General features: G+C 72.9%; 6 protein-coding genes (2 of these 6 cut by a window edge). All 6 read left to right on the top strand.

What is annotated here, in order from left to right; genetic code table 11:
- Positions 1-15,247, top strand: partial view of an SDR family NAD(P)-dependent oxidoreductase gene (locus ORI94_RS11205; RefSeq protein ID WP_266074327.1) — the 3' portion only. 12,848 nt of this gene lie to the left of the window's left edge; the window shows 15,247 of its 28,095 coding nt (coding positions 12,849-28,095); its start codon lies beyond the left edge, outside the window; its stop codon occupies positions 15,245-15,247.
- The gene (locus ORI94_RS11200) at positions 15,244-28,836 is read left to right on the top strand and encodes an SDR family NAD(P)-dependent oxidoreductase (RefSeq protein ID WP_266074326.1); all 13,593 of its coding nucleotides are present in this window, start codon (positions 15,244-15,246) and stop codon (positions 28,834-28,836) included. The genes ORI94_RS11205 and ORI94_RS11200 overlap by 4 nt, the downstream gene beginning before the upstream one ends.
- Complete coding sequence (locus ORI94_RS11195; protein WP_266074325.1) at positions 28,833-46,610, top strand: SDR family NAD(P)-dependent oxidoreductase; 17,778 nt, start codon at positions 28,833-28,835, stop codon at positions 46,608-46,610. The genes ORI94_RS11200 and ORI94_RS11195 overlap by 4 nt, the downstream gene beginning before the upstream one ends.
- Positions 46,611-55,967 (top strand): SDR family NAD(P)-dependent oxidoreductase, encoded by a 9,357-nt coding sequence (locus tag ORI94_RS11190; RefSeq protein ID WP_266074324.1) that lies wholly within the window; start codon positions 46,611-46,613, stop codon positions 55,965-55,967.
- A 13-nt stretch (positions 55,968-55,980) separates the two neighbouring features.
- Complete coding sequence (gene fabD, locus ORI94_RS11185) at positions 55,981-57,063, top strand: ACP S-malonyltransferase (RefSeq protein WP_266074323.1); 1,083 nt, start codon at positions 55,981-55,983, stop codon at positions 57,061-57,063.
- Between the two features lie 66 nt (positions 57,064-57,129).
- Positions 57,130-57,671, top strand: the beginning of a protein-coding gene (locus tag ORI94_RS11180; protein WP_323056039.1) for a hydroxymethylglutaryl-CoA synthase family protein. It continues 718 nt past the right edge of the window; 542 of the gene's 1,260 nt are visible here — the first part of the coding sequence; its start codon is at positions 57,130-57,132; its stop codon lies off the right edge, out of view.

The raw sequence follows: 57,671 nt of genomic DNA, 5'->3' as shown, positions 1-57,671 counted from the left end.
CTCCGCCGTCCTCGCCCCGAAGGTCTCGGGGCTGGTGCACCTGGACGCCGCGACCCAGGACGCCGACCTGGACTTCCTCGTCCTCTTCTCGTCCTTCACCGGTGCGTTCGGCAACGTGGGACAGGCCGACTACGCGGCGGCCAACGCGTTCATGGACGCGTTCGCGGCGTACCGGAACGGGCTCGTGGCACAGGGCGGGCGCCGGGGCCGCACGGTGTCGGTCAACTGGCCGCTGTGGGCCGACGGCGGGATGCACGTCGACGCGGGCGTCGAGCAGTGGCTGCGGGCGCAGTTCGGCCTGGTCCCGTTGCGCGAGGAGACCGGGGTGCGGGCCCTGTACCGGGCGCTGGCCGCACCGGAGGACCAGGTCCTCGTACTCGAAGGCGACCGGCCCCGGATGAGGCAGGCCCTGCTGGCCGCGGCCGAGCCCGAGGCCACGACCGCGCCACGGCGCACGGAGGACCGTCGCCCAGTGCAGTCGTCGCCGTCGACGCCGGAAGCGGCCGAGAAGGCAGAACAGGCGGTCAGCGCGCGGACGCCTGGGACGTCCCAGGCCCTGGCCGGCCGGGCCGAGGCGTACTTCAAGAAGCAGCTGTCGACGGTGATCAACCTGCCCCCGGCCAAGATCGACTCTGAGGCGACGCTCGACGACTACGGCGTCGACTCCGTCATGACGATGGACATGACGCGGGCCCTTGAGGAGGTCTTCGGGTCGCTGTCGAAGACCCTCTTCTTCGAGTACCGCACCATCGAGGCGCTCGCCGCGCACTTCCTCGAAGCCCACCCGGGGCGCATGCGCGACCTGTTGTCCGCGGGCGAGGGTGGTGCCGGTGCCGGTGCCGGGGGAGCGGTGCACGCCGCCACGGCGAGCGCCGCCGAGCGGCAGCGCGCGTGGCGCGTCTCCGCCGCGCTTCCCGCACGGGCCGCCGCCCCGGAGACCGTTCCCACGGGGCGGACGGACATCGCGATCGTCGGTCTGGCGGGCCGCTACCCGCAGGCGCGCGACGTGGCGGAGTTCTGGGAGAACCTGGCGGCGGGCCGGGACAGCGTCACCGAGGTCCCGGAGTCCCGCTGGGACCAAGGCCAGTTCTTCGACCCGCGCAAGGACTCCGTCGGCAAGTCGTACAGCAGGTGGGGCGGGTTCCTCGACGGTGCGTACGAGTTCGACCCGCTGTTCTTCAACATCTCGCCGCGCGAGGCGGAGAACATGGACCCGCAGGAGCGGCTGTTCCTCCAGTGCGTCCACGACACCCTGGAGGACGCCGGGTACACGCGGGGCGGCCCGAAGAGCCGGACCGGCAACGTGCTGGACGGGCGGGTCGGCGTGTTCGTCGGCGTGATGTACGAGGAGTACCAGCTCTACGGCGCCCAGAACCAGCTGCTGGGCGGCGCGGCGGCGGTGGCGGGCAGCTCGGCCTCCATCGCCAACCGGGTGTCGCACGTCTGCGGGTTCCACGGCCCGAGCATGAGTATCGACACGATGTGCTCGTCGTCGCTGACGGCCGTTCACCTCGCCTGCCAGAGCATCAGGTCGGGCGAGTCCGACGTGGCGGTCGCGGGCGGTGTCAACCTCTCGCTGCACCCGAACAAGTACCTGCTGCTGAGCCAGGGCAAGTTCGCCTCCACCGACGGCCGGTGCCGGAGCTTCGGCGCGGGCGGCGACGGATACGTGCCCGGCGAGGGCGTGGGCGCGGTCCTGCTGAAGCCGCTGGCGAAGGCGGTCGCCGACGGGGACCGGATCCACGGCGTCATCAAGGGGACCGCCGTCAACCACGGTGGTGGCGCCGGGGGTTACACGGTGCCGAGCCCCAGGGCGCAGTCGGAGGTGATCGGCCGCGCCCTGGAGAGCGCCGGGGTCGACGCGCGTGCGGTGAGCTACATCGAGGCGCACGGCACCGGGACCGCGCTGGGCGACCCGATCGAGATCACCGGTCTGTCGAACGCCTTCCGCGACCACACGGACGACAAGCAGTTCTGCGCGATCGGCTCGGTGAAGAGCAACATCGGCCACGCCGAGAGCGCCTCGGGCATCGCCGGGATCACCAAGGTGCTGCTGCAACTGCGGCACGGCAAGCTCGTGCCGTCCCTGCACGCGCGGACGCTGAACCCGCACATCGACTTCGCGGACACCCCGTTCGTCGTCCAGCGCGAACTGGCCGACTGGGAGCGGCCCGTGCTGCCCGGTGGCGGTACGGGTGAGCAGGGGCTGCGCGTCGCCGGGATCTCGTCCTTCGGCGCGGGCGGATCGAACGCCCACGTCGTCATCGCGGAGTACGTGCCGGACGGCCACGAGGACGGGTACCCGCTCGACACCGCGCTCGGCGCGGTGGTGCCGCTGTCGGCGCGCACCGAGGACGGGCTGCGGGCGCGGGCCGAGAACCTGCTGGAGTGGCTGGAGCAGCCGCGGAACGCGGTCGTCGAGCTGGCCGACGTGGCCTACACGCTGCAGGTCGGGCGGGAGGCGATGGAAGAGCGCCTGGGCGTACTCGCCGCGTCCGTGCCGGACCTGGTGGCGGCGTTGCGCGCCTTCCTGGCCCCCGACGGCCAGGGCGACGCGGCCGACGGCGCGGCCGGTGCCGTGGTGCGCGGCTCGACCAGGAACGAAAGCGGAGTGCGGACGTTGCTGGCCGCCGACGCCGATCTTGGCACGATGGTCGCGACCTGGGCGGGCAAGGGGAAGTACGACAAGCTCCTGGAGCTGTGGGCCAACGGCGTGCCCGTCGACTGGAGCGTCCTGTACGACGGCCGCACGCCGCGCCGCATCGGCCTGCCCGCCTACCCCTTCGCCCGCGAGCGCTACTTCCCGTTCGACGGCCAGCCGCTCACCACGGCGGAGCATGCCGGCGCGCTCCGGGCCGGTGCGCCCGTGCGGAGCGTGCGGCCCCTGGTCTTCACCGAGGACTGGGAGCCCGCGCCCCTGGAGGAAGTGACGGAGGGCCGGGCACGGCGGCTCGGCAGCATCGTCGTCCTGTGCGGCGGTGCCGAGCCCCAGGCCGAGGTCGCGCGGGCGGTCCGCGCGCTCGACCCCGACGCCCGCGTCGCCTTCGTCGCGCCGGGCGCCGCCTACCGCGAGATCTCCCCGGCTTCGTACGATGTCCGCACGGCGGAAGCGGGCGACTACGCGGACGCGTTCGCGGCCATCGCCGCGAGCCACGGCGGTATCGACGCCGTCTGGGACCTGTGGAAGCTGGCACCGGACTCGCGCCCGGACGACGTCAGTGAGGTCCTCCTCGCCCTCCGGGCCCTGGCCGGGGCCGGGGCAAACGCGCGGCGGTTCGTGCTCGCGGGCCAGTACCGCGACGGCGTCGGGCGCGCCCACCTCGAGGCGGCCATCGGCTTCGAGCGCTCGCTGGGACTCGTACTGCCGCAGACCGCGTTCACGGTCGTGCTCCAGGACGCCGCCGACCCGCGGCGGCCCGGCGGACTCGCGGACTGGGTCGGGCGGCTGGCCGCCGAAACGGGCCAGGAGACCGCGTCCAGCGCCCTGTACCGGGACGGCGTGCGCTACGTCAGTCGCGTCCGGCCGACGGAGCCGGCCGAGGCCCCCAGCGCCTTCAAGCGCGGCGGGACCTATCTCGTCACCGGTGGCCTCGGCGGCCTCGGCCTGCTCGTGGCCGGGCACCTCACCCGCACCTACGGGGCCAGCGTGGTGCTGACCGGCCGCTCCGCGCCCGACGCGGCACGCCAGGAGAAGCTGCGCGAACTCGGCGCGGACAAGGCCCTGTACGTGCAGGCGGACGTCTGCGACGCGGGCGACATGAAGCGCGTCCTGGCGCAGGCCCGTGAGCGGTTCGGAGCCGTGCACGGCATCATCCACGCTGCGGGCGTGGAGGGCGAGGGGAGCGTGCTGGACAAGAGCGTGGCCGCCTTCGAGCGCACCACGGCCGCCAAGGTCGCGGGCACGCTCGCGCTCGACGAGGCGCTGGCCGGTGAAGTCGTGGACTTCGTCTGCTACTTCTCCTCGACGTCCGCGGTGATCGGAGACTTCGGCACCTGCGACTACGCGTTCGGCAACCGCTTCCAGACGGCCTACGCCGTCCAGCGCGGCGAACGGGGCGCCGCCGGGGAGGTCTCCGGCAAGACCGCGGTGATCAACTGGCCGCTGTGGCGCGACGGAGGCATGCGCCTCGACGACGACGCGACCGACCTGTACCTGCGCTCCAGCGGCCAGGACTTCCTGGAGACGGAGGACGGACTGCGGCTCTTCGAGGCCCTGCTGGCCCAGGACGCCGTACAGCACGTGGTCGTGGTCGGGGAGCCGGGCCGGGTGCACCGCTTCCTCGGTCTGCCGCCGCAGCCGGCGGTCGCCGCGGCGGAGCACGCCGCCGCGTCCGTCACCGCGTCCGTCACCGCGCCCGCAGCGGCGCGCCCCGGGCCGTCGGCCAAGGACGTCTCCGAGGGACTGGACCAGGACCTGCGGGACATCATCCGCGGCGTCGTCAAGGTCTCGCCCGACAGGATCCACGAGGACGCCAACCTCTCCGAGTACGGCTTCGACTCGGTGAGCCTCGTCGAACTGGCCACCGGCATCGGCAAGCACATCGGCGTCGACATCACACCGTCGGTCTTCTTCAGCCACCCCACGCTCGGGAAGCTGCGGGGCCACCTCGTCGGCAAGCACAAGGACGCCCTCGACGCGCTGTACGGGGCGGCGTCAGCGCCGACGGCGGACGAACCCGCCGACGTACCCGAGGTGCCCGACGTGCCTGTCGTGCCCGTCGCGGAGGACCGGGCGGGGGCGGCACCTGCCGCGCAGGCGGCCCCCGTGCCGGTGGCGCGGTCCGCGGGCGGTGACGAAGCCGTGGCCGTCATCGGCATGAGCGGGCGCTTCCCCGGCGCGGGCGACGTCGACGAACTGTGGTCCGTCCTGGTGGAGGGGCGCGACGTCATCCGCCCGGTGAGCGCCGAACGGCTCGCGCTGTGGGGCGAGGCGCCCGACAGCCCGCTCGCCGCCTTCCGGTGCGGACAGCTCTCGGGTCCCGAGGAGTTCGACCCGCTGTTCTTCGGGATCTCCCCCAAGGAGGCCCGCACCCTCGACCCGCGTCAGCGGCTGCTCCTTCAGGAGTCGTGGCGGGCGCTGGAGGACGCGGCGTGGCAGCCGGGACCGCCGGGCAAGGTCGGCATGTTCGTGGGAGTCGAGCACGGCGACTACGAGAGCCTGGCCGAGAGCACGGGCGGCATCACCGCCAACCACGACGGTGTACTGGCCGCGCGGCTCGCCCACTTCCTCGATTTCACGGGCCCGGTCATGGCGATCAACACCGCCTGCTCGTCCGGGCTCGTCGCCGCCCACCAGGCGTGCCTGAGCATCCGCGAAGGCGAGTGCGACACGGCACTCGCCGCGGGCGTCAGCCTGATCACCACGCCCCGGCAGCTCACCGACATGCGGCAGGCGGGAATGCTGTCCGAGGACGGCGTCTGCCACGCCTTCGACGAGCGCGCCAACGGCATGGTGGCAGGCGAGGCCGTCGCCGTCGTCGTGCTGAAGCGGCTGTCGGCGGCCGTCGCTGACGGGGACCGGATCCACGGCGTCATCCGCGCCAGCGGGATCAACTACGACGGCAGGTCCAACGGCATCACCGCGCCCAACGGTGCCGCGCAGGTCGAACTCCTGCGGTCGACCTACGAGAAGTACGGCATCGACCCGGCGGAGATCGACCATCTGGTCGCCCACGGCACGGGAACGCGGCTCGGTGACCCGGTGGAGGTCAATGCGCTCAACGACGCCTTCACCGGCCTCACCGACAGGCGCCGGTACTGCGCGCTGACCTCGACCAAGCCCAACGTCGGTCACACGCTCGCGGCGTCCGGGCTGGTCAGCCTGATCGGGATCCTCCAGGCCATGCGCCACGAGACCATCCCGGCCAGCCTGCACTGCGAGCAGGAGAGCACGTACATCGACTGGCGGGACAGCCCGTTCTTCGTGAACCGGGCGAACAGACAGTGGCCGCGCACGGCGGGACGCGAGCGCGTCGCGGCCCTGAGCGCCTTCGGAATGAGCGGAACCAACGCACACATGGTGGTGGAGAGCTTCGTGACGTCCGAGACCGAGCCCGACTCGACGGAGCCCGCCCACCTCGTCGCCGTGTCGGCGAAGGACGCGGAGGCGCTGCGGCAGCGGGTCGCCGACCTGGTGGACTTCCTGGACGGCGGCGCCGGCGGGCACGGCCTGCGCGAGATCAGCGCGACGCTGCTCGACGGCCGGACCCACTTCCGGCACCGGTGCGCCGTGGTGGCCCGCGACACGGACGAGGCCGCGCGCCTGCTCCGCGACTGGCTGGGCGGCGCGGCCACGCCGGGCGCCGTCGACGGCAGCGTGCCCAAGGATTTCGTCCCGCGGACCGACGTGCTGGAGTCCGGCAACGGCCTGGTGCGCGAGGCGTACCGGCTGCGCCACGACCGGCAGGCGTTCACGGAGGCGCTGCGCGCCGCCGCCGGGCTCTACTGCCACGGGTACGACCTGGACTGGCGGGAGCTGTACGGCGGCAGGCGCCCGGCCCCCGTGTCGCTGCCCGGGTACCCGTTCGCCAAGCGGGGGTGCTGGCCCGCCGACGTCACGCGGCTGCCGGACGCGCCGCCGGCCGGAGCGGCCGAGGGAGTGGGCGTCGGCGCTGAGGGCGGGAGCGTCGACGACGCCCGGCTGCGGCAGGTGATCGCTGACTCCGGGAGCGGCCGGGGATTCGACGACGACCTCCTGTGCGGACTGCTGGTCGCGCAGTTGCGGGAGCTGGGCATGGCGGCGGAGGGCAGCGGCTCCGTCGCCGCCCTCCGAGGCCGCCTCGGGCCGGGCGGCGTCCACAGCCGCTGGCTCGACGAGAGCCTGCGGTTCCTGGCCGAGCACGGCTATCTGGAGCTGGACGCGGAGCGGTACGCGCCGACTCCGAGGGCGGTGGCGGACGGCGCCACCGCGTGGCGGCGCTGGGCGGCCGTCTGCCGGGACAACGGAGGCACGAACCCCTACGTCAACCTCATGGACCAGGCGATCCGCGGGTGCGCCGACGTCATCTCCGGACGCAGCAGGGGAACCGACGTGATCTTCCCCGACGCCTCCACGTCGCTGGTCGAAGGCGTCTACCGGCGCTGCGGCAGCGCCGAGGCCCTCAACGAGGTCGTCGCGGAGCAGGTGGCGGACCGCGTCGCGGCCCTGCTTGCCGCCGACCCCGGACGCCGGGTCCGCGTGCTGGAGATCGGCGCGGGTACGGGCGGCACCACCGAGAAGGTGCTGGGCGCGCTGGGCCGTCACCGGGACGCCGTCGCCGAGTACTGCTACACCGACGTCTCCGCCCACTTCCTGCGCACGGGCAAGCGGGAGTTCGGCGCCGCGCACCCGTACCTGCGCTACGAGCACTTCGACGTGGAGCGGAGCCCGGCGGAACAGGGCCTGGCCGAGGGGACGTACGACATCGTCCTCGCGACCAACGTCCTGCACGCCACCGGCGACGTCCGGGCGGCGGTGCGCCACGCGCGTGCCCTGCTGGGAGGCGACGGCACGCTCGTCCTGAACGAGCTGGCCGCCCGCACCCTGTTCTCGCACCTGACCTTCGGCCTGCTCGACGGATGGTGGCTCTACCGGGACCCGGAGCTGCGGATCGCCGGATGCCCCGCGCTGGAGCCCGACCGCTGGCGGTCGGTGCTGCGCGACGAGGGCTTCGCCGCGGTCTCCTTCCCCGCCGCCGCCGTCCACGGCGCCGGGCACCAGGTCGTCGTCGCCCGCACCGGCGCGGCGGCGACCGCGCCGGACGCGGGCCGCCAGGACCTCGGCACGCGGATCAGCGGCGCGGACGACCGCGGGACGTACGACCGCGCCGCGTACGAGCCGGACGCGCGCGAACTCGACGCGCACGTGCGGCGCGAGATCGTGGCACAGCTCCAGAGGGCCCTGGAGCTGGAGGAGCACGAGATCCACGTCGAGGGCTCGTTCGCGGACTACGGCGTGGACTCCATCGTCGGCGTGCAACTCGTCCGGGACCTCAACGAGACCCTCGGCGGGGTACTGGAACCCACCGACCTGTTCGACCACAGTTCGGTCCAGCGCCTGGCCGCCTACGTCACCGAGAACTTCGCGGAGCGGATCGGCGCCCGCCTGGTGCGGCCCGCTCAGGACCAGAAGGCCGCGCCCCCCACGGCGGGCGAGGCGGACACGGCATACACAGCGCACACCGCACCCCCGGCACCCCCCGCGCCCGAGGTGCTCGCGGCGGGGCCGGCCGGTGCGGACGTGGTGCCGGCCGGGCGCGCCGAACCGCACCCGGAGCCGATCGCCATCGTCGGCATGAGCGGCCGGTTCGGCCGCGCGGAGAGCGTCGACCGGCTCTGGGAGCACCTCGCCCACGGGGACAGCCTCGTCGGCGAGATCACCCGCTGGGACGTCTCACGGTTCGCCGAGCCCGGCGCCGACGTTCCCCGTCACGCGTCGCTGATGAACGACATCGACCTGTTCGACCCGGCGTTCTTCCAGATCTCCGGCGTCGAGGCGACCTACATGGACCCCCAGCAGCGCATCGCCCTGGAGGAGTCCTGGCGGGCGCTGGAGGACGCGGGCTACGCCGGAGCGGGCGCCCAGAGCACCAACTGCGGTGTCTACATCGGTACGCAGCCCGTGGACTACCTGCCGTCACCCGGCGCCGACACCCCGGCCCAGGCCATGTGGGGCAACGCCGAGTCGATCATGCCCGCCCGCATCTCGTACCACCTCGACCTGCGGGGCCCCGCCATCGCCGTCGACACGGCGTGCTCGGGCTCGCTGGTCGCCGTGCACCTGGCGTCCCAGGCGCTGCGCGCGGGCGAGGTCGAGATGGCCCTGGCGGGCGGGGTCTCCGTCCAGTGCGCGCCCCACTACTACCTCCAGGCCCACCGGGCCGGGATGCTCTCCGCGACCGGGCGGTGCCACACCTTCGACGAGCGGGCAGACGGCTTCGTACCCGGCGACGGTGTCGGCTTCGTCGTGCTCAAGCGCCTGAGCGACGCGCTCGCCGACGGCGACCACGTCCACGGCCTGATCCGAGGCTCCGGCCTCAACCAGGACGGCACGTCCAACGGCATCACCGCGCCGAGTGCGAAGTCCCAGGAACAGCTGGAGCGGTCCGTCTACGACAAGTACGGCGTCGACCCGGCCGACATCGGGCTCGTCGAGGCCCACGGCACCGGCACCCGGCTCGGCGACCCCATCGAGTTCCAGGCGCTGACCCGCGCGTTCCGCGCCTACACGGACAAGCGGGAGTACTGCGCCATCGGCTCGGTGAAGACCAACATCGGCCACACGTCGCCGACGGCGGGCGTGTCCGGGCTCATCAAGATCCTGCTCGCGCTGCGGCACCGCGAGATCCCGCGCTCCCTCAACTTCGAGCAGGGCAACGCGCACATCGACTTCGCGGCGAGTCCGTTCTACGTCAACACGGCTCACCGGCACTGGCCCGCCGAGGCGGGGCGGCCCCGGCTCGCGGCGCTGAACTCCTTCGGGTTCAGCGGGACCAACGCCCACATGGTGGTCGAGGAGGCGCCCGTACGGACGCGCGACGGCGTCCGCCCGCCCGTTCACCTCATCGTGCTCTCCGCTTTCTCCCGCCAGCAACTGCGTATCCAGGCAGAGCGGCTGACCGACCACCTGCGTGCCCATCCCGGCACCGACCTGGGTGACGTCAGCCTGACGCTGCTGCTCGGCCGCAGGCACTGCGCGGTCCGGCTGGCCTGCGTCGCGCGGACCACCGGAGAACTGGTGGAGCTGCTCAGGGAATGGCTGTCGACCGGTCGCGAGGAGCACGTGCGCGTCGCCGACCTGTCCGAGACCCGCCGGGGCGGCGACACCGAGCAGGAGCGGCACGGTGACTCCCGCATCCGACAGTGCGCCGCCGGCGCGTCGGAGAGCGAGCGCGCCGAGCACCTCGCGGTCGTCCGCGACCTGTACCTCCAGGGCTACGAACTGGAGTACGCGGAGCTGTTCGCCGCCGGTGCGCACCGGCGCACCCCGCTGCCGACGTACCCCTTCCAGCGCCAGCGGTACTGGCTGCCCGAGGCGGTCGAGGCTCCCGGCAGGCCTCCGGTCGCGCGCGTGCGGCCCGCGCTCGCGGGTCCGGTGGCCGAGGAGCCCGTAACCGCGCGGCCGGCACCGGCCGAGCCCGTACCCGCAGAGTCCGTGTCCGCGCGGCGCCCGGCGCTCCCCGCGGACGGCAACCACCTGACGCTGACCCCCGTGTGGGTCCGCGACCAGGCACCCGCGCGGGGGCCCGCCCCGCAGGCCGGTGTGGTCGTGTTCGGCGCCGACGCCACCGAACGCGCCCGGCTCACCGCCGAGTTCGGCGCGCCCGTCTTCCTGGACACCGAGCCCGCGCTCGGTGCGGAGGAGCTGACCGCGCGGCTGCGCGGCGTCGGGGACATCCGGCACCTCGTCTGGATCTCGCAGACGGGCGACGACTCGGACGCCACCGCGCTGCTGCGGCGGACCGACGCCGGGGTGATCGCGTTCTTCCGCCTCGTCAAGGTGCTGCTCGCGCTGGGGCACGCGGGTTCGGACCTGACCTGGACCGTCGTCACCCGGCAGACGCAGCCCGTACTGCGCGGCGAGCGGGTCCACCCCGCCGACGCGGGCCTGCTAGGCCTGGCGAGTGTGATGGGCAAGGAACTCCCCAACTGGCAGGTGAACCCGCTCGACCTCGGCGCGGGCGACGACATCCCCGTGGCCGCCCTGCTCGGCGCCGCTTCGCAGCCGGTCCGCGCGCTGCGCGGCGGACAGTGGTTCCGCCGGCGGCTGGTGCCCGCCGCGCTCGCCGCGCCGTCCGGCAGCCCGTACACCAGGGGTGGCGTGTACGTCGTCCTGGGCGGGGCCGGTGGGCTCGGCGAGATCTGGAGCGAGGACGTGATCAGGCGTTTCGGCGCCCAAGTCGTCTGGATCGGCAGGCGGGAGCCGGACGGCGCCGTCCAACGCAAGATCGACAGGCTGGCCGCGCTCGGCCCCACGCCCTGGTACGTCCGCGCCGACGCCGCCGACCGCGATTCGCTCGCCGCCGCCCACGCGCGGATCAAGCAGCGCTTCGGCACCGTCAACGGTGTGGTCCATTCCGTGTTCGGCCTGGTGGACAAGAGCCTGCCCAACACCGACGAGCAGCGGCTGCGGCTCGGCTTGAGCGCCAAGCTCGACGCGAGCGCGTGGACGGCCGACGTCTTCGACGCCGACGGCCTGGACTTCATGCTGTTCTTCTCGTCGGTCTCGTCGCTCAACCCGGCCATGGGGTACTGCAGTTACGTCGCGGGCAGCGCCGTCGAGGACGCACTCTCCCACCGTCTGTCCGCCGAGCGGCCCTACCCCGTGCGGGTGATCAACTGGGGCTACTGGGGCGCGGTGGGCAGCGGCCTCGACGTGCCGCAGCACGTCAGGGAGCGGATGTACGAGCAGGAGGGGCTGGCCGACATCGACCCGGCCCTCGCCATGGACACCGTCGAGCGGCTCCTGGCCTCGCAGCTGGTGCAGGTGGCCCACCTCAACACGCGCAAGCCGGAGAAGCTCGAGTCGTTCGACGGCCGGGAGTCGGTCCGCGTGCTGGGACCCGTCGTGCGCGGGCCCGCGCTCTCCCCGGCCCTGCCGTCACGCGTCGAACAGGTGCGGGCCGTCCGGACCGGCACCAAAGCCAAGGCGATGGAGCTGGACGAGATCCTGGCCAGGCTGATCTGGTGCGACCTGCGGGAGCGCGGCTGGTTCGGCAGGCCGACCTTCGACGCGGCGTCCTTCATGCGGGACAACGGGGTCCAGGCCGGGTTCGACCGGTGGGTCGGGGAGTGCTTCGCCGTCCTGACGCGCTTCGGCCACATCAAGGAGGCCGGCGACGGGTCCTTCACCGCCGTCGGCGACCGGTTCGACGCGCGGGCGGCCGAGCGGGAGTGGGAGCGCGGCAAGCGCGTGTGGCTCGCCGACCCCGAGCTGCGGGCCACGGCCGAGCTGGCCGACCGGACCTTCCGGGTGCTCACCGAGATCCTGACGGGGAAGGCGTCGGCCGTCGAGGTCGTCTTCCCCGGCTCCTCGCTCGAGTTCGTCGAGGGCATCTACAAGCACAACATGATCGCGGACCACTTCAACGACGTCGTCGGCGACTGCGTCGTGGAGCTGGTCGAGCGCAGGATCGCCGAGGACCCCGACGCCCAGGTCCGCATCTTCGAAGTGGGCGCGGGCACGGGCGGCACGACCGCGACGCTGATGCGGTGCCTCAAGCCGTACGCGCGTAACATCGGCGAGTACTGCTACACCGACATGTCGAACGCCTTCCTCATCCACGGCACGCGCGAGTTCGGTGCGGAGAACCCCTTCCTGCGCTGCCAGTTGTTCGACGCGAGCAAGCCGGTGACGGAGCAGGGCTTCACCGAGGGCGCCTACGATCTCATCGTCGCGACCAACGTGCTGCACGCCACCCGGGACATCCGCGAGTCGCTGCGCAACGCCAAGGCGTTGATGAAGCCCGGGGCCGCGCTGGTCATCAACGAGATCGACGGGTACACGCCGTTCAGCCTGATCACGTTCGCGCTCCTGGACGGCTGGTGGCTGTACGACGACCCGGAGCTGCGCACCGAGGGCGGTCCCGCGCTGTCGCCCAAGATGTGGCAGTCCGTGCTGGAGTGGGAGGGGTACGGAGCGGTCGAGTTCCCCGCCGCCGACGCGCACCTGCTCGGCCAGCAGGTCGTCGTGGCCTACAGCGACGGGGTGATCCGGCAGACCCGTGGCGGCGAGCAGCCGGTCGCCGCCGAAGCCGCCGCCCCCGTGGCGGCCGCCGCGCCGCCGTCCGGCGGTGCGGAACCGAAGCCCCGTACGGAGACCTGGGGCGACCCGGGAGCCCTCAAGGAGGCCGTGGCCGGCTACCTCAAGGACCTGGTGGCGCGCACGCTGATGATCCCGGCGGACTCCGTCAAAACCGGCGAGCCGCTGTCCACGTACGGTATCGACTCCATCCTGATCCTCCAGCTGCTCAACGGGCTCCAGAAGGACCTCGGGGAGGTCGGCAGCACGCTCTTCTTCGAGTACCGCACCGTCGGCGCGCTGGCGGACCACTTCGTCGCCGAGCGGCCGCAGGACGTCGCCCGAGTGGTCGGCCTCGCGCCGCAGCAGCCGCAGCAGGGGGCCGCCCCTGTCCCGGCGCCCGCCCCGGCCCGTCCCGCCGAGCCCCGTACCACCGGGTCCCGCGCCGTCCCGGCACCGGCCCGCGTGACCGAGCCCCGGCAGCCGGAGCGCGCCGTGCGGCCGCGCGGCGGCGGGGACATCGCGATCATCGGCATGAGCGCACGGTTCCCGCAGGCCGACACCCTGGACGAGTTCTGGGCCGGGCTGCGCTCCGGCAGGGACTCGATCACCGAGGTCCCCGCGGACAGGTGGGGGCTCGACGGCTTCTACGAGGCCGACAAGGACCGGGCCGCCGACGAGGGCAGGAGCTACAGCAAGTGGGGGGGCTTCCTCGACGGCTTCGCCGAGTTCGACCCGCTGTTCTTCGCGATGACGCCCAACGAGGCGATGGAGGCCGACCCCCAGGAGCGGCTGTTCCTGCAGGAGACGTGGAAGGCGTTCGAGGACGCGGGCTACACGCGGGCGCGCCTGGAGCGGGAGCACGGCGGGCGCGTCGGGGTCTTCGTCGGCATCACGCGCGCCGGGCACAACCTGTACGGCCCCGAGCGGTGGCGGCGCGGCGACATGACGTCCCCCTACACCTCCTTCGGTTCGGTCGCGAACCGCGTGTCGTTCAAGCTGAACCTGAACGGCCCCAGCATGCCCATCGACACGATGTGCTCCTCGTCGCTCACGGCGCTGCACGAGGCGTGCGAGCACCTGCTCGGGGACGAGTGCGAACTGGCCGTGACGGGCGGGGTCAACCTTTACCTGCACCCGTCGGGCTACGTCGGCCTCTCCCGGCTGCAGATGCTCTCGGACGACGGCAAGTGCCGCAGCTTCGGGCGCGGCGCCAACGGGTTCGTGCCGGGCGAGGGCGTCGGTGCGCTCGTCCTCAAGCGGCTCGACGACGCGGAGCGGGACAACGACCGCATCCACGCCGTCATCCGCGCCACGAGCGTCAACCACGGGGGCACGACGAACGGTTACACCGTGCCCAACCCGGTTGCCCAGGGGAACCTGATCCGCCGGGCGCTGGACAAGGCGGGCATCGACGCTTCCACGGTCAGCTACGTGGAGGCCCACGGCACCGGCACCGCGCTGGGAGACCCCATCGAGATCAACGGACTGAAGCGCGCGTTCTCCGACGACACCCGGCACACCCAGTTCTGCGCGATCGGCTCGGTGAAGAGCAACATCGGGCACGCGGAGGCCGCGGCGGGCTTGGCGGGCGTGTGCAAGGTCGTGCTCCAGATGCGCCACGGCGAGCTGGCGCCCACGCTGCACGCGGACGAGGTGAACCCGCACATCGACTTCGCGTCGTCGCCGTTCGTCGTGCAGCGCGAGCGGGCCGAGTGGCGGCGCCCCCTCGTCGAGGTCGACGGGGTCGTCCGCGAGGTGCCGCGCAGGGCGGGCGTCTCGTCCTTCGGCGCGGGCGGCGCCAACGCCCACGTACTGATCGAGGAGTACCGCCCGGCCGGGCCCGCTACCCGGCGCGTCCCGGACGCAGGACCGGCCGTGATCGTGCTCTCCGCGATGGACGCGGAGCGGCTGCGCGAGCAGGCGGACGCGCTCCTGCACTGGCTGTCAGGCCCGGGGCGGGACGAGGTGCCGCTCGCCGACGTCGCGTACACGCTCCAGGTCGGCCGTGAGGCCATGCCCGAGCGGCTCGGGACGGTCGTCGGCTCGCTCGGCGAACTGGCGGACAGGCTGCGCGGTTTCCTCGACCGGCCCGAGCATATCGAGGGTCTGCACCGCAGCCGCGTCAACCGCGGCGCGGCGTTCACCGCCGACGAGGGCCTGGACGAGGTCGTCGCGGCCTGGCTTGCCAAGGGCCAGTACGCCAAGGTGCTCGACCTGTGGGTGAACGGCTACGACGTCGACTGGCGGGTGCTGCACGCAGGCACGGACGTGCGGCCTGTTTCCCTGCCGACCTACCCCTTCGCCAGGGAGCGGTACTGGGTCGCCGACGAAGCGGCGGACGAAGCGGCCGACGGGCCCGGCGATGCTGCGGAACCGGACGGCGAAGGCCCGCGATCGCAGGTCGACGACGTCCTCGACGACTACCTGAACGGCTCACTCGACCTGGCCGCCGCGGCACAGATGCTCGGCCCGGCGTTCACCACCGCGCCGGCGCGCACTACGGAAAACGGAGGGGCGGCCAAGTGAACGACGCACTGGTCAAGATGCTGCTGGACCTCAAGGCGAACCGCATCTCCAAGGAGCAGTTCAAGGAGGCGGTGAACAGCGAGGCGCCGCGCGCGAGCGAGGGCACGGGCCCGGACCTCGTGAGGCTCGGCCCCGTCTGGGAGCGGGCGGCCGACGCCACCGCCGCCGGGGCACCCGGGCACGTCGTGCTGTTCGCGGGGGAGCGGCAGGCGGCGGACGCGCTGCGGGGCGTCTTCGACGTCCGCCTCCTGGAGACCTCGGCACGCGGACTCGCCGAGCGCTACACGGAGTTCGCCTGCCAGGTGCTGGAGACGGTCAGGCGGCTGCTTGCCGACCCGACGCTGCCCCGGACGCTCGTCCAGCTCGTCTGCCCGGAGACCGGCGACGACGCGCCCCTGTCCGGTCTGTTCGCGATGGTGCGGACGGCGGCGCTGGAGAACCCGAAGGTCGTGCCGCAGCTGGTGCTCGTCGACCCGGAGCAGCGCGCTCAGCGGGTGGCCGAGCAGGTCCTGGAGGCGCGAAACCACGCGGACGCGTCGGCGGTGCGCTGGCGCGACGGCGAGCGGCAGGCCCTGGCCTGGCGGGAGCTGCCCGCCCCCGCCCGCACCGACCTGCCCTGGAAGGAAGGCGGCACCTACGTCATCACCGGCGGCCTGGGCGGCTTGGGGCTGATCTTCGCCGAGGACCTGCTGCGGTCGGTCCGCAGCGCGACGCTCTACCTGACCGGCCGTTCGCCCCTGGACGGCGAGCGGGTGCCGGTACTGGAGGCGCTGAGCCGCCCGCACGCGCAGGTGTGCTACGCGCGGCTCGACGTCGCGGACACGGCCGCCGTCGAGGAGTTCGTGGCCGGGGTCGGACGGGACCACGGTTCGATCGACGGCATCATCCACAGCGCCGGGGTCACCAGGGACGGCCTCATCCGGACCAAGAGCGCGCAGGCGCTGCGGGAGGTCCTGGCCCCGAAGGTGACCGGGACGGTCAACCTCGACCGCGCCAGCCGGGACCTCGCGTTGGACTTCTTCGTCACGTTCTCCTCCGGCGCCGCGGTCACCGGCAACACCGGCCAGGCGGACTACGCGACCGCCAACGCGTTCATGGACGCCTTCGCGCACCACCGCGACGCCCTCGCCGCGTCGGGCCGGCGCTCCGGGCGCAGCCTGTCCGTCAACTGGCCCCTGTGGGCGGAGGGCGGCATGACCGTCGACGAGGAGACGGCGCGCGCGCTCCACGAGGACCTCGGCATGGCTCCGCTGCGCACGGAGAGCGGCATCCGTGTCCTGCACGAGTTCCTCCTGTCGACGCACAGCCAGGTGATGGCCGTCGAGGGCGACGGCGCCCGGATCCGCCGGGCCTTCACCGCCCCGCCCGCCACCGCCCGGCCCGCCGGGACCCCGGCGCACACCGCGCCCGCGCTCCCCGTGGCGGCCGTCGCCGAGGACGAGCTGCGCGAGAAGGTGGTCGACAAGCTCGCCAGGATGCTCGGCGCCGTCACCGGCCTGCGGGCCGCGCAGATCGACGCGGGCGCGACCCTGGAGAGCCACGGAGTCGACTCCATCGTCGTCACGCGGCTGAACCGCAAGCTCGCCGAGGTCTTCCCCGGCCTTTCGGCAGCGCTGCTGTACGAGTACAACTCGCTGGACAGCCTCGGCGCCCACTTCGTCGCCGAACACCGGGAGCAGTGCCTCACCTGGACCGGCGCCGAAGCGGCGCGCCCCGTGGCCGCGGCCCCCGCCGTGGCGCAGGCCCCCGCACCGGCCGTCTCCGCACAGGCCGCCCCCGCCCCGGTCGTCCCCGTTCCGGCCGGCGTCGTGCGGGACACGCCCGACGCCGCCGAGGCCGTCGCGGTCATCGGCATGAGCGGCCGCTTCCCCGGGGCGCGCAACCTGGACGAGTACTGGGAGAACCTGGCCGAGGGGCGCGACTGCGTCTCGGAGGTCCCGCCGCAGCGCTGGGACCTGACCGGTTTCTTCCACGCGAACCGCGACGAGGCCGTCGCGCGGGGACTGAGCTACAGCAAGTGGGGCGGCTTCCTGGAGGGGTTCGCCGACTTCGACCCGCTGTTCTTCGCCATCTCGCCGCACGAGGCGATGAGCATGGACCCCCAGGAGCGCCTGTTCCTCCAGGAGTCCTGGAACGCGCTGGAGGACGCGGGCTACACCCGCCGCCGCCTGGCCGACCTGCACGGCGGGCGCGTCGGCGTCTTCGCCGGTGTCTCCAAGACCGGCTTCGAGCTGTACGGGCCGGGTCTTTGGGAGCAGGGCGAGAACCTCCACCCCGTCACGTCGTTCGCGGCCGTGGCGAACCGGGTGTCGTACTTCCTCGACCTCAAGGGCCCGAGCCTGGCCATCGACACGATGTGCTCGTCGTCGCTGAGCGCCGTCCACGAGGCGATGGAGCACCTGCGGCGCGGCGAGTGCGACGCGGCCATCGCGGGCGGCGTCAACCTCTACGCCCACCCGTCGAGCTACGTCCTCATGTCCCGGGTGCGGATGCTCTCCGACGACGGCAAGTGCCGCAGCTTCGGCGCGGGCGGCACCGGGTTCGTCCCCGGCGAGGGCGTGGCCGTCCTGCTGCTCAAGCGGCTGGCGGACGCGCGGCGCGACGGCGACGTCATCCACGCCGTGCTGCGCGGCAGCAGCATCAACCACGGCGGCCGGACCCACGGCTACACCGTGCCCAACCCGGCCTCCCAGGCCGAAGCGGTGCGCGAGGCCATGGACAGGGCCGGGGTGTCGGCGCACGACATCGGCTACGTCGAGACGCACGGCACCGGGACCTCGCTCGGCGACCCCATCGAGATCGCCGGTCTGTCCCGGGCGTTCGCAGGGGACGCCGGTTCCCGTCAGTACTGCGCGATCGGCTCGGCGAAGAGCAACATCGGCCACCTGGAGGCCGCGGCGGGCGTCGCCGGGCTGGTCAAGGTGGTGCTCCAGCTGCGGCACGGGAAGATCGCGCCCAGCCTGCACGCGCAGGAGCTGAACCCGGAGATCGACTTCGGTCCGACCCCGTTCCGCGTCCAGCGGGAGCTGGCCGAGTGGAAGCGCCCCGCGGCCGTCGCCGACGGGGCCGTGGTGGAGCGCAACCGCGTCGCCGGGATCTCCTCGTTCGGCGCCGGAGGATCCAACGCGCACGTGATCGTGGAGGAGTACCGCGCCACGGCCGCCGCCCCCGACGACCACGGCCCGCAGCTGATCGTGCTCTCGGCCAAGGACCGCGCCCGCCTGCGCGAGCGCGCCGGGGAACTGGCGGGCTGGCTCGGCCGCGGGGACACCGCGCACCCGCACCTCGCCGATGTCGCGTACACGCTGCAGGTGGGCCGTGAGGCGATGGAGTCGCGGCTCGCCCTGCGCGTCGCCTCGTCGGCCGAACTCACGGACAAGCTCACCGCGTTCGCGGCGGGCGACGACGACGTCGAGGGCCTGCACCTCGGCGACGTCAAGCAGCACAGGGAGACCCTGGCCCTGCTCACCGCCGACTCCGACATGGCGTCGACCGTCGGGGCGTGGATCGGCAAGGGCAAGTTCACCAAGCTGATGGACCTCTGGGTCAAGGGACTCGCGTTCGACTGGGAGACCCTGCCCCGCGCGGGCGCGATGCGCCGGGTCTCCTTGCCGTCCTACCCGTTCGCCAAGGAGCGCTACTGGGTCGGCGACGTGGATACGGCCGCCCCGCGCACCGGCGGCGCGCCGAGCGCCGGCGCAGTGCACCCGCTGGCGCAGGTGAACTCGTCGACGCTGGAGGTTCAGCGCTTCGACTCGGTGTTCTCCGGCGACGAGTTCTTCCTGCGGGACCACGTCGTCCGGGGCGAGCGGGTGCTGCCCGGCGTGGCGTACGTGGAGATGGCGCGGGCCGCGGTCGCCGCGTCGGCGGACGGCGCCGACAGGCTGAGGCTGCGCAACGTGGTGTGGGCGCGGCCCGTCAAAGTGGCCGACGAGCCCGTGCGGGTGCGCACGACTCTGGTCGTTGAGCCCGGGGGAGAGGTACGCTTCACGGTCACCACGTCCTCCGGAGCGGACGGCGACGTGGTGCACAGCCAGGGCGCGGCCGCGCTCGGCGCCCCGGGCCGGGTGGCGCCGGTGGACGTCGCGGGAGTGCGGGCCGCCTGCGACGGCGCGGTGTGGGACGCGGAGCGCTGCTACGCCCTGTACCGGTCGCTGGGCCTGGACTACGGCCCCGGCCACCGCGGGGTGGAGAGCGTCGCGGTCGGCGAGGGCCAGGCGCTCGCGCGGCTGCGGCTGTCCGCCGGAGCGGCGGACGTTCCGGGCGAGTTCGTGGTGCACCCGGGCCTGATGGACTCGGCGCTCCAGGCGACCGTGGGGCTGCTCGCCGAGAGCGGTGGCGCGGAGGACGGCGCGCTGTTCCTGCCGTTCGCGGTGGACGAGGTGGAGATCCTCGCGCCGTTCCGCGACAGCATGTGGGCCTGGGTGCGCTACAGCGCCGACGACCACCCCGGCAGTGGGGTGCGCAAGCTCGACATCGACGTGTGCGACGACGACGGCGTGGTGTCCTGCCGGTTCACCGGGTTCTCGACACGCGCCTACGGCACCGGTGACGCCCTCGAGCCGCGGCAGGTTCCGGCGCACACGCCGGACGGCACGCGGGACGAGCGCGTCTGCGCCTACCTGGCCGAAGTGCTGGCGGCCGAGCTGCGGCTCGACGCCGACCGGTTCGACGTCGACGACGCCTTCGAGGTGTACGGCATCGACTCGATCATGACCATGAACCTGACCAACAAGCTGGAGCAGGAATTCGGTTCGCTGCCCAAGACCCTGTTGTTCGAGTACCAGAGCATCCGTGCCCTCGCCGGGTACTTCGCGACGGCGCACGAGGAACGGCTGGCCGAGCTGCTCGGCGTGGCAGGCGGGTCCGACGGCGGGCAGACCGGGCGCACCGAGGACACGGCCGCCGACGCCGACGCCGCCGGGCCCGTCGTGGTGTCGGCGAAGCGTCCGCTGGTGCGGGCGCGCGAAGCGGTGCGGTCGCGTGCCACGGGCCGTGCCGACGTGGCGATCGTGGGCGTCGCCGGGCAGTACCCGGGAGCGTCGAACGTACGGGAGTTCTGGCGCAACCTGGTGGACGGCAGGAATTGCGTGACCGAGATCCCGGCGGACCGATGGGACCACAGCCGCTACTACGACGCCGACAAGCACGCGGCGGGCAGGACGTACGCCAAGTGGGGTGGGTTCCTGGACGGCGCGGACCGCTTCGACGCGCTGTTCTTCAACATCTCCCCGCGCGAGGCGGAGTTCATGGACCCGCAGGAGCGGCTGTTCCTGGAGTGCGTCCAGGAGACGTTCCAGGACGCCGGGTACACGCGGCCCGACCTGAGCCGCCACAGCGCCGACGGACTCGGCGGCAACGTCGGCGTCTTCGTCGGCGTGATGTACGAGGAGTACCAGCTGTACGGCGCCCAGGAGCAGGCACGGGGCCGCAACATCGCGCTGTCCGGCAACCCGTCCTCCATCGCGAACCGGGTGTCGTACTTCTTCGACCTGCACGGCCCCTCGATGGCCGTGGACACGATGTGCTCCTCGTCGCTCACGGCGCTGCACCTGGCCTGCCAGAGCCTCGTCAACGCCGAGTGCGAGGTGGCCGTCGCCGGCGGCGTCAACCTGTCGCTGCACCCCAACAAGTTCCTGATGCTGGGCAGCGGCAAGTGGGCGTCGAGCCGCGGGCTGTGCGAGAGCTTCGGCGCCGACGGCGACGGCTACGTACCCGGTGAGGGCGTGGGCGCCGTCCTGCTCAAGCCGCTGGACCGCGCGGAGGCGGACGGGGACACGGTCCACGGCGTCATCCGTGGCACGGCCGTGAACCACGGCGGCAAGACGAACGGGTACTCGGTGCCGAACCCGCGGGCGCAGGCCAAGGCGATCGGCCGGGCGCTGAGCCGGGCCGGGGTGGACGCCAGGGACGTGTCGTACGTGGAGGCGCACGGCACCGGCACGTCGCTGGGCGACCCGATCGAGATCGCCGGTCTGACGAACGCGTTCCGCGAGTACGCCGACGACCACCAGTTCTGCGCGATCGGCTCGGTGAAGAGCAACATCGGCCACGCCGAGAGCGCCGCCGGCATCGCCGGGCTCACCAAGGTGCTGCTCCAGATGAAGCACGGGCAGCTGGTTCCGTCTCTGCACTCCGATGTGCTGAACCCGCACATCGACTTCGCGAACAGCCCCTTCACGGTCCAGCGGTCCCTGGCCGAGTGGACCCGCCCCCGCGCCGCCGACGGCACCGAGTCGCCGCGCATCGCCGGGGTGTCCTCGTTCGGCGCCGGAGGGTCGAACGCCCACGTCATCGTGGAGGAGTACGTCCCCGCCCAGCGGTTTGGCGGCGAGCCGGACACCGAGGTGGCGATCGTGCTCTCCGCGCGGACCGAAGCCGGCCTGCGCGACCAGGCCGGGCAGCTCCTGGAGTGGATCGACCTGGACGGGGAGGCCGAGGCGCTGTCCGACGTCGCCTACACCCTGCAGACCGGCCGGGACGCGTTCGAGGAACGGCTCGGCCTCGTCGTCGCGGACACCGGTGAACTCACCCGGGCGCTCCGGGGATTCCTCGCGGGAAAGGACGTTCCCGGCCTGTACCGCGCGAAGGCCAAGCGGCGCGGCGGCGACAGCCTGCGCGTGTTCGCCGCCGACGAGGACATGGCGCGGGCGCTGGACGCCTGGATCGGGAAGAAGAAGTACGGCAAGCTGCTCGAACTGTGGGTGGCGGGCCTGGCCGTGGACTGGGCGAAGCTGCACGCGCCCGGCACGCGGCGCCGGATCTCCTTGCCCACGTACCCCTTCCAGCGCGAGCGCTACTGGCCGTCCCTGGACGAGGACCGGGCGTCGCTGCCGGGCGCCGCGCGGCTGCACCCCCTCGTTCACACGAACACCTCCAGCCTGGCCGGACAGCGGTTCAGTTCGGTGTTCACCGGGGACGAGTTCTTCCTGGCCGACCACCGGGTGAGCGGTGACCGCGTGCTCTCCGGCGCGGCGTGCCTGGAGCTGGTGCGGGCGGCCGTGGCGGTGTCCCTGGACGGCGAGCCGCACGGCACGGTCCGTCTCACCAACGTCGCCTGGACGCGGCCCGTCGTCGTGGGACAGACACCGCTGGCGGTCCACGTGCGCCTGAGCCCCGGCGGCGGCGACGGCATCGCCTTCGAGGTCTACAGCCACCCCGGCCAGGACCCCGCCGCGCGGCCGGTGATCCACAGCGAGGGCATGGTGCTCGTGCCGCCCGCGCCCGAGGGTGGCATCCTCCGCACCACCGTCGACCTGGCGGGGCTGCGGGCCCGGTGCCGGGACGTGGAGCTGGACGCCGGCCAGGTGTACGGCGCCTTCGCGGCGCACGGCATCGACTACGGCCCCGGCCACCGGGGCATCCAGCGGCTGTGGGCGGGCGAGGGGCAGGCCGTCGCCCGGCTGGTGCTGCCCGACAGCGTCGGGACGACGCTGGGCGGCTACGGCCTCCACCCGGCCCTGGTGGACTCGGCCCTCCAGGCCGCGGTCGGGGTCACCGCGGACGCCGACGGGACCCCGCACCTGCCCTTCGCGGTCGACGAGGTGGAGATCGCCGGAGACTGCGCGCGGTCCATGTGGGCGTGGGTGCGCCCCAGCGGCGGCCGGCAGGAGGACTCCGGGGTCCGCCGCCTCGACATCGACCTGTGCGACGACAACGGTACGGTCGCCCTCCGGCTCAAGGGCCTGTCGGTGCGGGCCTACTCGGCCGGGAAGACCGGGACCGGGAAGGCCGGGACCGGTGAGGCCGGGGCGTTCCTCGCCGCGCCGCACTGGGTCGGCGACGAACACCGGGGCGGCGCGCGCGAAGGCGGCCCCGCCACGGTGACCGCGGTCGTCGGGCTGCCCGGCGTCGCGGACGTGCTCGAAGCGCGTGCGGGGGCCCGCGTCGTCCGGCTGGAGTCCGGCGCGTCGGGTCTGGACGGGCGGTTCTCCGACTACGCGGCACAGCTCTTCGGCGTGGTGCGCGAGGTACTGGCCGAGCGCTCGCACGACGAGGTGTGCGTACAGGTCGTGGCGGGCGCCGACGGGCAGTCGTCGGTCTGGTCGGGTCTCGCCGGTGTCGTGCGGACCGCCGCGCTGGAGAACCCGCGCGTCACGGGCCAGGTCGTCCTGGTGGAACCGTGGGAGGAGCCGGAGCGGGCCGCCGGGTGGGCGGTTGCCGACCGCGCCGCGGCGGACGACGCGGTGGTGCGCTACCGCGGTGGTGCCCGTGAGGTGCTGCGGTGGCGCGAGCTGCCCGGCGCCGCTGCGGACGGCGGCGTGCCGGCGGCGTGGCAGGACGCCGGGGTCTACCTGATCACAGGCGGTGCCGGCGGGCTCGGCGTGCTGTTCGCCCGTGACATCGCCGCACGGGTGCGGGGCGCGCGGATCGTGCTCACCGGCCGCGGCCCCCTGGACGAGAGCAGGGAGGCGGTCGTGGCCGAACTGCGGGCGTCGGGTGCGGAAGCCACGTACGAGCAGGTCGACGTCACCGACCGGGCCCAGGTGGAAGCGCTGGTGCGCCGCGTCCGCGACGCGTACGGCCGCCTGGACGGTGTGCTGCACAGCGCGGGCGTGATCCGGGACGGCTTCATCCTGAAGAAGTCCCGGGCCGACTTCGACGCCGTGCTGGCGCCGAAGGTGACGGGCCTGGTCAACCTCGACGAGGCGACCCGGGACGTGGACCTCGGCTTCCTCGTGCCCTTCTCGTCGGTCGCCGGTGTCTCGGGCAACGTCGGGCAGGCCGACTACGCGGCGGCGAACGCCTTCATGGACGCCTTCGCCGCGCACCGCAACACCCTGGTGGCCAGGGGCGAACGGCGCGGTCGTACGCTCTCGGTCAACTGGCCGCTGTGGGCCGAGGGCGGCATGGGCGTCGACGCCGGAACCGAGCGGGCGATGCGCGAGAACTTCGGCATGGTCCCGCTGCGGACCCCGACCGGGATCGACGCCCTGCACCGGGCGCTGACCACCGGCGAGGACCAGGTCATGGTCCTGGAGGGCGACACAGAGCGCTTCGCGTCCCTCATCGGCGCCCCGGCGGACGGCCCGGGACCCGCCGCCGACGACCTGACCGCCGACGACCTGACCGCCCGCGCCCCGGCCGCCGACGAACCGGCTTCCGAAGGCGGCGAAGGCATCGAGCGCGCGGCGGTGGCGTACCTCACCAAGCTGCTCTCGTCGGTCATCAACCTCCCCGCCGCCCGGATCGACCCCGAGGCGTCGCTGGAGGACTACGGCATCGACTCCGTGATGGCCATGGACCTCACCCGGGCTCTGGAGGAGGTCTTCGGGTCGTTGTCGAAGACCCTCCTCTTCGAGTACCAGAGCATCGAGGCGCTCGCCGGGCACTTCGTCACCGCCCACCCGCAGAAGGTGCGCGCGCTCCTCCCCGTCACGGACGGCGGCGCACGGGCCCCCGCGGCGGCCGATCCGGCCGCGCGCGAGACCGCGCCCGCGAAGAGGGGCACCTGGCGGGAGCGCGCCGGGCGTCCGCGGGCCGGGGCAGCGACGGAGGGCACAGCTCCTGCCGGGCCCGCCGACATCGCGATCATCGGCCTGGCGGGCCGCTACCCGCAGGCGCACGACGTCCACGGGTTCTGGCGCAACCTGGCCGACGGCAAGGACTGCGTCACCGAGATCCCCGCCGAGCGCTGGGAGCACGAGCGACACTTCGACGCCGGACGGCGGGCCGCCGGAAAGGCGTACAGCAAGTGGGGCGGATTCGTCGACGGCGCCTACGAGTTCGACCCGCTCTTCTTCAACATCTCGCCGCGCGAGGCGGAGATCATGGACCCGCAGGAACGGCTGTTCCTGCAGTGCGTGTACGAGACCCTCGAAGACGCCGGGTACGTAAGGGAGTCGGTGAAGACCCGCGCGGGCAACGTGCTGAAGGGCCGCGTCGGGGTGTTCGTCGGCGTGATGTACGAGGAGTACCAGCTCTACGGCGCGCAGAGCCAGGCGCTCGGCGATCCCCTCGCGGTCAGCGGCAGCGCCGCCGCCATCGCGAACCGGGTGTCGTACTTCTGCAACTTCCACGGCCCGAGCATGAGCGTGGACACCATGTGCTCGTCGTCCCTGACGTCGATCCACCTGGCGTGCCGGAGCATCAGGTGGGGCGACTGCGACGTCGCGGTCGCGGGCGGGGTCAACCTGTCGCTGCACCCGAACAAGTACCTGCTGCTGAGCACCGGCAACTTCGTCTCCAGCTCCGGACGCTGCGAGAGCTTCGGCGCGGGCGGCGACGGCTACGTACCGGGTGAGGGCGTGGGCGCCGTCCTGCTGAAGCCGCTGGCGAAGGCCGTCGCCGACGGCGACCGGATCTACGGGGTGATCAAGGGCACGGCGCTCAACCACGGCGGGAAGACCAACGGTTACACCGTGCCGAACCCGCACGCCCAGGCCGGAACGATCGCCGACGCGCTGAACGCGGCGGGCGTCAGCGCCCGTGACGTCGGCTACGTCGAGGCCCACGGCACGGGGACCTCGCTCGGCGACCCGATCGAGATCACCGGGCTGTCGAAGGCGTTCCGCGAGCACACCCAGGACAACCAGTTCTGCGCGATCGGTTCGGTGAAGAGCAACATCGGCCACGCGGAGAGCGCCGCCGGCATCGCCGGCCTCACGAAGGTCCTGCTCCAGCTGCGCCACCGCAAGCTCGCTCCGTCCCTGCACGCCGAGACCTTGAACCCGAACATCGACTTCACCGGCACCCCGTTCACCGTCCAGCGCGAACTCGCCGACTGGCCGGCGCCCGACCCCGCGACCCCGCGGATCGCCGGGGTCTCCTCCTTCGGCGCGGGCGGCTCCAACGCCCACGTCATCGTCGCGGAGTACCTCCCCGCGGCGCGGGAGCACGCCTCGGCGGCCGTCGGCCCCGTCGTCGTGCCCCTGTCGGCGCGCACCGGCGGCGAGCTGCGCGACGTGGTCCGCAATCTCGTCGAATGGCTGACGCGCCCCGGCAACGACGGACTCGGCCTGGCGGACGTGGCGTACACGCTCCAGGTCGGCCGCGAGCCGCTGGCCGAGCGCCTGGGCGTCCTGGCCACCTCCGTGCCCGACCTCGTCGGGAAACTGCGCCACGTCCTCGCGGGCACCCCCGCCGACGGCATCGTGCGCAGCGGGGCCAGGGACGAGAACGGCGAGAACACCGTCTCCGCGCTGTTCTCCCAGGACGCCGACCTCGACACCCTGATCACTGCCTGGGTCGCGAAGGGGAGGCACGAGAAGCTGCTCGAACTGTGGGTCAACGGCGTCCCCGTCGACTGGCACCACCTCCACCCCGACGGCAGGACACCGCGACGCGTCGCACTGCCCACCTATCCGTTCGGCCGCGAGCGCTACTTCCCGTTCGGCGACCGGGCCGTGGACACCCGCGGGCCGCGCGTGCTGCACCCGCTGGTGCACGAGAACACGTCGGACCTGACGGAGCAGCGGTTCACCTCGGTGTTCACCGGGCACGAGCCGTTCCTGCGCGACCACGTCGTCAACGGCGCCAAGCTCATGCCGGGCGCGGCCCTGCTGGAGATGGCCGTCGCCGCGACCTGCATCACCTGCCGGACCCAGGTGGAACCCGAGGCGCCGGTGGCGCTCAAGAACGTCGCCCTGGCACAGCCGCTGCACGTGAGCGGCGAGCCGCGGGAGGTCCACATCGGCCTGCACCCGCAGGCCGACGGCGACATCGGTTTCCGGGTCTACAGCACCGCCGCCGACGCGGAGCCGGTCGTGCACGGCGAAGGCGCCGTCTACCTCGCGGAAGGAGCCGCCCAGCCGGTGCTCGACCTCCGGGCCCTGCGCGACGCCTGCGACCGCGCGGAGCTCACTGCCGAGGAGTGCTACGAGGCGTACGGCGCCGCGGGGATCGACTACGGCCCCACGCACCGGGGCGTCCGGCACATCTGGATCGGGCGGGACCAGGCGCTGGCGCAACTCGCGCTGCCCGCGGCGGCCCACGGCACGCAGCGCGACTACACGGTGCACCCGAGCCTCGTCGACGCGGCGCTGCAGGCGTCCGTGGGCGTGGCGGGCAGCCTGGGGGCACGGCGCGGTGGCGCCGTGCCCGTGCCCTTCGCGATCGACGACGTCCTCGTCCTCGACGGCGGTACCGCCGCCATGTGGGCGCTGGTCCGCCCCAGCGCGGACCAGCCGGGCGACGCCGCGCTCCACAAGGTCGACGTGGACCTGGCCGACGACCAGGGCCGCGTGCGCGTCCGGATCGGCGGCCTGTCCTTCCGCGCCCTCGAGGGGCAGCCGACCGGACGTGTGAGGGAGACGGCCGACGTACGGGCGCTGCTGCACCCCCAGTGGCAGACGCGCCCCGTGACGAACGCCCCGCCGGAGGACGCCGACGTGCGGCGCACCGTGTTGCTGGTCGGGATGCCGGAGGTGGCGGCGCTGCTGCCGGTGCACGACAACGCCGTCGTACTGACCTCCGGCGACAAGGAACTGGACCGGCGGTACACCGCGTACGGGCTGCAGGCGCTCGAACACGTGCGTTCCGTGCTGCGCGGCGCGTCCGCGGGCCGGGCCAGCATCCAGCTGGTCATCGGCCAGGGCCCCGCGTCCGCCCCGCTGGCCGGGCTCGTCGGGCTGCTGCGCACGGCCACGCTCGAGAACCCCAACGTCTCGGCTCAGGTCATCCTCCTGGAGGAGACGGACACGCCCGAGAGTGCCGCCGAGCGGGTGCGGGAGAACCGCGCGCACCTCGACGACACGCTCGTGCGGTACGCCGACGGGCGGCGCGAGGTGCCCGTGTGGATCGAGGACGGCGACACCGCGGCCGGCGTCCCCCCGGTTCCGTGGCGGGAGAACGGGGTCTACCTCCTGACCGGCGGGGCGGGAGCGCTGGGCCTGGTCTTCGCGCGGGAGATCGCGACGCGCACGCACAGCGCCACGCTGGTGCTGACCGGGCGCTCTCCGGTCGACGCGCGGGTGCGCGAAGCTCTGCGGGAGCTGCGGGCCCACGGCGCGTCGGCGCACTACGTACAGCTCGACGTCGCGGACGCGGCAGCGGTCGACGCGGTGGTGGACGCCCTGGTGGAGGAGCACGGCCGCATCGACGGCGTCGTGCACGCCGCCGGGGTGACCCGGGACGGCTACATCCTGACCAAGCGCGCCCAGGACTTCGCGGAAGTCCTGGCCCCGAAGGTGTCCGGAGCGGTGAACCTCGACCGGGCGACGGCCACGCTGCCGCTGGACTTCTTCGTGACGTTCTCCTCCACGACGGGCGCGTTCGGCAACGCGGGCCAGGCCGACTACGCGGCGGCCAACGCGTTCTTGGACGCCTACACCTGGCACCGCCAGGACCTCGTGGCCCGCCGGGAGCGCTCCGGGCACAGCCTGTCCGTCAACTGGCCGCTGTGGGAAGACGGGGGGATGGACGTGACACCGGAGGTCCGGTCGGTGCTGCGCTCGCGCTACGGCGTCGTCCCCCTCGACACGGCGGTCGGCGTCGCGGCCTTCCTCCGCGCCGTCGCCTCGACGCACCACCAGGTCATGGTCGCTTCCGGACCGGGCCGCGCGGGAGCCGGGGGCACCGGATCGTCCGCCGCGCGACCGAGCTCGGACCAGAGTTCCCCCTTCTCTTCTGCCGCCGGGACGAATCAGTGACGCACAACGACACCAGCACCCTCGAAGCCAAGGCGACGGCGTTCTTCACGGGCGTCCTCTCCGAGGTCATCAAGCTCCCGGCCGACCGCATCGACGCCCGTGCGGCGTTCGACAGCCTGGGTCTGGACTCGGTGATGATGATGCGGATGACCGACGAACTGGAGGCCGTCTTCGGGTCGCTGCCGAAGACCCTGTTCTTCGAGTTCCGCGACATCCGCGCCCTCACCAGCCACTTCCTCACCACGCACGGCCCCGAGCTGGCCCGGCACCTGGGCGCGGAGCCCGACAGCGGGCCCGCGGACGCGCCCCCGGCTCCCGCCCCGGCTCCCGTCCCGGCGCCCGCCAGGGGCCGGGCCGCCGCACCGGGCCGGCGCGCCTTCGCGCGCAAGCCGCTCAGGGCGGACAAGTGGGCGACGCGGTTCGACGCGCCGCGGACGCTCCCGGCCGCACCCGCACCCGCCCCCGCCCCCGCACCCGCGCCGCAGGGCCGGGCGAAGGGGCTCGACATCGCGGTCATCGGGCTGGCCGGGCGCTACCCGAAGGCCCGTACGCTCGACGAGTTCTGGGCGAACCTGGCCGACGGGCGCGACTGCGTGACCGAGATCCCGGCCGACCGCTGGGACCAGAGCGTGTACTACGACGCCGACAAGGACGCGCCGGGCAAGACCTACAGCAAGTGGGGCGGATTCGTCGACGGCGTCGACGAGTTCGACTCCCTGTTCTTCCGCATATCGCCGCCCGAGGCGAAGCTGATGGACCCGCAGGAGCGGCTGTTCCTGCAGTGCGCCTACGAGACCGTCGAGGACGCGGGCTACACCCCCGAGCGGCTGAACACCCCGCCCGGCGGCGGAGAGCGGGCGCGCGTCGGCGTCTACGTCGGAGTGATGTACGAGGAGTACCAGCTGTACGGCGCGCAGGAGCAGGTCCTGGGCAACCCCGTGGCGCTGTCCGGCAATCCGTCGGCCGTCGCCAACCGGGTGTCGTACTTCTTCGACTTCCACGGCCCGAGCATGAGTGTCGACACGATGTGCTCGTCGTCGTTCACCGCCATCCACCTCGCGTGCCAGGGCATCGAGTCCGGCGCGTGCGACGTCGCGATCGCGGGAGGGGTGAACCTGTCGGTCCACCCCAACAAGTACCTGATGCTCGGGCAGGGCAAGTTCGTGTCGAGCAAGGGCCGGTGCGAGAGCTTCGGCGAGGGCGGCGACGGCTACGTCCCCGGTGAGGGCGTCGGCGCGGTCCTGCTCAAGCCGCTGCACCTGGCGGTGCGCGACGGGGACCGCGTCCACGGCGTCATCAAGGGCATCGCGGTCAACCACGGGGGCCGGACGAACGGGTACTCCGTGCCCAGCCCGCAGGCGCAGGCCCGGTCCGTCTCCGACGCCTGGCGGCAGGCGGGCGTCGACCCGCGCACGCTGAGCTGCATCGAGGCGCACGGCACCGGCACCTCGCTCGGCGACCCCGTCGAGATCGCCGGGCTCACGCGGGCGTTCCGGGAGCACACCCAGGACAACCAGTTCTGCGCGATCGGTTCGGTGAAGAGCAACATCGGCCACGCGGAGAGCGCCGCGGGCATCTCCGGGCTCACCAAGGTGCTGCTCCAGATGAAGCACGGGCAGCTGGCGCCCTCGCTCCACTCGGCGGAGCTGAACCCGCACATCGACTTCGCGAACAGCCCCTTCTCCGTGCAGCAGACGCTCGCCGAGTGGAAGCGGCCCGCGCTGGTCGTCGACGGGGAGGAACGGGAGTTCCCCCGCATCGCGGGAATCTCGTCGTTCGGCGCGGGCGGTTCCAACGCGCACCTGGTCGTCGAGGAGTACCGGGCCGAGCCGCCCGCCGCCCCCGCCCACGAGGGGCCCGTCGCGGTCGTGCTCTCCGCGCGCAGCGCCGAGCGGCTGCGGGCGAAGGCCGCCGACCTGGCCGACTGGATCGAGGCGCGCGGGCTGTCCGCCGCCGACCTGCCCTCGCTCGCCCACACCTCGCAGACCGGCCGCGAGGCCATGCGGGAGCGGCTCGGCATCGTCACGGACTCCGTGGCCGAACTGACCTCCCGGCTGCGGGACTTCGTCGCGGGGACGGAGGATGGCATCGCGCGCGGCCGGGCGGTCCAGGGCGCCGAGAGCCGCGTCGACGCCGTCGACGCCGGACCCTTTGGCGGTCCCACCGAGCTGGTGGACCTGTGGGTGCGGGGCGCCGCCGTCGACTGGTCCGTGCTGTACGCCGCCGGGACGCCGCCGCGCATCGCCCTGCCGACGTACCCGTTCGCCAGGGAGCGCCACTGGATCGACACCTCCGCCACCACCCGGGCCCTGCGGCAGGACGCCTCCGGGGCCCACGTGTTCGAGGAGTACTGGGAGCCCGCGCCCGCTCCGGTGCGCCAGGACGCCGGACCGAGGACCCTGGTGTTCCTGTGCTCCGGCCCGGCGAACCAGGCGGAGCTGGAACGGGCCGCCGGTGAGACCGACCCCGGGGCGACGCTCGTCTTCGTCTCACGGACCCCGGCGACCGACGACGCCGCGCGGCGCCGCTGGGCGGTGGACGCGGGGGAGCGGGCCGACTGGATCCGCGTCTTCACCGAGATCCGCCAGCGGTTCGGTGCCGTGGACGGCGTACTGAACCTCTGGCCGGTCGAGGAGGGGGCGGGGCCGCGCTCCTACACGGACACCGTTCACCTGCTCCAGGCCGTCGCGACGGTGGAGACGGGCGTCCGGTACGTCCTGCAGGCGGGAGAGTTCCGCGACGGGGCGGAGCGCGCCTACGCCGAGTCCTGGCTGGGCTTCGAACGCTCCCTCGGACAGGTCCTGCCCGGCGTGCGGTTCGCCGCGGTGCTCGACGACACCGCCGGCACGAGCGCCCGGACGCCCATGGCCGACTGGTTCGCGCGCCTGAGCGCCGGACTCGCCGAGCCCGTGAGCACCCTGTACCGCGACGGGACGCGCCATGTGAGCCGGGTCCGCCCGGTCGCCGCGGGCGCCGGGAACGCCCTGCTGAAGCAGGGCGGAACCTACCTGATCACCGGTGGCCTGGGGGCGCTCGGGCTGCTGTTCGCCGAGCACCTCGCCGGCACCCGCTCGGCACGGCTGGTGCTGACCGGCCGCTCGCCCCTCGACGAGGACCGGGCGCGGCGGATCGCCCGGCTCGAGTCGCTGGGCGGCGAGGTCCACTACGCGCAGGCGGACGTCGCCGACCGGCGGGCCATGCGGGAGGTCGTCCGCGCGGCGCACGAGCGCTTCGGCGGGATCGACGGTGTCATCCACGCCGCGGGGACCCCCGGCACGGGCAGCGTGCTCACCGGTGAGGCCCGCGCCTTCCCGGGCCTGCTGGCCGCCAAGGTGGACGGCACGCTCGTGCTCGACGAGGTCCTCGCGGACGAGCCCCTCGACTTCGTCTGCTACTTCTCGTCGTCCTCCGCGCAGCTCGGCGACTTCGGCGGCTGCGACTACGCTGTCGGCAACCGCTTCCAGACGCTGTACGCCTGCCACCGCGACGAACTGGTCCGCCGGGGCGCGCGCTCGGGCGCGACCGTCGCCGTCAACTGGCCGCTGTGGCGCGACGGCGAGATGGGTTTCGACGACACGCGGGCCACCGAGTTGTACCTCACCTCCAGCGGCCAGCGCCTGCTGGAGAACACCGAAGGTATCAGGCTCTTCGAACGGCTCATCGGCCAGGGCGTGCCGCAGGCGCTCGTCATGACGGGCGAACCGCAGCGGCTGCGCCGCTTGCTCGGGATCGACGAAGGGACCACGGAAGCGGCTGAAGCGGCTGGAACCGCTGCGCCCACTGCGCCCCCCGCGCCCCCCGCGCAGGCCGAGACGCCGGTCCAGGAGCACCTCGCCGCCCGCGTCCTGTCCGACCTGGAAACACTGATCGTCGAGACCGTCCGGGTGCCGCGCGACCAGATCCACGCCGACGAGAACCTCGCCCAGCTCGGATTCGACTCGATCACCCTGGTACGGCTCGCGAACGCGATGACCACGCACTTCGGCGTCGACATCGTCCCCTCGGTGTTCTTCTCCCACCCCACCCCGGAGATGCTGGCGGTGCACTTGGTGTCCGAACACCCGGACCGACTCGGCGACCGCTACCCGGCGGAGTCCACGGCCGAGGCTGCACCGACCGCCGCCGAGGCCCCGGCAGCTGTTCCCGCGCAGGCCGCGGCCACGGCCGCGCCGGGCCCGGAGTCCGTGCCCGAGCCCATCGCCGTCATCGCCATGACCGGCCGCTTCCCGGCCGCCCGCACGGTGGAGGAGTTCTGGCGGATCCTCACGGACGGGCGCGATGTCCTGTCGGCCGTCCCCGACGACCGGCGCGCCGACTGGAGCGACCCGCAGGCCCCGGATCCCGCGACGGCCCGCGTCGGCTTCGTCCCCGGGATCGGCGAGTTCGACCCGTCCTTCTTCGAGATATCGCCGCGCGAGGCGCGCGCCATGGACCCGCGCCAGCGCCTGCTGCTCCAGGAGGCGTGGCACGTCCTGGAAGCCGCGGGCTACGGCGAGCGGAAGCTGCGCGACGAGCGCATCGGCATGTTCGTCGGCGCTGAGCAGGGCGACTATCTGCACCTGGGCGGCGGTGAAGGCACCCTGACGGGGCACCACGAGGCGATCCTGGCCTCCCGGTTGGGCTATCTGCTCGACTTCACGGGACCCGTGCTCGCCGTCAACACCGCCTGCTCGTCGGGCCTGGTCGCGGCCCACCAGGCGTGCGCCAGCCTGCGCAACGGCGAGTGCGACGCCGCCGTCGTCGCCGGGGTCAACCTGGCTGCGTCCTCCCGGGTGTTCGCCGAGACGAGCAAGGCGGGCATGCTCTCCCCGAGCGGTGCCTGCTACGCGTTCGACCGGCGCGCGGACGGCATGGTGCTGGGCGAGGCCATCACCGTCGTGATGCTCAAGCGCCTGTCGCAGGCAGAGGCCGACGGCGACGACGTCCTCGCCGTGATCCGCGGCAGCGGCATCAACTACGACGGCCGTACGAACGGCATCACCGCCCCCAACGGTGCCGCGCAGGCGCGCCTGTACCGCGCCGTCCACGAGCGGCACGGCATCGAACCCGCGCACATCGGCCACGTCGTCGCCCACGGCACCGGCACCCGCCTCGGCGACCCGGTCGAGGTCAACGCGCTCAACGAAGTGTTCTCCGAGCACACGGACAGGACCGGGTTCTGCGCGCTCACCTCGACCAAGCCCAACGTCGGGCACACGCTGGCCGCCTCCGGCATCGTCAGCCTGATCGCGCTCGTGCAGTCGGTGCGCCACGGCGTCATCCCGCCGAGCGTGCACTGCGAGCAGGACAGCGACTACATCGCCTGGCAGCGGAGCCCCTTCTACGTCAACAAGACCCTGAGGGCGTGGCCGGAGAACCCGGCCGGGACGCGGCTCGGCGCCGTCAACTCGTTCGGCATGAGCGGCACCAACGTCCACATGATCGTGGAGAGTCACCGGGGCCGTACACGCCCGGCGCGGCCCGCCGAGGCACCCGCGCGGCTGCTGGCCCTGTCCGCGAAGACCGCGGGGGCGCTGCGCGACCGCATCCGCGACCTGGCCGAGGCCCTGCGGAGCGCGGACCGTGACGCCGTCTCCCTCACGGACGTGAGCCACACCCTGCTGGAGCGCAGGCAGCACTTCGAGCACCGCTGCGCGATCGTCGTCGGCGACCTCGACGAGGCCGTCACCGCCCTGGGCGCCGCCGAGCGCGGCGAGCGGCACGCGGGGGTCCGTTCCGGCGAGGTCCCGGGCGACCGCAGGGACCGGCCGCGTGACGCGGAGAGCGAGGCGCTGTTCGCGCGGCTCGCCGACGTGGGCACCACCGGGCACCACGATGTGCTCCTGGAGCTCGCTGACCTGTACTGCCGGGGCGCTTCCCCCGACTGGCGGGCACTGTTCACGGGCGACGACCCGCAACTGGTGGCCGTCCCCGGCTACCCCTTCTCGCGCAAGGTGTACTGGGTGAACCGGGAGAACCCCGCAGTGACACGACCATGGCCCGACAAGCCCGTTGAGGACGTTGCAGCCGCTCAGGCCGCCGAGGGGCCTTCGGGCCCCGTCGCCGGACGCCGCCGGATCACGCTGCGCAACCCGGCCGAGGCGCCGGCCGCGTCGCTGCCGACGGCCGCCAAGCCGAGGAACGTCCGGCTGACCGCCCTGGGGGCGCGGCCCGCCGCCCCCGTCGCTCAGGTGGCTCCGGCCGATCCGGTTCCGCCGCCCGCCGCCCCGGTGGCGGCGCCCGCGCCCGCCACCGTGCCGGCGGTCGCGGTGAAGGCCGTGGGCGAGCTGCGGCAGGAGCTGCGGAGCGGCCTCGCCGACGTCCTGCAGATGCCGGAGGGCGACATCGACCCCGGCCGCAACTTCATGGACCTGGGCCTGGACTCCATCCTCGGGGTGGAGTGGGTCAAGGCCATCAACAAGAAGTACGGGACCAGCCTCGCCGCCACGAACCTCTACGACCATCCGTCGGTGCGTGAACTCGCGGACTTCGTCCGGGGCCGACTGGCCGCGCCCACCCCCGTGAAGGCCCCACCCGTGGCGACGCCGCCCGCTCCGGCCGCCCAGCCCGTCGAGGCCCCCGCGCCCGTCGCGGCTCCCGCGCCCGCCCGTCCCCGGGTCTCGAGGACCGTACTGCTGGAGGGCGTCCGCGACAGCCTCTCCGACGTGCTGTTCCTCGCCGCCGAAGACATCGCCGCCGACAGCAACTTCGTCGAACTCGGCATGGACTCCATCGTCGGCGTGGAGTGGGTGAAGGTCCTCAACAAGAACTACGGGACGTCGCTCGCGGCCACCCAGCTGTACGACCACCCCACGGTGCGCAAGCTCACCGATTTTCTGCTGACGCTGGTGGAGTCGGCCCCCGTTCCCGAGCCGGTCGCACCGGTCGCACCGGTTGCGGCCCCCGAGCCGGTCCGGGCCGCCCGGCCCGTCGCGGCCCCCGACCCCGTCGCGCGCATCGCGCCTGTGGCGGGCACCGCACCCGCGGCGAACGCTCCCGTGGCACCCGCACCCGCACCCGCACCCGCACCCGCATCCGCATCCGCCGCCCGCGACGCCGACAAGGTGGCCGTCGTGGGGATGTCCGGGCGCTACCCCGAAGCGGCGGACCTCAACGCCTACTGGGACAACCTGCGCGGCGGACGCGACTGCGTGACCGAGGTCCCACCGTCGCGCTGGGACGTCTCGCGGTACTACGACCCCAGGCCCGGCCAGGAGGGCAAGACGTACTCCAAGTGGCTCGGTTACCTCGCGGACGCCGACCACTTCGACCCGCTCTTCTTCAACATCTCCCCGCTGGAGGCCGAGGGGATCGACCCGCAGCACCGGCTGTTCCTCCAGGAGGCGTACCGTGCGTTCGAGGACGCCGGACACGACCCGCAGTCCCTCGCCTCCCAGAAATGCGGCGTCTACCTGGGCATCAGCGGCAGCGAGTACAGCTTCCTGGTGTTCGGGGGCGCGGGGACGACCGCGTCCGCGACGAGCAGCAGCAACGCCATCGCCGCCTCGCGCATCGCCTACCACCTCAACCTCAAGGGCCCGGCCGTCGCCGTCGACACGGCCTGCTCGTCCTCGCTGGTCGCACTGCACCTCGCCCGGCAGGCGCTGCTGAGCGGCGAGATCGACATGGCACTCGTCGGCGGCGTCTCGCTCTACCTGCTCCCCGACACCTATGTCGGCATGTGCCAGGCCGGGATGCTCTCCCCGGAGGGGCGGTGCAAGACGTTCGACAACAGCGCCGACGGGTTCGTCCCCGGCGAGGGCGTCGGCGCCCTGGTGCTCAAGCGCCTCAGTGACGCCGAGGCCGACCGCGACCACGTCCACGGCGTCGTCGCCGCGTCCGGCATCAACCAGGACGGCAGGACGAACGGGATCACCGCGCCGAGCGTCGCCAGCCAGATGGAACTCGTCCGCACGGTCTACGACCGCCACGGCATCGACCCCGCGACCATCGGCTACGTCGAGATGCACGGTACGGGCACGAAGCTGGGCGACCCGATCGAACTCTCCGCGCTGGGCGCCGTGTACGGCGAGTCGGGGGTCCCCGCGCGGTCGTGCGCCATCGGAGCGGTGAAGAGCAACATCGGGCACACGTCCGAGGCAGCCGGCGTCGCGGGTGTGCACAAGGTGCTGCTGAGCATGCGCCACGGCACGCTGGCGCCGTCCCTCAACTTCGCGTCCCCCAACGAGCACTTCGACTTCGAGAACTCGCCCTTCCGCGTCGTCACGGTCCCCGAGCCGTGGGAGACGCCGTCCGACGGCCGCCCGCGGCGCGCCGCCGTCAGCTCGTTCGGGTTCAGCGGGACCAACGCGCACGTCGTGCTGGAGGAGTACCGCGCCGGGACGGACGGCGCCCCGGCCGGAGCCGAACCCGTGGTCGTCGCCCTGTCCGCCAGGACCGGGGAACAGCTGGACGACCTGGCCGGGAACCTGCTCGCCTTCGTCAACGACGAGCCCCGGCCCGACCTGGCGCGCATGGCGTACACCCTCCAGGTGGGCCGGGAGGCCATGGAGGAGCGGCTGGCGTTCGTGGCCGGTTCCCTCTCGGAGGTCGTACGCGGGCTCAGCGCGCACCTGGACCGGGTGGACGAAGGCGCGCCCGTGCGCGGCCGGGTGACGCCGGACCTACTGGCCCGCCAGGAGGACGACGAGCGGCAGCAGGAGCTCGTACGGACGTGGACCGGGGCCAAGGACTTGCGGCGGCTCGCGCAGGCGTGGACGGAGGGCTGCGCCATCGACTGGGCCGCGCTCCACACCGGCCCCGCACCCCTTCGCCTGCCGTTGCCGACGTACCCCTTCGCCGAGGAGCGGTACTGGGTCGAGCCCGAGCCGCGTACGACGGGCGCGTCGGCCGGCGTGCTGCACCCGCTGCTGCACCGCAACACGTCCGGGTTCGCGGCCCAGCGCTACACCTCGACGTTCACCGGCGACGAGGACTTCCTCACCGGCCACCGCGTGCGGGGCGAGAAGGTCCTGCCGGGCGCGGCCCACCTGGAACTGGCGCTGGCCGCGGTGGCCGACGCCTCGGGAACGCCGCCCACCGGGCTGGCGCTGACCGGTGTGGTCTGGGCCCGCCCCTTCCAAGTGGGCGACGGCCCGCGCGACCTGCACGTCAGCCTGCGCCGCGACGACGCGCTGACCACGCACTTCGAGGTCCTCGCGACGGCGTCGGACACCGCGGGCGACGCGGCCCTGGCCGTCCACGGTGAAGGCTCGGTCGTCCCGCTCGCGGACGGTGCCGCCGATCGCGCGGACCACATCGACATCGCCCGGCTCCGCGACGAGTGCGGCGCCCGCGAGCTGGATGCCGAGCAGGTCTACACCGCGTTCGGGGCCGCGGGCATCGAGTACGGGGACTCGTTCCGCTGTGTCGAACGGGTCCTCGTCGGCGAGGGCCAGGCGCTGGCCCGCCTCGTACTGCCCGCCGCCGCGCGGCCGGAGCGGGACGGCTACCTGCTGCACCCGGGACTCACGGACGCGGCCCTGCAGGCCGCCCTGGGAGTGCTGTGGAACACCGCTGACGCCTCGCGCCCCCTGCTGCCGTTCGCCGTGGAGCGCGTCGAGGTGCTCGGCGCCCTGGAGGACACCATGTGGGTCTGGGTCCGCGAGGGTGCGGACGGGGCGTCCGACGGCTCCGTACGCCGCCTGGACCTCGACCTGTGCGACGACACGGGCCGCGTGCGCGTCCGCATGAAGGGCTTCTCCGTACGGGCCGCCGCCGACGGCGCCCCCCCCCCCCCCCCCCCGCCCCCCGCCCGCCCCCCGCGGGGCGGGGCCGCGGAGGGGGCGCCCGCCGCGGCCCGGGGGGCCGCGGCCGCGGCGGGCGGGGGCGGCGCGCCGGATGACGCGGGCATCCTGCTGTTCCCGCGCTGGCAGCGGCACGAGCTGCCGAAGCCCGCGCGGGGCACGGGCGGACCGCAGCACGCGCTGGTCTGCGCGGAGGAGGGGGCGCTCGCGGACGCCTTGGCCTCGGACCCGACGTGCGAGGTGCTGGTCCTGACCTCGCCGGCGGCCACGGCCGACGGCCGCTACGCCGACTACGCGCTGCAGGTCTTCGAGAAGACGAAGGCGATCCTGCGCGACACCCCGCGTGCCGAGACGCTCGTGCAAGTCGTGGTGCGGGACAGGCCACAGGCCGCGGCCCTGTCCGGCCTGGGCGCGCTCGTGTGGAGCGCGCGCCAGGAGAACCCGGGAATCCTCGGCCAGGTCGTCGCCGTGGACGACTACGACGACGTGGCCGCCCTGCGGGCGCGCCTCGCGGCCGAGCGGCTGCGCCCCGAGGACGCGACCGTCCGCTACCGGGGCGGACGGCGCGAAGTGGTCGTGTGGGACGAGGACCGCGCGGCCGACAGGCCCCGTTCCCCGTGGCGCACCGGCGGCGTCTACGTGATCACCGGCGGCCTCGGCGGCCTCGGGCGCATCTTCGCCGAAGAGATCGCCGGACAGGTCGACGGCGTGACCCTCGTACTGACCGGCCGCTCCCCGGAGTCCGAGCGGTCGCGCCGGTTCCTCGCGGAGCTGCGCGAAGCGGGCGCGCGGGTCTCGTACACACGGCTCGACGTCACCGACAGGGCCGGTGTCGACGCCCTGGTCGCCGACACCCTGCGCGAGGCGGGCCGCATCGACGGCGTCATCCACAGCGCCGGGGTGCGGGAGGACAACTTCATCCTCAAGAAGTCGGGCGAGGAATTCGCCCGCGTACTGCCGCCCAAGGTGACCGGCACGGTCAACCTCGACGAGGCGACCCGGGACGTGGACCTCGACTTCTTCGTGATGTTCTCCTCCGGCGCCGCCGTCACCGGCAACATGGGCCAGGCCGACTACGCGACGGCGAACGCCTTCATGGACGCCTACGCCGAGTACCGGCAGCGCCTGGTGGCCCGCGGCGAGCGCCGCGGCCGCACCCTTTCGATCAACTGGTCGCTGTGGGCCGAGGGCGGCATGCGCCCCGACGCCGTCAGCGAGGAAATTCTCCGCGAGCGCTTCGGCATCACCCCGCTGCGCCGCGAGGCGGGGCTCGAAGCCTTCGCGCGATGCCTGCGGACGAGCCACCACCAGGTGCTCGTCGTCGCGGGTGACGTGGCGGCCTTCCGAAGCGCCCTCAAGGCACAGCACCCGAGCGAGGACATACGACCCATGAGCGCCGAGAGCAGGACGGCAACACCGACGCCGCAGGAGAACGACCTGGCACCGGCGGCGGTCAACTACGTCAAGTCGCTGCTCGCGACGGCCCTCAAGGTGCCGTGGCAGCGCATCGACGCCGACCTCCCGATGGAGCGCTACGGCATCGACTCGGTGATGGCGCTGACCATGACCGCGAGGCTGGAGGAGGTCTTCGGACGCCTGCCCAAGACGCTCTTCTTCGAGTACCAGAACATCACCGCCCTGGCCGGGTACTTCCTCGCCGCGCACGAGACCCGCCTGCGCGAGCTGCTGGGGGCCGAAGCCGCCACGGCCGTGGCCGGGACGCCGGTGTCAGGGCCCGCGCCCCGGGCGGCCCTCACCGCGGCGCCCGCGGCGTTCACAGCGCCCGCTCAGGGAGTCGCTTCCGCGGCCGCCCCCGCGGCGGCCGTGCCGCCCGCGGCCGACATCGCGATCATCGGTCTCGGCGGGCGCTACCCGCAGGCCCGCAACCTGCGCGAGTTCTGGCGCAACCTGTCCGACGGCAGGGACAGCATCGTCGAGATCCCCAGCGACCGCTGGGACCACAGCCTCTACCACGACACGGACCCCTCGCAGCCCGGCAAGACGTACTGCAAGTGGGGCGGGTTCCTCGACGACATCGACCGGTTCGACCCCCAGTTCTTCAACATCTCGCCCCGCGAGGCCGAGGTGGTCGACCCCCAGGAGCGGCTGTTCCTGGAGTGCGTCTACGAGACACTGCAGGACGCCGGGTACACGCGGCAGGCCCTGCGCGAGTACCGCTCGAACGGCGTCGACGGCAACGTCGGCCTGTTCGTGGGCGTGATGCACGACGAGTACCAGCTCTACGGCGTCGGCGGGCAGGGCGTCGAGAGCCCCCAGGTGATACCGGGCAACTCGGCCTCGATCGCCAACCGCGTCTCGTACTTCTGCGACTGGCACGGGCCGAGCGTCACGGTCAAGACGATGTGCTCCTCGTCGCTGACGGCATTGCACCTGGCGTGCCAGAGCCTGCGGGTCGGTGACTGCGAGGTGGCGGTCGCGGGCGGGGTCAACCTGTCGCTGCACCCCGCCAAGTACCTGCTGCTCGGGCAGACCGGGTTCGCGTCCAGCCGGGGCATGTGCGAGAGCTTCGGCAGCGGCGGCGACGGCTACGTGCCGAGCGAGGGCGTGGGTGCCGTGTTGCTCAAGCCGCTCGACCGGGCCATCGCCGACGACGACCGGATCTACGGCGTCATCAAGTCCACCGCCGTCAACCACGGCGGCAGGACCAACGGCTACACGGTCCCCAACCCCAACGCCCAGGCCGCCACGATCGCGTCCGCCCTGGACAGGGCCGGCGTCGACGCCCGTACGGTCAGCTACGTCGAGGCGCACGGCACCGGCACCGAACTCGGTGACCCCATCGAGATCGCGGGCCTGACCAAGGCGTTCTCCCGGGACACCGACGACCGCCAGTTCTGCGCGATCGGCTCGGTGAAGAGCAACATCGGGCACTGCGAGAGCGCGGCGGGAATCTCCGCGCTGACCAAGGTCCTGCTCCAGCTCCAGCACCGCAAGCTGGTGCCTTCGCTCCACGCCGAGGTCCTCAACCCGCACATCGACTTCGCCGAGACGCCCTTCCGGGTGCAGCGCGAGGCGGCCGAGTGGAAGCGACCGACGGTCACCACGGCCGACGGCCGGGTGCGGGAGTACCCCCGCATCGCGGGCATCTCCTCGTTCGGCGCCGGCGGCTCGAACGCGCACGTTATCGTCTCGGAGCACGCACCGGCCGAGACGGCCGCCCCGAAGCCGGCGGCCGACCCGCTGTCGTCCGTCGTGGTCGTGTCCGCGCGGACCGCCGAACAGCTGCGGGAGTCCGCCCAGCGGCTGCTCGACTGGGCGGAGGAGGAGCGGATCACCGAGGCCGACCTGCCCGACATCACGTACACGCTCCAGGTGGGGCGCGAGCACATGGACGAGCGGCTGGCGTTCGTCGCCGGGTCCGTGGCGGAGTTCGTCGCCGGGCTCCGCGCCCACCTCGAGAACGGCGAGGCCGCCGGGCCGTCCGGGCTGTACCGGGGCAAGGCCCAGCGCTCGACGACCGCCGTGTCGTCGCTGTTCGACGACGAGGACATGGCCGGTGTCGTCGACGCCTGGCTGCGCAAGCGCAAGCTCGACAAGCTCCTGGAGCTGTGGGTCAACGGGCTGAGCCTGGACTGGCGCGCCTGCTACGCGACTGTGCCGCGCCGCGTCGCGCTGCCGACGTACCCCTTCGCGCGCAAGCGGTCCTGGATTCCGGGGAGCGCCCGTCAGGAGAGCGCGACGGACGTCCCGGCGCGTACTGCGGCGAAGCCCGGCGCCGCGCCGAAGCCCGGCGGGGAGCAGAAGGCCGCCCCGGCGGCGAAGCTCGCCCCGGTGGTGCCGGAAGCGCCGAAGGCGAGGGCGGTCGAGCCCGCCCGTACCACGGTGCAGTCCGGTACCGGCGTGACGTCGAAGCCGCGGGGCATCGGCCTCGCACCGCTCGGCGGCGCCGCGCAGGCGCCCACGCGGAGTTCCGTGCCGTCCGGGGCCCTCACCGTCCACGAGAGGGCCGCCGAACCCGCCCCGGCCCCGGTCCGGGCTCCGGCGGTGGCCCCGGTCGCGGGCCCGGACGAGGAGACCCTCACCGCCGAGCTGACCGCGCTCCTCGCCGAGGCCCTGTACCTGGCCGAGGACGAGATCGACCCGGAAGCGAACTTCACCGACCTGGGGCTCGACTCGATCGTCGGCGTGGAGTGGATCAAGGCGATCAACAAGCGGTACGGGCTGGGGCTGGCGGCCACCAGGCTCTACGACACGCCCACCGTCACCGGTCTCGCCGCCCACCTCAAGTCCCTGCTGCCCACGGCCCAGGAGCGTCCGCGGGCGCAGACAGAGCCGCGGGCGCAGGCCGAGCCGCGGGCGCAGGCCGAGCCGCGGGCGCAGGCCGAGCCGCAGGTCCGTGAGGAGCCGGTCGCGGTCGTCACCGAGACCGTTGTCGCGGCCGGTCCCGTCCTCGACGAGGACCAGGTGCGGGCCGAACTCCTGACCAGCCTCGCCGAAGCCCTGTACCTGTCCGAGGACGAGCTGGAACTGGACCGCAACTTCACCGAATTCGGACTCGACTCGATCGTCGGCGTGGAGTGGATCAAGGCGATCAACAAGCGGTACGGCATCGCCCTGCAGGCCACCAAGCTCTACGACCACCCGTCCGTCCTGGAACTCGCCGCCCGTGTGGTCGAGGAGGTCGCGAAGGCGGGCGGAGCCGGGCAGCCGCACAAGGTGACGGCCCCCGCCGCCGCGCCCGCTCAGGCTCCGGTTCCCGTTCCCGCCCCGGCCCCCGTACGAGAGCCGGTGGTTGAGCCGGAGCCCGTTCCCGTTCCCGTTCCCGCTCCGGCCCCCGCCCCGGAGCGGATCCGGTCCGCCGCCCCCGCCGACGCGATCGCCGTCGTCGGCATGGCGGGCAAGTACCCGCTCGCCGACGACCTGGACGACTACTGGGACAACCTGGCGAACGGGCGCGACTGCGTCCGGGAGATCCCGGCGTCCCGGTGGGATGTCGACAAGTACTACGACCCGCGGCCGAACCAGCCCGGCAAGGTCTACTGCAAGTGGATGGGGCTGCTCGACGACGTCGACGTCTTCGACCCGCTGTTCTTCGGCATCCCGCCGGCCGAGGCCGAGGCGATGGACCCGCAGCAGCGGCTGTTCCTCCAGGAGGCGTACCACGCGTTCGAGGACGCGGGGTACGACGTCCAGGGGCTGAGCGGCCAGAAGTGCGGCGTCTACCTGGGCATCATGAGTAACGAGTACAGCGCGCTCGTACGGGAGCACGGCGGCGACGCCGGCTCGGCAACCAGCAACAGCAACGCCATCACGGCCGCGCGCATCGCCTACATCCTCAATCTCCGGGGCCCGGCGATCGCCCTCGACACCGCCTGCTCGTCCTCGCTGGTCGGCACCCACCTCGCGACCCAGGCGCTGCGCAGCGGCGAGATCGACATGGCGCTGGTCGGCGGGGTCACCCTCTACCTGACTGCGGAGTCCTACATCAGCATGTGCGGTGCGGGCATGCTGGCGCCGGACGGCAGGTGCAAGACCTTCGACAACGCCGCCGACGGGTTCGTGCCCGGCGAGGGCGTGGGCGCGCTCGTCCTCAAGCGGCTCGCGGACGCCGAGCGCGACGGGGACACCATCCACGGCGTCATCAGCGGCTCCGGCATCAACCAGGACGGGCGGACCAACGGCATCACCGCGCCGAACGCCGCCAGCCAGCGGGAGCTCCAGCAGGACGTGTACGAGCGGTACGGCGTGGACCCCGGCTCCATCGGCTACGTCGAGATGCACGGCACGGGCACCAAGCTCGGCGACCCGATCGAACTGGAGGCACTGGCCTCCGTGTACCGCGAGAAGACGGAGAGGGTCGGCTACTGCGCGATCGGTTCGGTCAAGAGCAATGTGGGCCACACGTCGGCCGCCGCGGGCGTGGCCGCCGTCCAGAAGACGCTGCTCTGCATGAAGAACAAGCAGCTGGTGCCGACGCTGCACTTCGACACCCCCAACGAGCACTTCGACTTCGAGAACTCGCCGTTCTACGTGAACACCGAGCTGGTGCCGTGGAAGGTGGGCGCCGGTGAGACCCGTCGCGCGGCCGTCAGCTCCTTCGGCTTCAGCGGCACGAACGCCCATCTGGTGCTGGAGGAGTACGACTCCGGGGACGAGGGCACCGAGCCGGTGGCGAGTGCCGGGACGTCGGTCTTCGTCCTGTCGGCGCAGGGCGAGGAGCAGCTCGGGGCCGTCGCCGAGCGGATCAGGGACCACGTCGCGGCGCACCCGTCCGTGGCCCTGCGGAACCTGGCGTACTCGCTCCAGACGGGGCGGGAGGCGATGACGTGGCGGCTGGCCTTCGCCGCCGCGACGCGCGGGGAGTTCGTGGAGAAGGTGACGCGGTACCTCGCGGGCGGCCCGGCCGACGGGCTGTTCACCGGACGGGTCAGAGTCCGCAGGGGCAAGGCCGCGTCCGCGGGGCAGGAGCCGGTCGTCCCCGCGGGCAGCGCCCTGACCACCGAGCATGCCGAGGAGCTGGCGGACCGCTGGGTCCGGGGCGCCGCGGTCGACTGGACACTGCTCTACCCGCAGGGCAAGCCGCGCCGCGTACCGCTGCCCGCCTACCCCTTCGCGCGTGAGCGCTACTGGCTCGGACCGCCCTCGGCGGCCCCCGCTGAGGCCCCCGCCGCGGCTGCGCCCGTGGCCGACGCCCGGGCCACGGCACGGCCCGTGGCCGGCGACCCGAATCCGGGAACGAACGTGCTGCTCAAGCCCGTCTGGGACGCGGTGCCCCGCCCCGAGCCGGTGAACACGGCCGGACCCGGCGGCCGGGTCGTCGTGATCGGCGGGACCGGACAGTGGGAGCGGATCAGCGCGGTCCTGCCCGCCGCCGAGCGGTTCCCGGTCAGCGCCGCCGACACCGTGGAGACGCTCGCCGAGCGGCTCCTGGCACTGGACGGACCGGTCGACCACCTCATCTGGGCCCCCGCCCCGGCCGAGGCCGCGGCAGGCGCCGACGACGCGCTGGTCGAGGCGCAGGAGGGCGGCCTGTACGCCTGCTTCCGCACGCTCAAGGCACTGCTGCGCACGGGCCACGGCAAGCGCCCGCTGGAGGTGACCCTCCTGACGGAGCGCAGCCAGCGGGTGCGGCGGGGTGAGCACGTGGACCCGACCCACTCCGGCGTGCACGGCCTGCTGGGCTCCGTGGCGAAGGAGTACCCCGGCTGGAACGTCCGCCTGGTCGACCTGGGCGGTGGCGGTGACCTGCCGCTGGCCGAGGCCCTGGCCCTGCCCCAGGCCGAGCGTGGCAGCGTCTGGGCGCACCGCAGGAACCGCTGGTACCTGCAGGCACTCGTACCGCTGCAGGGAGCGTCCCAGGAGTCTCCGGACCGTCCGGTGTACCGCCAGGGAGGCACCTACGTCGTGATCGGCGGCGCGGGCGGTATCGGCGAGGCGTGGACGGAACACCTGATCCGCGCCCACGGCGCCCACGTCGTGTGGATCGGCAGGCGGGAGGAGGACGCCGAGATCCGCGAAAAGCTGCGGAGGCTGGCGGGGTTCGGCCCCGCGCCCGGCTACGTGCGGGCCGACGCGGCCGACCGGCAGTCGCTGCAGCGCGCCTACGAGCAGATCAAGCGGAGCCACCCGGTCGTCAACGGGGTGGTCCACTCCGCGATCGTCCTGCTGGACCAGAGCATCGAGCGGATGGACGAGGAGCGCTTCCGCGCCGCCGTCACGGCCAAGGTCGACGTCAGCGTGCGGATGGCGCAGGTGTTCGGGGGCGAGCCGCTGGACTTTATGCTGTTCTTCTCCTCCATGAACTCGTTCATGAAGGCGCCCGGTCAGTCCAACTACGTGGCTGGTTCGGTCTTCGAGGACGCATTTGCCCAATACCTGGCGGGGACGACTTCGCTCCCCACGAAGATCATCAACTGGGGTTACTGGGGTGGTGTCGGCGTCGTCGCCACCCCCGAGCACCAAGAGCGCATGACCAGGGCGGGAGCGGGCTCCATCACGCCCGCTGACGGCATGTCGGCTCTCGACGTTCTTCTCGCCGGAGCATTCGGCCAACTCGGCTTGGTCAAGGACATGGGGGGTAACGCGTAGATGTGGGGCATAATCCGCAAGGAGACCATCGCCACGGCCCGGACGGGCGTCCCGGTGCAACTGGACCGGCTGTGCCGGGACATCGCGGCCGGCACGGAAGTCCCCCTCGCCGCGGTTCCCGGTGACGCGGACGCGGCCGTCGACGAGGACCTGCTCGGCAGGCTCCTGCTCGACCAGCTGCGCACCGCCGGGCTGTTCGCGGGCGACGACGGTCCCTCGACGGACGAGGCGATCGCCGGGCTGCCCGTCGGCGACGAGCTGCGCCGCTGGGCCGCCGAGTCGGTGCGGCAGCTGCGGATACGCGGCCATCTCCAGGCAGAGCCGGCCACCTTGCGGCCGGGCGGCGCGGACAGCGGCCGTGACCCGTGGGCGGAGTGGGCGGAACGGAGCGCCCGCTGGGCCGCCGACGCCGACCTGCGCGCGCAGGTCGTCCTCCTCGACACCACGCTCAGGGCACTGCCCCGCATCCTCACGGGCGCCGTCCCGGCCACCGATGTCCTGTTCCCCCGCTCCTCGTTGGAGCTGGTCGAGGGGATCTACAAGGGCAACGCCGTCACCGACCTCTTCAACGGAGTGCTGGCCGACACGGCCGCCGCGGTCGCGCGCGCCATCGTGGGGAGCGACCCCGGGGCCCGTATCAGAATCCTGGAGATCGGCGCAGGCACGGGCGGCGGCAGCCAGAAGGTCTTCCAGCGGCTGGAGCCGCTCGCGTCCCACGTGGAGACCTACTGCTACACCGACCTGTCGCGGTCGTTCCTCATGCACGCCGAGCAGGAGTACGGACCGAAGTACCCCTACCTGGACTACCGGCTGCTCGACGTCGAGAAGCCGCTGGCGGCCCAGGGCGTCGAATTCGGCAGCTTCGACCTCGTGCTGGCCACGAACGTCCTGCACGCCACGAGGGACATCCGCAGGACGCTGCGCAACGCCAAGGCGGCGCTCAAGGAGAACGGCGTCCTGCTCGCCAATGAGATATCGGCGAACTCCCTCTTCACCCACCTGACGTTCGGACTGCTGACGGGGTGGTGGCTGTACGAGGACGCCGAGCTGCGCATCCCCGGCTGCCCTGGCCTGTCCCCCGAGTCCTGGGCGGAGGTGCTGGAGGACGAGGGCTTCGACGCCGTGTCGTTCCCGGCGGAAGGCCTGCACGGCATGGGGTACCAGATCGTCGCCGCGCAGAGCGACGGCGTGATCCGGCAGGAGACTGAGCAGACCGCCGCGGCCCGGCGGGACGAACGGAGCCCGCAGGCCGTCGCGGCGGAACGGCCCGCGCGCCGCGCCCCGGTCACCGGCGCCGGCCCCGGGCACGGGGCGGCGGTCCCCGACGGCGCGCTGGAGCAGCACGTCAGCGACATCGTCTTCGACCAGCTCGCCCAGGCCCTCAAGGTCGACAGGGCCCGGATCGACGCCGACGACGCCTTCATGGACTACGGCGTCGACTCCATCATCGGCGTACGGCTCATCCACGAGATCAACGAGCGGCTCGGCGTCGACCTGGCCACCACCGACCTGTTCGACCACCCCTCGGTCCGGCAGCTGACGGCGTACGTACTCGACGAGCACCGGGAGCGGGCCGCCGCCTCCCTGCCACTCGCGCCGACGGCCGTCGCCGCCGGGCCCGAGCAGCCCCCGGCGGAGCCCGCACCGCCCGACACCGACCCGCTCGGCGCGGATTCCGTCCGCACGGCTCCGGACGACGCCGTGCCCGCGGGCGCCGCGCGGCCGTCCGCCCCGGGCCGCGAACCGATCGCGATCGTCGGCATGAGCGGCAGGTACGGCGGCTCACCGGGCGTCGACGAGCTGTGGGAGCACCTGGTGCGCGGGGACAACCTCGTAGAGGAGGTCACCCGCTGGCACCTGTCCGACCCGCCCCCGGGCGCCCCCGGGTGCAGGCACGGCAGCTTCGTCGACGACCACGACCGGTTCGACCCGGCCTTCTTCAACCTCTCCGGCGTCGAGGCCACCTACATGGACCCCCAGCAGCGGGTGTTCCTCGAAGAGGCGTGGAAGGCGCTGGAGGACGCGGGTTACGCCGGGAACGCCGCCCGCGGCAAGCGCTGCGGCGTGTACGTCGGCTGCCAGGAGAGCGGGTACACCGCGCTCTTCGGCGACGAGGCCCCGGCACCGGCCATGTGGGGCAACGCGCTCTCCGCGCTGCCCGCGCGCATCTCGTACCACCTCGACCTGCAGGGCCCCGCGGTCGCCGTCGACACCGCGTGCTCCAGCTCGCTGGTCGCCATCCACCTGGCCTGCCAGGGCCTTTGGGGCGGCGAGACCGAGATGGCGCTGGCGGGCGGCGTCTCCATCCAGTGCACCCCGCAGTTCTACCTGCTCGCGGGCCGGGCCGGGATGCTCTCCCCGACCGGCCGCTGCCACACCTTCGACGACCGCGCCGACGGGTTCGTGCCGGGCGAGGGAGCCGGGGTGGTCGTCCTCAAGAGGCTTGCCGACGCCCTCGTGGACGGGGACCACATCCACGGCGTCATCAGCGGATCCGGGATCAACCAGGACGGCGCGTCCAACGGCATCACCGCGCCGAGCGCCAAGTCCCAGGAGCGCCTGGAGACGTCCGTCTACGACGCGTTCGGGATCGACCCCGACGGCATCCAGCTGGTCGAGGCGCACGGCACGGGCACCAAGCTCGGCGACCCCATCGAGTACCACGCGCTGAAGCGGGCCTTCGGCCGCTACACCGACCGGCGGGAGTTCTGCGCGCTGGGTTCGGTCAAGTCCAACCTCGGGCACACCACCACCGCAGCCGGCGTCGCAGGGGTCATCAAGATCCTGCTCTCGCTGCGGCACCGGCGCATCCCGCCGTCGATCAACTTCGAAGTGGGCAACTCCCACATCGACTTCACCGACAGCCCCTTCTACGTCAACACCGAGGACCGCCCCTGGGAGCCGGGCGCGGACGGCAAGCGCCGCGCCGCCGTCAGCTCGTTCGGCGTCAGCGGCACCAACGCCCACATGGTGATCGAGGAGGCACCGCAGCGCGCCCGGCACGCGAGCGCCCACCCGGCGCACCTCGTCACGCTGTCGGCGGACAGCGCGGAGCAACTGCGCGAGCAGGCCGAACGGTTGGCCGCGCACTGCGCCGCCAACCCCGGGCTCGACCCGGGCGGCGTGAGCTTCACCCTGCTGCTCGGGCGCAGGCACCTGACGCACCGCCTGGCCTGCGTGGCGCGCGACCAGGACGACGTCGTGAGCGCGCTGCGCCAGTGGCTGGCCACAGGGTCGAGCCCGCAGGTGCACGTCGGCGGGCCCGCCGAGCGCGGACAGGGCGAGCGGGCCTCCCTGAAGAGCTACGGCAACGACTGCGTACGCCGCTCCGTCTCGGCCACCGACGCCGGGGCCCGTACCGAGCTGCTGTCGACGGTCGCCGACCTCTACGCGCAGGGGTACGACCTCGACTACGCCGGGCTGTTCGCCGAGCGGCGGCCCGTGCGCGTGCCGCTGCCGACCTACCCGTTCGCACGCGACCGCTACTGGGTGCCCGAAGCGCCGCGCCCGGCGGCGGGGCCGGCACCCTCGGCACCGCACCCGCTGCTGCACGTCAACGCCTCGACGCTGCGCGCGCAGCGCTACGAAACCACGTTCACCGGCGGCGAGTACTTCCTCACCGACCACGTGGTGAAGGGGCAGAAGGTCCTGCCGGGCGTCGCCTGCCTGGAGATGGCCAGGGCGGCCGCCGAACTGGCCGAGCCAAACCGCGATCCGGCGGGGCTGACGCTGCGCAACGTCGTGTGGGCGCGCCCCGTGACGGTCGGTGGGAGCCCGGTGACGCTCGCCACGGCGCTCACCCCCGGCAGCCGGGACGAGATCGACTTCGCGATCACCGGCGCGGACGGTGCGGTACACAGCCAGGGCCAGGTGGTCCACGGGCCCGGCAGCACCCCGTCCGTGCTCGACGTCGAGCGGATCAGGGCCGCGTGCGACCGCGCCGAACTCGACGCCGGACAGCTGTACCCGCTGTACGAGCGCATCGGCTTCGAGTACGGCCCCGCGCACCGCGGTGTCGAGCGCCTGCACATCGGCCACGACGAGGTCCTGGTGCGGCTCGCGCAGCCCGGCTCGGTGCGCGACACCCTGGACGCGTTCGTGCTGCACCCCAGCCTGCTCGACTCGACGCTCCAGGGCTCCCTGGGCATGGGGGCGGCGTCCGCGCCGGAAACCGCCCTGGAGGTCGCGGGGATGAAGCCGTCGCTGCCGTTCGCCCTGGACGAGCTGGAGATCCTCGGCCCGTGCACGGAGGACATGTGGGCGTGGATCCGCTACAGCCCCGGCACGGCGAAGGACGGCAAGGTCTTCAAGCTGGACATCGACCTCTGCGACGAGCGGGGCTCGGTGCGGGCCCGGGTGAAGGGCATCTCCTACCGTGTCCTGGACGAGCAGCCCGGCGACACGTGCGTCACCTTCCTGCCCGTGTGGGAGAGGACGGTGCGGGCCGCCGCCGAGGCGTGGCCCGCGCGGCACGTCGTGCTGCTGTGCGACATGCCCGAGCTGGCCGACGCGTTCGCGGCCCGGCACCCGTCCGCCGACGTACTGCGCCTGACCTCGGCCGTGCCCGGGACGGCCGAGCGCTTCACCGAGTACGCCGTCGCGGCGCTGGAGCACGTCCGGCAGATCATGCCGGGCTCGGCGCGGCAGGACGTACTGGTACAGCTCGTCGTTCCCGAAGACGGTGACCGGGCACTGGCGCTCGGCCTGCTCGGACTGCTGAAGTCCGCGCGGGCCGAGGACCCCGCCCTGCGGGTGCGGGCCGTGCTCGTCGACGCGGGCGACAGCGCCGAGCACCTGGTCACCCAGGTGACCGAGGCCGCCCGGCGGGCCGAAGGCGACTGCGTACGCTTCCGGGGCGGCGGGGCCGAGGTGCTGACCTGGGCCGAGCACACGGCGCCGGCGGAGCGGCGGGTCCCGTGGAAGAACGGCGGCGTCTACCTGGTCACGGGCGGGCTCGGCGGCATCGGCACGCTCGTCGCCGCCGACATGGCCGCCGAGGTCGGCGACGTCACCGTCGTCCTGGCGGGCCGCTCACCGCTGGGTCTCGAGCAGGAGGCGCTCATCGCGCGGTGGCGCGGGCAGGGTGCGGACGTGCGCCACGCCCGCGTCGACGTCGGTGACGCCGCGGCGGTCAGGGCCCTGGTCGACGGGATCGTCCGGGACCACGGCGCCCTGCACGGCGTCGTCCACGGCGCCGGTGTCGTCAGGGACAACTTCCTCGGGCGCAAGACGCCGCAGGAGTGCCGCGAGGTGCTCGCGCCGAAGGTGGCGGGCGTGGTGAACCTGGACGAGGCCACCAAGGACCTGCCGCTGGACTTCTTCGTCACGTTCGCCGCTGCCGCCGGGGTGTTCGGCAACACCGGGCAGGCCGACTACGCCGCCGCCAACGCCTTCCTGGACGCCTACGCGCACCACAGGCGCGGCCTCGTGGAGCAGGGCCTGCGGTCCGGCGCCAGCGTGTCCGTCGACTGGCCCCTGTGGGCCGACGGCGGGATGCGTGTAGACGAGCGCACCGAGTCGGTGATGCTCGAGCGCCTCGGCATGGCGCCGATGCGGGCCGAGACGGGCATCCAGGCGCTCTACGCGGCCCTCGACGCGGCGCACACCCAGGTCCTGGTGATCGCGGGCGACGCCACGAGGATCAGGCGTACGGTGCTCCGCGAGGAACCGCGGCCGGGACGGTCCCCGGCCCTCCCGGCGGCGGACCGTCCGCGCGCCGCCACCGACCGCGCCGCCACCGACCGCGCCGCCACCGACCGCGCCGCCACCGGCACCGGGGCCGCCCACGCCAAGGTCGTCGGCCATCTGCGCACCGTCATCTCGGAGGCCGTCCAGGTCCCGGCGCACCGCCTCGACCCGGCCGCGCCCTTCGAGCGGTACGGCATCGACTCGGTGCTGGCGCTGACCATCACCGACCGGCTGGAAGCCGACTTCGGCTCGCTGTCCAAGACGCTGCTGTTCGAGCACCAGTGCGTCGACGACCTCGCCCGGTACTTCCTCGGCACCCACGCGGACGCGCTGGAGCCGGTCCTGGGCATCGGCGCCGCAGCGGAGCATCCGGTCGCCGCACCGCCCGCGCGGTCGCACGCCGCGCCCGAGCCCTCCGTACGGGCGGCCGAGACCTCCGTACGCCAGGCTGAGCTCCCCCTACGACCGGCCGAACCCCACGGACCCCGCGAAGAGGAAGCGATCGCGGTCGTCGGACTCGCGGGCCGCTACCCCGGGGCCGCGGACCTGGACGAGCTGTGGGAGAACCTGGTCACCGCCCGCGACTGCGTCACCCAGGTGCCCGCGGACCGCTGGGACCACGAACAGGTCACCGGCGAGCCGGGCGAAGCCCTCCCGTGGGGCGGCTTCCTCGACTCCGTCGCCGACTTCGACGCACTGCTGTTCAACGTCGCGCCCAGCGAGGCAGCGATCATGGACCCGCAGACCCGGATGTTCCTCGAATGCGTGTGGACCCTGCTGGAGAACTCCGGATACACCCGGGAGAGGCTGCGGGCCAGGCACGGCGGCCGGGTCGGCGTCTACGTCGGCACCATGTACCAGCAGTACCAACTGCTGCCGTCCGACGCCGTCCACGAGTCCATCACGTCGGTGGTGTCCGCCGGCGCCGTCGCGAACCGGGTCTCGCACTTCTTCGACCTGCGCGGGCCGAGCATGGCGGTCGACACCACGTGCTCCTCGTCGCTGGTGGCCATCCACATGGCGTGCGAGGAACTGCGCCGTGGCGGCAGCGAACTCATGGTCGTCGGCGGCGTCAACCTCTCGCTCCACTCCAAGAAGTACCGAGGGCTGCGCATGACGGGGCTGATGGGCAGCAGCCCGGACAGCAGGGCCTTCCTCGACGGCGACGGGTTCGTCCCGGCGGAGGGCGTCGGCGCGGTCCTGCTCAAGCCCCTGTCCCGGGCCGTCAGCGACGGTGACGAGGTCCTGGCGGTGATCAGGTCCAGCGCGGTCAACCACAAGGGCCGTACGAACGGCCCCATGGTGCCCAGCGTCGAGCAGCAGGAAGAGCTGGTGGAGGAGAACCTGCGCAGGGCAGGGGTCCACCCGCGCACCGTCAGCTACGTCGAGGCGTCCGCCAACGGCTCGCAGCTTGGCGACGCCATCGAGTTCGCGGCCCTCAGGAACGTCTTCGGCCGGTACACGCCCGACGAGGGGTTCTGCGCCCTGGGCACCGTCAAGTCCACGATCGGCAACCTCGAAGCCGCGTCGGGCGTCGCCCAGCTCAGCAAGGTCGCCCTGCAGATGCGGCACGGCAGGATCACCCCGCCGCTGCTGCGCGGCGGGCTCAACCCGGGACTCCGGCTCGACGGGACCGCGTTCTACCTGCCGGAGCAGGCCACGCGGTGGGACCGGCCCGTGGCCGAGATCGACGGAGTACGACGGGAGTACCCGAGGCGCGCGACCATCAGCGCCTTCGGGGCGGGCGGTTCCAACGCCCACCTGGTCGTCGAGGAGTACCTCCCCGCGGCCGACGGGCGGGAGCCCGCCGCCGCCGCGCGTGAGCCGCGGGTCGTGGTCCTCTCGGCCCGCACCGCGGACCGGCTGCGGGCCCACGCCCGCCGGGTGCTGGACTTCGTGCGGACGCAGGCCGAGGTGTCCGTCACCGATCTCGCGTACACGCTCCAGCGCGGACGGGAGGCCATGGAGCACCGGCTGGCCCTGGTCGCCGAGGACGTGAAGCAACTCGTCGGCGCCCTCGAGCACTTCCTGGGGGACGAGGCGGCGGACACGGCGCCGGTTCCGCTCTTCACCGGTGACACCAGGCGCGACGGTGCGGACATCGGCGCGCTGCTGACCGGGTCGGCGGGTGAGGCGCTCGTCCAGCAGCTCCTCGCCGAGAACCGGCCGCAGGACGTCGCACTGTTCTGGGCGCGGGGAGGCGCGGTGCCCTGGGACCGCGTCCAGGGTGCGGGCCGGTTGCTCCCGGCGCTGCCCACCTACCCCTTCGACCGGCAGCGGCACTGGCTCAATCCCGGCCCGGCGGCGGACGGGACGGCGACCGCGGCGCCGCGCCCGGAGGCCCGGGAACCGGTAGGGGGAGCGGACACCCCGCGATCGGCGCCGCGCCCCGCACCGGACGGCATCCCGGCCGTCGTCGCGGGACTGCTCGGCCTGCCCATGGCGGACCTCGACCTCGACACGCCGTTGGAGGACCTCGGCTTCAGCTCCGTCCTGGCCACCCAACTGCTCCAGCGGATCCAGCGGTTCGCCCCCGAGGCGGGCCTGCGGGAGCTGGCCGACTGCCGGACGACACGGGACCTGGTGCGCCGGTTCGGGGCCGCGACCCGGCCGGACCCGGCGGCGCCCGGGGAGGCTTCGGGCGAACTGACGGCGACCGAACCGGCGGAGCTGCCGGAGGTCGTGCACCTCAACGGCAGCAGCCGGGGCAGGCCGGTCTTCTGGTTCCACGGCGGTCTCGGCGGCGTCGAGGCGTACGGCGCCGTCGCCGACAGCATCGAGCGGCCCTTCTACGGCATCCAGGCCAAGGGCTGGATGACCGACAGCGAGCCGCTGACGGGCATTCTCGCGATGGCGGCCCACTACGCCGCCATCATCCGGGCCGTCCAGCCGGAGGGCCCGTACGACCTGGGCGGATACTCGCTCGGCGGCATGCTGGCCTACGAGGTCGCGCGGCAGTTGCAGGAAGCGGGCCGTGCCGTCGAGACGATCACCATGCTCGACACGATGTACGCCGACGAGGTCAAGGCCAGGACCATGTCGCGCAAGGACATGGTGCTCCAGCAGGTGAACGCGCTGCTGCAGGCCGGAGCCAGGCCCACGGGCCCCGACGCGCCCCCGGCGTTCATCGCGGGCTATGAGGTGGACCTGAGCCGCGACGCCGACGAGCTGCTGGACGAACTGCTGCCGCTCGCCCGGCAGCGGGGACTCGTCGGCGGGACGGCGGCGGTGCGCGAGCGCATCGAGCAGAACATCCGCGTCCTGGAGGCGTACCGGGTACTGGAGTACGAAGTGGCGCCGCTGCCCCGACCCGACTCCGTGACCTGCTTCTACTTCCGTAACGGCAGCGGTCTCTTCTACGGAGACCTGGAACCGGTGCTGTCGACCCAGGACGACGGCAAGGCGTTGGACCACGTCGTGTACTGGGGCGAATGGGAGCGGCGCATCCCCGACTTCCACCGCACCGACGTCGACTCGTCGAACCACTTCGTGATGCTCAGCGACGAGGCTTCGCTGTCCGTCATCCGCGCCTTCTGCAAGGTGTTCTACTCCAGCGGCCGGGAGAAGACCCGGATCACCAACGCCAAGAAGTGGGTGGGCCGTCGCGCCAAGCGGCCGGCCCCGGACGCGGTGAACACGCACGCACACCGCCATGGTGGCAAGAAGTAAGAGAGGGCTCGCCGTGAAGACGTACGTTTTCCCCGGTCAGGGATCACAGAAGAAGACGATGGGAGGCACCCTGTTCGACGAGTTCGAGTCGCTCACCCGGGCGGCCGACTCGATCCTGGGCTACTCCATCAAGGAATTGTGCCTGGAGGATCCGGACAACCGGCTGAACCGGACCGAGTTCACCCAACCCGCCCTCTACGTCGTCAACGCGCTGTCGTACTACAAGAAGCTGCAGGAGTCGGAGCGGCCGGACTTCCTCGCCGGTCACAGCCTCGGGGAGTTCAACGCCCTGCTGGCGGCCGAGTGCTTCAGCTTCGAGACCGGACTGCGGCTGGTGCGCAAACGGGGCGAGCTGATGGCCCGGGCGCAGGAGGGGGCGATGGCGGCCGTGCTCAACGCGTCGGCACAGGAGATTCGTACCATCCTCGACGACAACGGGCTCACCTCGATCGACCTGGCGAACTTCAACTCCGCTTCACAGATAGTGATCTCGGGCCCGCCGGAGGACATCAAGGCGGCCAAGCCGCTCTTCCAGTCCGGAAAACACCTGTTCGCCCCGCTGAACACCAGTGGTGCCTTCCACTCGCGGTACATGGAGCCGGCGCGCCAGGAGTTCTCCCGCTTCCTGGACACCGTGACCTTCTCCCCGCAGAAGGTTCCGGTCATCTCCAACGTGACGGCCCGTCCGTACGAGGACCACCGGGCCAAGGAACTGCTGGCCGGGCAACTGACCGGCGCGGTGCGCTGGTCGGACAGCGTGCAGTACCTTCTCGGGCTGGGCGAGATGGAGTTCAAGGAGCTGGGGCACGGCAACGTCCTGACCAAGCTGATCAACAAGATCCGTCGGGAGGCGCCGCAGCAGCCCCAGCAGCAACCCCGGCCCACCGCCGCTCAGCCGCCCCTGTCCGCAGAGGAGTTGGTGCGGCAGTGGAACGAGCGGAATCCCGTCGGAACCCGTGTCCGATCCAAGGTCGGCGAATATCAGGACTTGGAGACCGCCACCCCGGCAACGGTGCTTTTCGGCCACCGGGCGGCGGTGTACATGATCGGTTATCGCGGATACTTTGACCTTACTGAGATCGAGTCGGTCAATTAGTGTGGCGCGCCAGGAGGATTGGCGGCAGGCGTGGAACTGCCGTCAGCCAGGGGAGGGAATCTCATGATGCCTGTGGGCATTGAGGCCATGAACGTCTTCGCGGGTACGAGTTACGTGGACGTCAGCAACCTGGCGGTCCACCGCGGACTCGACACCGCCCGGTTCGAGAACCTCCTGATGAAGGAGAAGACCGTCGCGCTGCCGGACGAGGACCCGGTCACGTTCGGGGTCAACGCGGCGAAGCCGATCATCGACGCGCTGAGCGAGGAGGAGCGCGACCGGATCGAAATGGTGATCACCGCGACGGAGTCGTCCTTCGACTTCGGCAAGTCGATGAGCACGTACTTCCACAGTCTGCTCGGTCTGGGGCGCAACTGCCGCCTCTTCGAGATCAAGGTCGCCTGCTACTCGGGTGTGGCCGCCCTGCAGACCGCGGTGAACTTCGTGCTGTCACAGACCTCGCCCGGCGCGAAGGCGCTGGTGATCGCCACGGACCTGACGCGGTTCATGGTGGCCGAGGGCGGTGACGCCCTGTCCGAGGACTGGTCCTTCGCCGAGCCCAGCGGCGGGGCCGGCGCGGTCGCCATGCTCGTCAGCGACAACCCGAA

Source organism: Streptomyces sp. NEAU-W12 (genome assembly GCF_026242095.1).
GTDB lineage: Bacteria > Actinomycetota > Actinomycetes > Streptomycetales > Streptomycetaceae > Streptomyces.
Note: the sequence above shows the minus strand (reverse complement) of the source record. Positions and strands in the feature narration are given on the sequence as shown.

Bases quoted from the DNA above. Each gene is read 5' to 3' on its own strand.
- ORI94_RS11190 (WP_266074324.1), top strand. From the start codon at position 46,611: ATGTGGGGCATAATCCGCAAGGAGACCATCGCCACGGCCCGGACGGGC.